Below are 57,671 nucleotides of genomic sequence, written 5' to 3'. Positions count from 1 at the left end.
TCCACTCTTTATAATCAACCTTTATTGTGATTCCAAGTTTTTGCTTGAAGGTATTTATTAAATAATCTCCCTCTTTTTTATGTCTTTCATCCGTTCCTGCTTCTTCATCATTAATAACAACTTTACTTAAATCAGTGCTCATTCCAAGTTCCTTTAATCCCTCTTTAAATAGTTCTTTAGGATCTTCCTTACTTTCTTTTAATGATACATTTGCCTGTGATCTATATGAAGTATGTCCTACATCAACAGCATCTGGTACCCAACTATATGCAGTCTTTCCAACGCCATATTCTATAGTCTTAAGATAATCTTCTCTATTAAGTGCCAGAGAGATAGCTTTTCTTATTTTAGCATTTGTCATAAATTTATTTGAATCCTTTATATTGAATAATAAGTATCCTGTACTTGAACTTTCTCCAGTTATTTCATCAAATTTTTTAGTTTTATTAAGTCTTTTAACCCACTCAGGTCGAGGCGTATCAGCAGTGTCAATTTGCCCACTTTGAAGAGCATTTAACATTGTATTGGTATCATCCATAAAGTACATTGTTACCTTATCAAGTTTTACGCTCTTTTTGTCCCAGTACTGATCATTTTTAGTAAGTTCTATTTTACCGCCACTAACCATTGAGGTCATTTTAAATGGTCCATTATAAATCAAGGAATCTGCTGTAGAACCATATTTTGATCCCGACTTTTTAACTATATCCTCTCTCTGTGGTATAAAAAGCTTGAAATTAAGTAACTTTTCAAAATACCCGCATGGATGTGATAAATTTATTACAAGAGTCTTTGAATCTGGAGCGCTTACTCCCAATTGATCAGATGACATTTTGCCCTTATTTATATCATCTGCATTTTTAATTCCTGAGTTTATCAATAAATAAGCATATTCTGAAGCCGTCTTTGAGTCAACACTTCTTCTAAGTCCATATACATATTGTTCTGCAGTAACTGGTTTTCCATCTGACCATTTATTATCCCTCAAATGAAAAGTCCATGTAAGACCATCTGATGATGTTGTCCAACTCTTAGCACCAGCTGGCGCTAAAACATCCTTACCATTTTTAACTTCTTCCCTTGCAAGTGCCTCCATGGTCTCAGACAAAACATATGCAGAATATGCATCAGTGCCCTTTGATGGATCAAGAGTTTTGACATCAGATGCAGGAATCTCCATATTTAAATGCTGCTCCTTATCAACTGCTCCTGAACTAACTGTTGTACTTGAGCTTCCACAGCCAGACAACGTTATTGTTGAAATAACTGCTGACACTAATAATAATGATAATATTTTTTTACTTTTCATTAAGCCTTCCCCCAAAAATTATTTTATTATTTATAATATATCAGTTATACATAAAATTACATGCATTGTCAAATAATAACTGTAAAATAGTATGACTTTTTATAATATATAAATAGAATACTTATATTATTACTAGCTGCAACAATTACTTCCAATTAATTTTTAAAATTTATTAAAAACATTTTCACATTAATTATCCCAAACATATTTTTATTATATTAACATTTGTTTTCGATTGCAAATGCCAGATTAATATGTTATTATTGTCATTCTTGAGTTTTAAGTAATAAATCATTTATTATCTTTATTTTTTAAGAAAATGATGTTTTTTGATATTATGAATATATTTAACTTAATTTATAAAATTTTATTTTCACTATAAATCCATTATAAAATAAAAAAAACTGCTTCCTAAGAAGCAGTTTTTAAACTCTAACTATTTTTGAATATAAACACTGTTGAAGTACAAATATCCAAGTGGTGATACATGAAGTCCTTTTACTTCTGGCTTCTGTTCAACAACTAAATCATATTCGTAAACAGGAACTATAGGTAAATCCTTCATAAGTAAATCTTCAGCATCATGTAAATCCTTAGTTCTCTTTGTTCCATCAGCAGTTGCTTTAGCATCTGCGATTAAAGCATCATACTGAGGATTGCTGTAACCAGGATTATTGTTTCCACCACCTGTTACAAACATATCTAAGAATGTCATAGGATCATTGTAATCTGCTATCCATGCAGTTCTGCAGAATTGATATTGTTGTTTAGTTAAATCATCAAGTTGAACTTTTCTTTCAACACTCTGTAAAGTAACGTTTATTCCTAAGTTCTTCTTATACATATCCTGCATTGCCTGAACTATATCTTGATGGTTTTGACCTTCATTGTACATAATCTGAAGTGTAGGGAATCCCTTTCCATCTGGATATCCAGCTTCAGCTAATAACTGTTTAGCTTTTTTAACATCAGCTTTCTTTGGTAAGTAATCTTTATTCTTAAATTTCTTTGAATCATTAGCTGTAGTTATTGAACTTGGTACAAATGAAGTTGCAGGCTTTTCTCCACCTTTTGTTACATCCTTTACTATTGATTCTCTATCAATAGCAAGATTTAAAGCTTCTCTAACTTTTTCATTCTTAAGAGCTTTAGTTACTTCAGCTCCATTAGCACTGTCTTTATCTCCTACATTAAAGCAGAAGTAGTAAGTTCCATAATAAGGATATACTTTTGCAGTACCTTTCTTTATTAAAGATTGTTTCTGAACAGCAGGTATTATCTCGTTAAGATCAACCTGACCGCTTGTAAATGCTGCTGTAGCACTAGTTTCTTGTGAAAGCATGTAATAAGTAAGCGTATCTAATTTTACAGTACTCTTATTCCAGTAATTTGGATTTTTCTTAAATGTCATAGTTGATTTTTGTTTCCAATCTGTCATGTAGAAAGGTCCATTACTTACATAGTTAGCTTTTTTAGTAGCCCAGCCTTTGTTATCTTTACTAACGATGTCTTCTCTTAAAGGCATGTAAGTTGGGAATGCAGTTAGTGCTAAGAAATATGGAGTAGGTGACTGTAATTCAACTTTAAGAGTATTATCATCTACTGCTTTAACTCCTACATCGTCTTTGCTTGCTTTTCCGCCGTTGTATGCTTCACCATTCTTAAGATAGAAAAGCTGATAAGCATAATCTGAAGCAGTGTCAGGAGCTAATGCTCTCTTCCATGCAAATTCAAAATCTTTTGCTTTTACAGGTTTACCATCTGACCATTTAGCATCTTTTCTTAAATGGAAAGTATAAGTAAGCTTATCTGCTGAAACATCCCATGATTTAGCTACACCTGGTATAACTTTTTCATTTTTGTCTAAGTCAACAAGACCTTCAAAAGCGTTTTCTATAACAATACCGCCCTCAGTTGAGTTGTTTAGACCTGGATCTATTGTTTGTGGATCAGCTCCTAGGTTGTAGCTTACTTTTTGTTCTGTAGTAGTTGAACTACTTGATGAACCGCAACCAGCTAAAAGAGTTCCAACTAAAGCTGCTGATAATATAACAGCACTTAGTTTTGTTAATTTTCTTTTTAACATTCTTTATTCCTCCCCGAATAATTTTTATATAATTAGCAGTTTTAATACCACTAAATATCAAATAATTTAAATGTTATTTATATAAGTAGCAAGCTACAAAATGATTGGCGCCTAAATCCTTCATCTTTGGTGCAGCTTCTGCACATTCAGGTTTAGCATACTTGCATCTTCCTCTAAATTTACAGCCTGCTGGAGGATCTATAGGAGAAGGTATTTCTCCTTCTAGTATTATTCTCTGTCTTGAGGCAGCCTCATCAGGATCTGGAACTGGTACTGCTGATAAAAGAGCTTTTGTGTAAGGGTGAAGCGGATTATTGTAAAGTTCTGAACTTTCTCCTACTTCTATAAGACTTCCCAAATACATAACTCCTATTCTTGTTGAAATATGCTTAACCATAGATAAATCATGTGCAATAAATAAATATGTTAGTCCAAGCTCATCTTGAAGCTCCTCAAGCATATTTACAACCTGTGCCTGTATTGATACGTCAAGTGCTGAAATAGGTTCATCGCACACTATGAATTCAGGTTCTACAGCTAAAGCTCTAGCTATACCTATTCTTTGTCTTTGACCGCCAGAAAATTCATGAGGATATCTATTTATATGATCTCCATTTAATCCAACTCTGTTAAGAAGATATTCAATCCTCTCTTTTCTTTCATTTCCTTTTAACAAATTATGAATGTCAATTGATTCTCCAATTATGTCTCCTACAGTCATTCTAGAATTAAGTGATGCATATGGATCCTGGAAAATCATTTGCATTTTTCTTCTGTAAGGAAGCATCTCTTTAGGAGTTAATTTAGAAATATCTTTTCCTCTATATATAATTTGACCTGAAGTTGGCTCATAAAGTTTTAATATTGTTCTTCCAGTAGTAGTTTTACCACAGCCTGATTCTCCGACAAGACCTAATGTTTCACCCTTTTTTATATAAAAGGAAACATCATCTACTGCCTTAACGTTGCTAACTTTTCCTCCGAAAAAACCTTTTTTAACTGGGAACCATTTTTTTAGATTTTTTATTTCAAGTAGTACATTATCTTGTGGCATTATCCTTACTCCTTCCTATGGGCGCATCAACTTTAGGTGCATCTGGGTGATTCAACCAACATGCAGCTTCATGCCCTTCACCTATTTTAAAAGCAGGAACTGGTTTTTGCATACATACTTCCATTGTATATGGACATCTTGCTGCAAATGGACATCCCTTTGGTGGATTTAAAAGATCTGGTGGATATCCTTCAATCGGAACTAATTTTTCTTTCGTATCCTTTGTAGGATCTGGAATACTCTTTAAAAGTCCCCATGTATATGGATGTTTAGCATTATAAAAAATGTCTCTTGCTGAGCCTTTTTCTACAATTAGTCCTCCATACATAACATTTATTTTACTGCACAAATTAGCAACAACTCCCAAATCATGAGTTATAAGTATAATTGCTGTATTAGTTTTATCCTTTAATTCCTTCATAAGTTCAAGTATTTGAGCCTGTATTGTTACATCAAGTGCAGTAGTAGGTTCATCTGCAATTAATAACTCTGGTTTACACGAAATAGCCATAGCTATCATAACTCTTTGTCTCATACCACCTGAAAACTCATGAGGATATTGTTTCATTCTTTTTTCCGGGCTAGGTATACCAACTAATTTTAACATTTCAATTGCATGCTTATACGCAGCACTTTTATCCATCTTGAGATGCTTTTTTATGCCTTCAGTTAATTGGTCACCTACAGTTAACACTGGATTTAAGGATGTCATAGGATCCTGAAATATCATTCCTATTTTGTTTCCCCTTATTATTTCCATTTCTTTTTCAGAAGCTTTTACTAAATCTTTGCCATTAAATATAACTTCACCATCAACTATTTTACCATTTTCATCAAGTAATCCCATAACAGACATCATGGTTACACTTTTTCCGCTGCCTGATTCTCCAACAATTCCTAAAGCTTCACCTTTGTTGAGTTCAAAAGAAATTCCTCTTACAGACTTTACTTCTCCAAGATGAGTAAAAAAAGAAGTATTTAAATTATTTATTTCAAGTAATTTTTCCATATTGAATCCTCCTACTTTTTCATTTTAGGATCAAGGGCAGTACTTAAACCGTCTCCTAAGAAGTTAAAACCAAACATAGTAATACATAGTGCTAAAGCAGGGAATAATAATTGATATGGAAACATTTGATACGAACCAAGTGCATTAGAACAAAGTGTTCCCCATGAAGCCTGTGGTGCTGGAATTCCAAGACCAACAAAACTTAAAAATGCTTCTGTAAAAATAGCATTAGGTATATTCAAAGTCATATTAACTATAATCGGTCCCATAGCATTTGGAAGTAAGTGTTTTAAAAGTATCCTTCTAGATGATGCTCCTAAAGTCCTAGCTGCAAGTACAAACTCTTCCTGCTTTAACTGCAAAATTTGGCCTCTTACTGTACGGGCCATATCAACCCAGTAAGTAAATGCTATAGCAATTATAAGACTTTTCATACCTGCACCCAAAACTACCATAATTAAAATCATATAAATCATAAGTGGAAGTGATGAAATTCCTTCAACTATTCTCATCATTATATTATCAACATTTCCACCGCAGTATCCTGATATTCCACCGTAAATAATTCCAACTACAATACTTATTAGACTTGCAACAAGTGCTATAGAAAGAGATATTCTTCCTCCGTACATAACTCTTGTAAGAATATCCCTTCCAAGATTATCTGTGCCAAAAATATGTGCAGAACTTGGTGATAAGTTTTCTATAGTATAATCATTAGTATAATAATTATACTTTGACACCATCGGTCCGAAAATAGAGAAAATTGCAACACATATTATAATGATGAGACCAACCATAGCAAGTTTATTTGCTTTAAATCTTCTCCAAACGTCCTGCCAATATGTTACGCTAGGTCTTGCTTTTTCATGTGTTTTCTTCCTATCTTCACTTACAGGTTTAAATAACGCTTTATCTATTTTATTTGTATTTTCCATATTTTACACCTCTATAAGTCTAGTTTTGTAATTTAATTCTAGGATCTATTATTACATATAATATATCCACTATTAAATTACATAGTATGAGAATAGCACTAAAGAAAACAGTAACACCAAGTATGGTTGTATAATCTCTATTATCAATGCTTAATACAAATTCTCTTCCAAGCCCTGGTATACCAAATATGGCCTCAACAACGAAACTTCCAGTTAAAATACCTGCTACTATTGGTCCTAAATATGTTACTACTGGTATTAAAGAGTTTTTGAGTGCATGTTTATACGTTACTATAGTTTGTGACAATCCCTTAGCTTTTGCTGTTCTAATATAATCCTGATTTAAAACATCTACAAGCATTGAACGTGTATATCTTGTTATAAAAGCCATTGGAAATATGCCAAGTGCAAGAGCTGGCATAACATAATTAGCTGGTGTCGTAAATCCTACTGCAGGTAAAATCTGAAGTTTTAATGAAAATATATAAATTAACAATGTTGCTAAAACAAAATTAGGAACAGTTACTCCAAATGTTGAAACTACAGTACTAATACCATCCTGCCACTTATTTTGATGAAGAGCTCCTACAGCTCCTAAATATATTCCTACTATGATTGCAAATAACATAGCTACTCCACCTAATTTTGCTGAATTAGGGAATGAGTAAGATATTATATCACTAACCATTCTTCCTTCATACTGCATGGACATTCCAAAGTTACCATGTAAGGCATTTTTAATATAAGATGTATATTGTTGACTAATTGGCTTATCTAGTCCATATTCTGCTTTTAAATTTTGTTCAATTGCTGGAGGCAATTTTTTTTCACTAGTAAATGGACCTCCTGGTATTGCATGAGCTAAAAAAAAGGTTAATGTTACAACTAACCACAAGGTAAATATACTTGCAATAAATCTCTTTATTATATACTTAGCCATCTTGTTTCTCCTCTCGTTTGATACGCTTTAGTGTTTTTTTTATTTTTAAAATTCAACTTAACTTTGTATATTAATACATATAAATTGAAATCATATTCTATTTATTTATAAACTTTCAAGCTATATTTTTATTTATATTATCAGGATTTATACCTAATTCTTTGACAATTCTGGATATATACTTTTTACCTGCTCGCTCTCCATGAAATATTAAATCTAAATACTTACTGCTTGTTCCTACTTTTTGTGCTAATTCTGTCTGCGATATACTTTTCTCAACCATTCTTTTTTTGCATGCTATACCGAGCGAAGTAAGGCATCTTTTTTCTCCCATAAAAATCCCCCCTGATTTCAATATTTAAAAGAGAATCTGCATAAATATTAAAAAAAATCATTATTTTTTCAATAAACTATCGAATTTACAAGAAATTTTTGTTAAAATAAAATATATACTGCTTAATTATTAAAACTTAAAATTTCAATAAATTTCATTATTAATAAAAAATACCATTGTTTTTTATTAAACTGTTAAATTGATGTATATATCTATCAAACACCTTTTTATTGTATGCGTTATAAACGCTTTTTACAAATATAAATATGCTATGTTTTCTGCGTTTTTATTGCATTTTTATTAAGAAAAGGTCAATTATCTTTAAAATCCTGCGTAATAAACGCTTTTTTTGGAGGTTTTTATTATGAATTCAATTGGGGAAAGGCTAAAGTATTTGCGAAAGCTCAATAGGCTTACTCAAAAACAAGTTGCCGATAAGACAGGAGTGCAAAGAGGTAACATAAGTCATTATGAAAGAAATAATTTTCTGCCATCAAAAGTGGCATTAATATCCTTTGCTAACTTTTTTAAAACAAGTTATGATTGGATAGTTTATGGTACTGGGGCTATTCCTAAATCTATTAATGAAGTAAATTGCTCTGACACTAGTAATAGCTACTCTGATAATATTACTGCTAAAGTTGATTTTTCAAAGAGATTAATGTTCGTTATAAAATATTCACATGAAAGCGTGGATAATCTATGCTTAAAGTTAAACATTCAAAAAGACACCTTTAGAGAAATAATCATGGGAAAAAATGTTTGTGCCTTTGATCTTTTAAAGATTTGTAAATACTTCAATGTAAGTATGGATTGGATGTTTAATGGTGATACACCTAATATTAATTTCAATTCTGAAATAGTACAGGCGTATTCAATGGGAACACAAGATAATGGTAATTATAAAACACTACAATATTCATACGAAGAAAAAGAATTAATTGTATTCTTTAAAAACTTAAATAATAGGAATAGAAAATTGGTAACTGATATACTAAACTCTATAGATACAAAGAGCATTGTAAGTAATCAAAAAGTTATAAAATAATATTGTCAGAAATTTATTTAAATTCTAAACTTAATATTGTTTACAATTATAATCAAATCATAAAATATACTTATTTATATATGTATTTAATGCACTCCCTAAAAGTCACAAAAAAAAATGTTACAAAACCATTTAATAGCTTTGTAACATTTTCACTTAGTAAAAAGATTTTACTTATCTTCCTTCTTTTAATTCTTGTAAACACTTTTTACAGATATTTTTTCCTCTATAATTAACAACGTCTCTTGCATCACCACAGAAAATACATGCTGGTTGATATTTCTTTAATATTATTTGTTCACCATCCACATATATTTCTAATGCATCTTTTTCTGCTATTTCTAATGTTCTTCTTAATTCTATTGGAATAACTATTCTTCCTAATTCGTCTACTCTTCTAACTACACCTGTTGATTTCATGTTTATACCTCCTAAAATAACAATATTCGACTTGGTTTGTTTAAATTATAGCATTATTTACATTATAAGTCAACATACATATAAATAAAATTTAATTAAAATTATTAAAAACTTGAAAATATCTTGAAAACATAATTTTTATAACCTAATTTTCATACATTTTCATCAAATAACTAGAAGTACTTACCTTTTCCCTTTTGATGCAAATTGCAATTGTATGTAATATAAAAAAATTTTTCAAAAAACTATTGCAAATTAATAATAATTATTATATAATAAGAATTGTCAAAGAGAGTTAGCAAAAATATATGAAAGTAAGTTTAAATAAAAATATTAAAAAGATATTGATAGGGAGGATTTTTAAAATGAAAAAATTTAAATGTGTTGTTTGTGGATATATCTATACTGGTGAGGATGCTCCAGAAAAATGTCCTGTTTGTGGGGCTGGAGCTGATAAATTTGTTGAAGTTAAAGATGATACTGAAGGCTGGGCTGACGAGCACAAAATAGGAATTGCTAAAGATGTTGATAAAGAAGTCTTAGAAGGTTTAAGAGCTAATTTTACAGGAGAATGTACAGAAGTTGGAATGTACCTTGCAATGGCAAGACAGGCAGATAGAGAAGGATATCCTGAAGTTGCTGAAGCTTACAAGAGAATAGCTTATGAAGAAGCTGATCATGCTTCAAAGTTTGCAGAGCTTTTAGGTGAGGTTGTAACAGCTGATACTAAAACAAATCTTCAAATGAGAGTTGATGCTGAAAAAGGAGCTTGCGAAGGTAAAAAAGAGCTTGCTACTTTAGCTAAGAAACTTAATTATGATGCTATACATGATACTGTTCATGAAATGTGCAAAGATGAAGCTAGACATGGTTCTGCTTTCAGAGGTTTATTAAACAGATATTTTAACAATTAATTTGTCCTCTCTCATACTTTAAATATACAGAAGAAAAGTAACAGTCTTTTGGAACATTAAATAAAATTCAATAAGTCTTTTTATAATTTGAAGCAAGACTTATTGAATTTTATTTAAACAGTTTCCAAAATACTGTTACTTTTCTTAAATTAAAAGCAAGCTAAATTTTTCTCTATTCCACTACGGAAAATAACAAAATAAATCCATACAGTTCGTACCCAAAATTCCGTAGGCACGGAGGAATTTTTTCCTTGCTTTACTTCTAAATTTAAGTAACAGTGCTTCAGAACGATTTAAAAAAACTCTAATAAATCTTGGTATAAAAATCGTAAAATCTTTAGATATTTCAATTTGTCTGAGCATTTTCTCAGCGAGTTATTGAAATATCTTGTAATTTTACGATTTTTATACATTAGATTTATAGAGCTTTTTTAACGTTCTGAGGCACTGTTACTTAAAGTCTATAGTACTCAACTGCATTTTGTACCTCAAAACCAATGCTTTTATATAAGTTAAAAGCTATATCATTTTTGCTATCAACATCAAGCCATATGTTGTCATAGTTTCTTTTAATAAGATAATTTAAAGCAAGTTTAACTAGTTCTTTTCCAAAACCATTTCCTCTATACTCTGGCATAATGGCAACTCCAAATATTCCACATTTATCTTCATGAATTCCTACAGATACCATTCCTATGCACTTATCATTTACTTTGGTTAAAAGTTGAATTCTATCTTCAGATTCAAGTATACTCTTAACAAACTGTTTTGAATCTTCATAACTGTTTGATTTAAATCCATTCATACTTATATTGGCCAAATCATCAATATCTTTCATATCTGCAGTATATAATTGAGATTTAAAATTATTTAGATCAATTTTATCTTTGCCAATATATTTCATACTGTATTCAGCAAAATCATATTTTGCACCCAGCCTTTGAACTACTGCCTTGCCTGATTTAGAAGAAGCTTCACATACAAGTAATATATCAGAAACTTTGTATTTCTGTAATTCCATTTTTGCTCTATTAAAAAGTTCTTTAAAATAGCCCCTATTTCTATATTCCGGCAATGTATATGCAGAAAACTCCCCTTCTATCTCTGTTGGTATAAACACGGAAAGTACGCTAACTAACTTATTATCTTCATACAAAACAAATACATATTTTATTTCCTTATTAAAATTAAGTTCGTTACTTAGATATATTTCTTCTTTCAATGCATCAAATTTCCTACATACCTCTACTAAGTCTTTGATTTCTTTTATTAATTTTTCATCTACATATTTTAATTCTTTAATTATCAAATTGCTACCTCCACTTATTTTTTTATACAGCTTTTTCTTTTGCTTCTAAATCTTGATTTAAATAAAGTTTGTAATAATATCCTCCTTTACTTAAAAGTTCATCATGAGTTCCACTCTCCACAATCTTTCCCTTTTTCATAACTATAATCTTATCTGCTGAAACTATTGTAGAAAGCCTATGTGCAACTACAAAACTTGTTCTGTTAGAAATAATATTTTCTATAGACTTTTGTATTAATCTTTCTGTCTCAGTATCAATTGACGATGTGGCCTCATCTAAAATGAGAATAGCCGGATTACTAACAATAGCCCTAGCAAATGAAATCAGTTGTTTTTGCCCTGTTGAAAGATTTCCACCCTTTTCACCAACATCAGTATCATAACCTTTCTCCATTTTATCTATAAACTCATTAACTCCTGCAAGGCATGCAGCTTTTTCAATTTCACTATCTGTAGCATCAAGTTTTCCATATCTTATGTTTTCTCTTATTGTGCCTGCAAAAAGCTGTGGACTTTGAAGCACGTATCCAATATTAGATTGAAGCCATAAAAGAGAGCGATCTCTATAATCTACGCCATCAATTAATATCTCACCCTTATCAGGTTCATAAAATCTACCCAGCAAATTTACAATCGTACTTTTACCCGAACCCGTCTCCCCTACAAAAGCTATAGTCTCTCCTTTATTAACCTTTAAATTAAAGTTATCAAATACTTTTTCTCCATTTTTGTAGGAAAAATATATATTTTTAAACTCAATATCACCATTAATTTTTTCCCAATTTTCTTTATGTGGAATAAATAAATCCCCATATTTTTTAATTACATCTTCTCTATCCCATATATCTGGTTCAGTTTCTACAAGCGATATTATTCTCTCTGCAGATGCTTGAGCCTGTTGGATTTCCGCTATTGTACCAGCAAGCTGCGTTACAGGATCAAAAAACTGTATTGTATATGCTATAAACATAACAAAAGTACCATAGGACAGACTTCCTAAAATCACCTTGCTTCCACCAAACCACAATACAAAACCTGTACCTAAACTTCCCATAGTTATTACTATTGGAAGAAATAGAGCTGAAAATATAGCTGCTCTTACAGATGAATACCTCATATTATCTGCATCATACTTAAATTCATATAAATTTTCATCTTCCCTAACCAGTGTTTTAGTTGTTTTAGTTCCTGCTATCTCTTCACTAAAATCAGATGTAATTTGAGAATTTAACTTTCTCACATTCCTATAAGCTTTAAGTATTCTCCTTTGAAAAAACATTCCTATCAAAAATAGTGGTGGAATTACACTCATACTTATAATTGTAAGCTTAACATTACTTAGAAGCATTACAACAATTGATGCACCCATCATTACAACAGCCCAAACCACATCGATAAGCCCCCATGATATTACTTCGCTAAGCCTATTAATATCCGATGTCATTCTCGCCATAAGCCACCCTGTAGATGATTTATCATAATATGAGAATGATAATTGCTGCAATCTTTTAAAACCTAATTTACGTATATGATAGGCAAGATGTGTTTCAATTTTACCCGCTTGCCTTATAAAAAGCTTAACATTTAACGATTGAAATGCCATAATTAAAAAATACATCCCTGCAAAATAGCTAAGTCCCTTTATGCTTCTTTTTACAATAAAATTATCTATTGCATAACTGGTTAAAAGGGGCATTATAGAATCAATTCCACCAACTACAGCCATGAGCATTAAAAGAAATATTATCCCCTTTTTAAAATCCGAAATATATTTAAAAAGTTTTTTCCATATTCCCATATTAATTTTTTCAGTAACTTTTTCTTCTTGTCTTGCTATCAAAACCTGTCACCTCCTTCAAATAAATTATGCAAGTTTCTTATCTTTTACATCTACTAATGTATTTTGTATTTCCCATATTGTTTTGTACATTCCTTTAACTTTTATAAGCTCTTCATGCTTTCCAATAGCCTCAATTTTTCCATCTTTCAATACTACAATTTTATCTGCATCCATAACTGTAGAAATTCTATGAGATATTATAAAGGTCGTTACATCTTTATTCCTATTTTTAAGCTTGTTCCTAATAACTTTATCAGTTTCTGTATCTACAGCACTAAGCGAATCATCAAAAATAAGTATTGGAAATTTATTTAGCAAAGTTCTAGCAATAGCTACTCTCTGACGTTGGCCACCGGATAAAGATACTCCCTTTTCTCCAACAATGGTATCATAGCCTTTTTCAAATGACTTTATGACATTGTGAACTGCTGCAGTGGATGCGGCACTAATAATTTCGCTTTTATCAGCATCACCCTTTGCCATTTTTATATTATCCTTTATCGTCCTTGAGTATAAAAACGGCTCTTGAAGAACAATCCCAATATTTTTTCTTATCCACTTTCTTGAAATGTCTGAAAGCTCCACACCATCAATTTTTATAGATCCACTTTTATAGTCATAAAGCCTTAAAAGAAGATGAACAAGTGATGACTTTCCTGCTCCTGTAGGCCCAACAATAGCCACAGTTTCGCCTCTATTTACCTTTAGACTAAAATCATTAATTATTGGTTTGCCTTTTTCATACTCAAAACAAACATTTTCAAAAGTAATTTCTCCTTTTAATTCAGGTTCTAGTGCCTTACCCTCTTCTTTTTCCTCTTCTTCGCTAATAATATTCATTATTCTTTTAATAGAAACTGTCATCTTACCCATATCCGAAAGAATCCTTCCAAGCTGCCTTATTGGCCATAAAAGCATACTTTCATAAGTATTAAAGGCTACTGCTGTTCCAAGGCTTATATCTCCTTTTACAGCAAAATATATTCCAAACATGAGAACCATGCCTATTTGAATAGTACATATAAGATCAGATGTTGCCCAATACGTTGACAAACTTTTATTCAAATCAAAGCTTAAATCTCTATATTTTTTATTTTTTTCATCGAATCTTTCTATCTCAAATTGTTCTCTTCCAAAGGCCTTCACTACCCTTACTCCTTCAATATTTCTCTCAAGCATTGCTGTAAGTGAAGCCTCTTCTTCATCTGACTTTTCAAAGAGTTTTCTTATATTATTGAAAAATATGAACGATACCAAAAATATCACCGGTATAGTTATCACAGATATGATAGTCATCTTTTTATCTAAAGACAGCATCATAATTGCTGAGAAAAGTACTATAAAAAATGTTCTGCCTATTTCAACTAGCTCCACTGCAAAAAACTTTCTAACAGTTTCAACATCTGAAGTGCATCTTTGAATTAAATCTCCAGACTCCACACTTACATGGTACTTATATGGCAATCTTTGAATATGATCATACAGTTTTATCCTCATATTTCTAGCCATATTTTCTGAAGCTTCTCCTGAAAATTTACCTTTGAAATACAAGAATATCCCTCTTATGCTTGTTAGCAAAACAATACATCCAGCACATATCCATAAATTTTCTCTTAAAACACTTCTTCCTCCAATTTGTGCTATAAAGTTTTTTAATATCTTAGGTACATATAACTCTTTATTTCCTATAATTGAATCTATTGTGATTTTAATTATTGTAGGCTCAATCATTGATATAAGTGTTGCCACCCCTATAGATAATATAGCTAATGTATACCGTGCTCTATTTCCCTTTGTTATTTTAAAAATATCATTCATTATGAATCCCCCCCAAAACAAACTTTAACCTTGTTACGCATAAAATATAGAATCACAGCCCTTTACTTTTTTTAGAATTTCTTTTTTACTCATATTAAACACTCCCTTTTTATAGATAGATATATAAAAAAGCCGCAGAATTTAAATCCTACGGCTTTTAAAACATAATAATACATATATGGAAAACTATCCCTTAAAAATTACGCATAAAAAAACCATAGGCATACAACCTATGGTTTAAATTTCACGTAAAAATATAACTGTTTAAATTAACTCATTAAGGTCGTATGTATTTATATAATTATGAAACAATTCAGATGTGCCAAAAACTGCATTGATTGCTGATACTCCTCTAAATTTTTTCATATTCATCGACCTCCTCTTAAATAATTAATTTAAACTTATATTTCTCATTATACTCGTGCATTTATATTATTGCAATACATATTTTAAAATTTTCCAATTTATCTTACACGAGGCTCGGGCAATTTAGAAAGTATTAATATAGAAAATGCCTATTGATAATTAAGAAGGATAATGGCTCCATGACCCAAACTCCATATATGATCGTTATCCTTCCTTACCAGATATAATATATTAAATATTATCAGTAACAAAGTATAGCCTAACCTCCAGTCACGGTATGGTTTTCAAATTCCGTAGGCACGGAGGAATTTTTTCCTTGCTTCACCCCTAAAAGAGAAGTAACAGTGCTGAAGGAACGATTTAAAAAAATTCTAATAAATCCTGATAAAAAAATCATAAAATACTTAGAGTTTTGAATCTGTTTGAACATTATCATATACGAGGTTTGGGCGAAACCCATTATCCTTCTTTACTTCAAGCAGGCAATCTCTATATTGTAAAAAGGTTTACATGGATTCTTGAATTAATCAAAGTTATTAGCCGTAAACATTAAGATAGTCTGTATTTTATAAAGAAGGATAATGGGTCCTTGACCCAAACCCCACGTATGATAAGATTTATAGAATTTTTTTAATGTTCATTCAGCACTGTTACTTCGCAGTATTTCTGTTATTGCCTTAGCAACTCCGTTTTCGATGTTACTTGCAGTCATATATTTTGCAACTTTCTTAATCTCCGGTATAGCATTTTCCATAGCAAATGAAATTGGAAATTCTTCAAACATGGAATAGTCATTCGATGCATCTCCTAAAATAGCAACTTCATCTCTTTTAATCCCCATTTTTTCCGATGCTCTAACTAAAATTTTTCCTTTAGTTGCATTAATATCATTGACTTCAACATTAGTTAAAAGGCTAGATGATATAGCTAAACCAGGAAGCTTACAAAGCTCCTTTTTAAGCTCATTTATGCTATCAATTGAATCTCCAAACGAAACAAATTTTCCAACATTAACACTGCTGCCTATAAAATCATCTATGTTTTTTATATAATTCATACTGCAAAAATGTGGATGAGTTATTGCATAATTATAAGCGTCCTCTTCAGTTTTTATATTGGGATGTAAGCTTTTACCTTTTTGCATAAGTTCTTTTAAGATTTCATCTTTTGTGTTTGTAGTATAATATCCATTATCTGTATATATTTCAACTGCCAAATCATATTTTGATATTGTATTCAAAATTTCCTTTGTTCTTTTTTTATTAATATAAATTCCCTCAATAGTTTTACCATCTTTATCCATATACTCTCCGCCATTTAGTACAGCACACTCACACTCTATACCGTACTTATCCAAGAAAGTCTTGACATCTGCATAAGCTCTACCTGTTGCAATAGCAAACTTAATACCATTTCTCTGTGCTTCATGTATAGCTTTTACATTTTCTTCTGATATATCTCTATTGCTTCCAATCAAAGTCCCATCCATATCCGATACAATTAGCTTTATCATATCCTAATCCTCCATAACTTGCAATTAATCTTATCTAATTAAAATGATACTATGATTTGAATATCGTGTCTACGAATTACCATTCATAAAAGATATATAATCCTTTCCCCACTTCTCTAGCTCATCCAAAACACTTTTAAACTTCTCACCTATTTCGCTGAGACTATATTCTACCCTCGGTGGTATTTGTCTATAATCTTTACGTATTATCATATTTTCTTTTTCTAAATATTTTAGCTGTCTAGATAAAGTTGCATGAGTCATTTTCTCCGGCATCATCCGCTGAAGTTCATTAAATCGCATTGATTTTTTGACACTTAATATATGTAAAATCGAAATTGTCCATTTACCTGCTAATACCTTCTGTGCTGTCACATATGGGCATACACCGAATAAATTTTCTTTCATATTTCTACCTCCAGCGGTATCGTTTTTGATACTAGTATCATAAAATATCGTACTTGTCTCTTAGTTACTATGTTATATAATTAAACCATAGCTATAATATCACAAATATAGAGAGGAGAAAAGAAAATTATGAATAAAATTGTTGAAGCCCTTAAGAAAACAGGTGTTTTTTATATTTCAACTGTAGAGGGTGATAAGCCTCATGTACGTCCATTTAGTTCTGTATGCGAATTTGAAGGTAAAGCATATATTTGTACAAACAACACAAAAAAATGCTATGCCCAAATGATTAATAATCCCAAAATAGAAATCTCTGGTATGGGGAAAGATGGTACATGGATTAGACTTACTGGAAAATTGGTAAGAGATGACAGAGATGAAGCACGTGCTGCAATGCTTGCTGACCCTACTGGTCCTAGTAAACTTTATAAACTTGGCGATGGTATCTTTGAAGTATTTTATATAGATAACGCTTCCTGCACACAATATTCCTTTAAAGGTGATCCAGTAAAAATTATTTAGTAAAAAATTACTGCACTAAAACTTTTAGTTTAGTGCAGCACTATCTTATATGTTCTCAGATGCTATTACTTTACCAAGCCTCTTAATTCCTTCAACAATCCTATCATCCGTCATATTTGAATAATTGAGCCTAAATTGATTTTTATGATCTCTATTTGGGAAAAATGGAGTTCCAGGAACAAAAGCTACGTTGTTAGCTATTGCCTTATCAAATATAACCTGACAATCCATACCATCTGGAAGCATAACCCATAAGAACAATCCGCCATCAGGAAGCGTATGCTTAATATTTTTGGGGAAATATTTATTCATAGCATCAACCATTACCTGTCTCCTATGCTTATAAATTTCTCTTATTTTTTCTATATGCTCATCTATATTAAACATTTCTAAGTATTTAGACGTAATCATTTGTGCAAATATATCTGTATGTAAATCAGCATTTTGCTTTAGGGGCACTAATTTTTCCATTATATCTTTATCGGCGCACATCCATCCAAGTCTTAAACCGGGTGCAAAAATTTTAGAGAAAGTGCTTAAATAAACAACTCGTCCCTCAGTATCAAAGTGTTTTATTGAAGGCAATTTTTCTCCTGCGAATCTAATTTCGCCATAAGGATTGTCTTCAAGTATAACGACATCGTATTTATTAGCAAGCTCAACCATTCTCTTTCTTCTTTCAAGAGCCATAGTTCTTCCTGTTGGATTTTGAAAGTCTGGTATTGTATAAATGAACTTTGCATTTGGAGTGCTTTTAAGTACATCTTCAAGCTCCTCCATAATCATGCCTTGTTCATCCATAGATACCCCCTTAAATTTAGGCATATATGTCTTAAATGCGTTTATAGCTGCAAGGTAAGTTGGGCTTTCACAAATTACAGTATCACCTTCATCGATAAAAGCCTTACCCATAAGATCTAATGCTTGTTGAGAGCCAGAAATCATAAGTATATTATCTATAGATGTTTGAATTTGTAAGTTCCCCATTCTTTTGCATATAGCTTCTCTTAATGGTACATAGCCTTCAGTAGTACTGTATTGAAGAGCTGCTTCACCGTTATTTTCTAGAACTTCCATGCAGGCTTTTTTAATTTCTTTTACTGGAAAAAGCTCTGGTGCTGGAAGTCCACCGGCAAAGGATATTATTTCAGGCTGCTGAGTTACTTTTAATATTTCTCTTATTTCTGAAGAGGTTATAAAATTATTTCGTTTTGCAAATTTGTTACTGTTCATCTAAATCACTCCTAATATTATGTTATTAAATCATTGGCTACTCTTAATAGCCTAGTAAATTATTACTATTTAACATTTTGTTCATTTACAAAGTCCAACCTAACAAGCTTTTTCATATTAGGTAATAAATGATCTTCGGAAAAAATCAAACTATAACCTATAGTATTCATAGCCTCTACAAGAGAATTCTTTTCTATATCTTTATGCATCTCTGAAACTTCATCAAAAACTTTCACATAAGGTGAATCAGACATAAAATTAGTGTCAGGATTTTTTTGAACTACACAGGATACATACTTAGGTAAATTCTTTGATAATTGTTTTATAAACATATTAATACCAATATATTCGATAAATAAATTTGCTATTATAATATCTACCTCTGGTAAGTCGTTTTCTATATCAGATAAATCTAGTTTTTTAAGTACAAGACAGCCTTTTAAATTTTCATATCTTTCTTTGCAGCAATCTAAATAATTTTGATTTATGTCAATACCATAAACCTTATCAATTTTTGAACTGTCTATATGCTGCAAACCATTACCACCTGCTACCCCTAAAATAGCAACTGTTTTAATTTTATATTTATATATCTGTGATTTCATAATTTCATTTAATTCCTGCAACTGATGTACCGTTGATAATTTCATATGACTCTCATAATCTTTAAGAGAAACTTTTTCCCATGGATTACTCATTTTCCTCACCTTCCTGTTATATTTTCTACTTTGTCATAAGCTTTTGTATATCATCAAAAACATGTGCATTATAATCATCATGAACAGTCACCTTTAATATATCATAAAGCTTTTCAAGTTGTTTTATAATTTGTTCAAGATTATCATCGTCATTTACTAGAAGATACATGCGGCTTTTTTCTCCAGCACCTATTTTAGAACATAATATTCCTTCTAGGTTAAAGGCACGTCTCGCAAAAAGCCCTGTTATATGTGACATGACACCTGGATGATTTCTAACAACTAATTCAATAATTACAGTGTTTATATTTTCCATTCTACTTACCTCCTACCATTTCACAATTTCCACCACCAGGCGGAACCATGGGTAAAACATTCTGAAACTCATAAATAGGTGCATCTATCACACATGGTCCCACCTTCTTCAATGCCTCTTCAAGTACATTCAGTGAATTTTTACAATTTAGAGAATAACCCTTAATCCCAAATCCTTCTGCTATAGCTGAAAAATTGTGATTGCTATTAAACTTAGTAGCTATATACTCCTTGTTATAAAATAGTTCCTGCTGTTGCCTTACAAGTCCCAAATACCCATTATTAAAAATAATTACAGTTACATTAAGATTAAGTTCTTGAAGCGTTGCTAATTCCTGAATATTCATAAGAATTGAACCATCACCACTTATACAAACAACTTTCTTGTAAGGATTTGCAATAGCTGCCCCAATAGCTGCTGGAAGTCCAAATCCCATAGTTCCAAGTCCTCCTGAAGTAATAAGAGTCCTTGGATGTTTGAACTTATAATATTGTGCTGTCCACATTTGATGCTGTCCTACATCCGTAGTTATTATTGTATCATCATCAAGTAATTTACTTATGGTTTTAACTAGATTTATTGGATTTTTCATGTCATCATTTAAATCAGGATTATAAAAAGGATGCTTCTTTTTCATTTCATATATATAAGAAAACCATTTTTCTCGTTTGTTATTATCTATAACTTTATTAAGCTCAGTTAAAACCTCCTTCACATCTCCTGTAATAGAATACTTACTTTTTCTTAACTTATCTATTTCAGCGGCATCTATATCTACATGAATAATTGATGCATTAGGACAAAATTTATTTATATTTCCTGTAGCTCTATCATCAAACCTAGCTCCAAATACCAAAATGAGATCGGCTTCATTTATTATAAAATTAGTGTATGAAGCTCCATGCATTCCAAGCATTCCAATATATCGCCTATTATCAGGTGGAAAAGTTCCTATTCCCATTAAAGTTGAAGCAACAGGAATATCATTTTTTTCGGCAATAACCTTAACTAAATCTCCTGAATTAGAATTAGTTATTCCCCCTCCAATAATCATAACTGGCTTTTGTGACTTATTTATAGCCTTAGCTATCTTTTTGATTTGAGATATATCTAATTTATTTTCTTTTGTAGTATTGTCTATATTTTCTGAAAGTTCAAACTCAATTTTCTCATTTTGAACATCTTTGGGAACATCTACGACAACTGGACCTGGCCTTCCCTCTTCAGCTATTTTAAATGCTTTAGGTATTACATCAATTAATTCCTTTGCCGATCTTACAAGAAAATTATGTTTAGTTATAGGTAATGTAAGACCATAAGTATCAACCTCCTGAAAAGAATCCGTTCCCATAGCTTTATATGGAACTTGACCCGTTATTGCTACAATAGGTATAGAATCTAGCTTTGCATCTGCAATTGCTGTTAATAAATTTGTAACTCCTGGGCCTGACGTGGCAAAACATACTGATGCCCTACCTGTTGTCCGTGCTATACCATGGCATATGAATCCCGCTCCTTGCTCATGTCTTGCAAGAACATGTTTTATATTACTTTTGTATAGTGCATTATATATTGGAAGATTATAACCTCCTGGTACACCTGCAATAACTTTTATGCCCTGCTCTTCTAGTAATTTAATTATAATTTCTGCCCCACTTAATTTCATTTTTTTCACCCCTAAAAATATTTTATATATAAAAAACCTCCGTCCTATTTATTTAGGACGAAGGTTAAATTTCGCGGTACCACCTATATTCGTATGAATACGCTCTCAATATATAGTACGGGCAAGTGCCGATACTACTTTCCTTTTAACGATGGAATTTCGTTGAAACCTACTAATCAAAATAATTTTCAGTTCACTGCTCAGAGACTACCTTCTATATTTTCATCATGGAAACTTTCCACCATCATTTCCTCTCTTTATTTCAGAAAAATATATACTCCTTCTCTTCAAAGCTTTTGTCTATATTGTAAGATTATAATAACAAATCCATCAATCAGTGTCAAGAGAATATATCCAAGTATTTACTCTTTATTAATTACTTATTTTAACATTTAATTGAATTTATTTTAAAAAATAAAAAAAACATTGATTTTTTTGCTGTTTTTTATCAATAGTTCCCAAATATTCAAAATTTGTACCTTGAATTTTTAAATTTCTTTTATAAAATTGTAATATACTATAAATTATATAGGAGTGAATAAAATGAATTCAATTGGAATTGTTAGAAAAGTAGATGAACTTGGTAGAATCGTTATACCAAAAGAAACCCGATCACAATTAACCGTAGCTGAAGGCGACTCTCTCGAAATCTTTGTTGACGAAGATGAACACCATATAATTTTAAGAAAATACGCTCCAGGATGCATATTCTGTAACTCCTTAAGTGACGTAAGTTATTTCAAAGGTGTACGAATATGTCAAAAGTGCAAAGATGAATTAAAAGACTTAGCAAAATAAATTTTTTTATTAAAAGTGATTGAAAAGCTGCTGCATAACCTTATAGGCTTATTACAGTAGCACTACTTAAATATATTTTTCACAGCATTACAAAAACGATGAGTAGAAAATTTAGCATTCTTTACTCATCGTTTTTTAGTTTACATAATAACTTCACTTATATAACTATCGCTATCTTTTGAGAAATCTACATAATTTGAATCCACTTTTAATATAGGATGTAATATATTATCCGGTGGAATGTATACTATTTTCCCTTCTCTTCCATCATTCAATATAACTTTTGCACCTATAAAATGAACAGTTATATTACTCATAAAAGTTCTAAGTATACTGGCATCAAAAAGAGAAATCCCTTCCGTCCTAAACATTTTAAATGCAATAAATGGAGATTTCTTCTTTTTATATACCCTATCCGAAGTCATCGCATCATATACATCTGCTACTGCTATAATTTTAGAATACAAATCTATTTCATCTGCTTTAATTCCATATGGATAGCCTGTCCCATTTATTCTTTCATGATGTTGAAGAATAGCCAGTTTTACTTTATTACTAATTCGTGAATCATTATTAATCATTTCGTATCCATAAACTGGATGTTCCTTTATTTTCTCATATTCACTATTAGTAAGTTTACCAGGTTTATTTAATATTTCATTTTCGATTTTAATTTTACCTAAATCATGAAGAATTCCAGCAGAAATCACTTCACGTATTTCATTATCTGTGAGTTTAAGCCAATTAGCTATAAGCATTCCATAAAAAGCTACGTTAACACTATGATAAAAAGTATACTCATCATTATTTTTGATCTCTCTTGCATACTTTACCATGTAATCACACTTTCCAATATTATCATATACTTTTTCCGATAAATTCAAGAGTTCATCATAATCTAAACTATTTCCATCACAGATGTTTAAAACGAATTTCTTTACATCCGATACCGCTATTTCATAACCTTCCTTAAACTCATCGGCCTCACTATTACTAGAAATATCCTTGCTATCATTCTTTTTATACACACTAACTTCGTTTATACCTTTGCTAAAAAGACTTTGCTTTATATAATCATTAATTGGGGTATATCTAGAAATAAGTTTTGTATTACATACAAATATATCTTCCGCAAGCACACAATCACTATTACAATCAATTGTATTCATCATATATTTTCTCAATTTTTCTCACCCTATCTTAAATACTAGAGATACAATCTTTATGTCCGAATTTATTCTGTACTTTAATTAAATTTTAAAATCATTTAAAATTTTCAAATTAAATTTATTATTTTAAGTCATTATACCATATAATGTATCTAAACACAATAAAACTACATTTAATAACATTTTTCATTATATTCTGTGCATGTCTTAAAGTATCTAAAAATGATTCTTTATTTAAATTTATATTTGTGTAACAATATAGAGTATAGATAATTTTTTATCATTTATAGAGGTGAAAGTATGATCTTTAATTTAAAATTCACATCAGGTACTCATAAAAAAGTTCAAATTGAAAATTATATAAAAAATTTAATTGATAAAGGTATACTACAAAAAAATGAGAAATTGCCTTCAACACGTGAGATGAGTTTAATGCTTAGAGTTAGTAGAAATACAATCATCGATGTATACGAATCCCTATCTAATGAAGGTTATACTGATACAATTAAGGGAAAGGGAAGTTTCGTTTCAAATATAAAAGTTAAGTCCTCAGTAACTAAAAGTTTATCATGGGATAATTTTATAAGCCCATATGCCAAGAAAGCAGAAATATTAGACACAACAAAACATGAACTTAGAAGTAAAAAAAATATGATTTCTTTTGATAGTATTTCTCCTAACAAAAACTTATTTGATATAGACGAAATTAAACGTGACTTTCTAAACATAATCTCTCTTGAAGGAAATAACATATTAAATTATGGCTATGCAAAAGGTTATAAACCACTTATTGATCATTTAAAATCCTATATGAATAGTAAAGGAATCAATACAGAAAATAAGGATATTTTAATAACCAATGGTTTTACAGAAGGCTTAAACATAGTATTGCATTCTATAACAAAAAAAGGTGATAAAATTCTTTGCGAGAATCCAACACATAATACATCCTTAAAAATCATGAAACTTCATAGATTAAATATAAAAGGAATTGATATGGAAGATGATGGACTCAACCTTGAAATTTTAAAAAGTGAACTTGAAAAAGAAGTTCCAAAGGCAGTTTTTTTAATTCCAACTTATCACAACCCTACTGGAATAGTTATGTCACCTGAAAAGCGTCTAAAAGCCTTAGGTATACTAAATAATTTTAATGTACCTATAATAGAAGACGGCTTTAACGAAGAGCTCAGATACTCTAATTCAAACATAACACCCTTAGCTGCATTAAATTCAAATAATAACAATATTATATACATAGGAAGCTTGTCTAAAATACTCTTTCCTGGAATGAGAATAGGCTGGGTTCTAGCAGATAAAGATTTAACATCCTATTTTGAAAGCGTTAAGAGAAGCATAAATATTCACACTTCTTTCTTAGACCAAGCTATACTCTATGAATACTTGCGTGGAGAAAACTTTAGTAAATATGTAAAAAGGGCAAAGAAATACTACAAAAACAAATATGAATTAATCATTAAGTACGCCAAAAAATATATACCATATACAAAAATTTGGGGAGAAGGCGGTCTTCACATTTTCATAAAAATTAAAGGAATAAATTCTAGAACTTTACTAGAAAAATGCTACGATAAAGGCGTTGTCTTTACTCCTGGTGATATATTTTATACCGATAAAACTGGATTAGATACATTCAGACTTGGCTTTTCTAGAGTAAGCGAAAGCCAAATAAAAAACGGATGTGAAATAATAGGAGATTGTATACACGAAATTTTAAAAAACAATTAGGAATGAAGAATTAAAAATTAAGAATTAATGATGATTTTCCGCCGCTTTGCTATGGAAAATCTACATTTTATAAAAGAACATTTCCACTAAGGAAATGAAAGTAGTTATAAGTTTAAAAGTTTTTCGTAGTATCCCGGAGAAAAATTACATTCTTTTTTAATTATTAACATAATAGTTCAAAACCCCAGTTATGATAAAATTCCGTAGGCACGGAGGAATTTCTTCCTTGCCTTTCTCTCAGACTAAAGTAACAGTGTTGCTGGAACAATTTAAATAAAATTGTATAAATCTTAGGGTGATATTTTGAAAAGACTTAGAAATTTCAATCTGTTTGAACGTTAGTGAGTTATTGAAATTTCTTAGGATTTTTAAAATATCACCCTTAGATTTATTAATTTTATTTAATGTTCCAGCAATACTGTTACTTTAGTTCCTCTAATTTATGTGATAATTTAAGATTTTCGCTGTAATCAACAGGACAATCAATTACACTTGGTACATCCTGCGCTAATGCTTCCTCAAGAGTAGGAATAAGATCTTCAGCTTTTGTAATCCTATATCCTTTAAGTCCCATGCTCTCAGCATACATCTTAAAATCTGGATTCGTAAAATGTATACATGCTGATTCTCCGTATCTTTCTTCCTGCTTCCATTTTATAAGTCCATAATTACTATCATTAAATATTAGAGTTACAAAAGGAGTACCAATTCTTAAAGCTGTCTCAAGTTCCTGAGAATTCATCATGAATCCACCATCACCTGTAACTGCAACTACCTTTTTATCTGGATTTACAAGTTTTGCTGCTAATGCTCCAGGAATTGCTATACCCATCGATGCAAAACCATTTGATATTATACATGTATTAGGCTTATAACAATGATAATTTCTAGCTATCCACATTTTATGAGCTCCAACATCAGATATAACTATATCCTCTTCACCCATAACCTTACGTAAATCATACAATATTTTTTGAGGTTTCATAGGACAACAATCATCGTTACTGTATTCCTTATAATCTTTTTCCATATCTTCCCTTATCTTAAGTACTTGCTTCGGTACATTTACTCTATTTGAACGCCTAACTATTTCATAAATAGAATCTGATATATCACCTATAACTTCAACTTCTGGAAGATAACATTTATTTACTTCAGCTCTATTTTCACCTATATGGATTATATTAATATCTCCATTTGGGTTCCACTTTTTAGGTGAATATTCTATTATATCATAACCTATTGCAATAACAAGATCTGTCTTTTCAAAAATTCTGTTAACATAATCCTTTTGAGCTAGTCCCATGCTCCAAAGTGAAAGAGGATGCTTAAAAGAGACTATTCCTTTACCCATAAATGTATTTGCAATTGGAATATTTAATCTTTCAGCCATATTTAAAACTGCTTTATTTGCTTTAGAACGTATTGCTCCGTTTCCTGAAAGTATAAGTGGATTTTTAGCTCTAGATATTGCTATTGCTGCTTTTTCTATGCTGCTATATGATGCAAAACTCTTATCAACTAATGTATGTTTTAACGGTTTACCTTCTACAGGCATATCCGCAATATTTTGTGGAAGGTCAATATGACATGCGCCTGGTTTTTCATCAACTGCTGTCTTAAAAGCTTTTCTAACTATTTCAGGTGCAGTATCAGGTCTTACTATTTGTTTGTTCCACTTAGTAACAGGAGCAAACATAGCAACTAAATCGAGATGTTGATGTGATTCTATATGCATTCTATCTGTTCCAACTTGTCCAGTTATTGCTACTAAAGGAGCCCCATCAAGATTTGCATCAGCAACTCCTGTCATAAGGTTTGTAGCTCCCGGTCCTAAAGTTGAAAGACATACACCAGGTTTACCAGTCAATCGTCCATATACATCTGCCATAAAAGCAGCACCTTGCTCATGACGTGTAGTTATAAATTTTATAGATGATTCCTTAAGAGCATTAATAAGTGCTAAGTTTTCCTCTCCGGGTATACCGAATATGTACTCTACATTTTCATTTTCTAAGCACTTTACAACTAATTCAGCAGTAGTTAACTTTTTTTGCTCTTCTGAAATTTTTGAAACTTTAACATCCTTTTCTTGCTTTAAACTTTCACTCATTGACATTAACCCCTTATTTTTAATTTAAATAAATTTTTCAAAAAAACTTTTCAGTGGCTAATATCCTAATATATAGTTTCAATTGCACTTTGTCAATTTATTTTTAAAATTTTTTAAAAATAACCGGCTTTAATGCAATTTTGATTACTTATTATTACATATGTTCAAATATAATACATATTAATTTACTTTTTATGTTGTGTTTTCTAGTAAAGAAAAAATTATTATTTGATGCCCAATATATGTCATTTTGAATTTCACATATAGACGTCATTCAATTCTTTTTTAATTGCATTATATATTATGTCTTCCTGCATCCCTCCATAAAATCTTATATATTCATTAATAGCTATTATGGGAAGAGTATATTTCTTTTCAACAGCCTTTTTAATGTATTCATACTCATCTAAATTAACTTTTTTCATATCTATAAATTGTATTTCTACATTATTACTTATATCTGTTTCTTTTATATACTTTTTTAAATTCAAATATTGTTCATACATTGATTTACTACTACAACATGATTTTTTTGAATGACAAGTTCCACATCCACCACAGTTATTAGAACATGACTTCTTACTACCTTCACATCCACCACATGAATTTTTATCTTTAGTACCAAAGAACTCTACAAGTACAACTTCATTATTCATTACACCCTCCTAAAGTTTACATTATATAATGCAAATTATCATACATGAGGTTTAGGTAAGCAACATTATAATTTTTTATTTTATATAAGCACTTTCCACATATACAAAACTTGAATAATTATAATGAATCTCTGATCCAAACCCCAGATATGATAAAACTTATGAGCTTTGTTTAATATTATAAAATACTGTTACTTCATAACCTTCTTAAAAAATCCCTTTAGTTTAGATGTACTTTCATCTGAAGCTTCTTCTATCTTAGTAGCTTCATAACCAGCATCCTCAATAGCTGCCTTTATTTTTTCATCTTCCACATCATTACTTATTAATGCTGATTTTTTCTTTAAATTAACCTTGACATTGTTAGCTCCAATCCCTTCTAGTGCCTCTTTAACATGAGCTGCACAGTGTTCACAGCTCATTCCTTCTACTGATATTCTTTTAGCCATTTTTATTTCCTCCTTGTATTTATATATTATTTTAAATTTAATCTTTTTAACCTTAATGCATTAGTTAATACTGAAACAGAACTTAAACTCATAGCTCCTGCCGCTATCATTGGATTTAAAAGTGGTCCTCCAAACAAATATAGGATTCCCATAGCTACAGGTATGCCTATAACGTTATATCCAAACGCCCAGAATAAATTTTCCTTAATATTCTTTATGGTTTTCTGACTTAATTCTATTGCTACTGCTACATCCATTAGATCACTCTTCATAAGAACTATATCAGCTGACTCCATAGCAATATCTGTACCATTTCCTATTGCCATGCCAATATCTGCTTGAGCCAGCGCTGGAGCATCATTAATTCCATCTCCAACCATAGCAACTTTTTTACCTTCATCTTGAAGTTTTTTTACTTCTGCTGCCTTATCCTGCGGAAGCACCTCTGCAAGTACTCTGTCTATTCCCACCTTTTTAGCTATTGCATCAGCAGATTTTTTGTTATCACCAGTTATCATTACAACTTCTATTGCTTTTTCATGAAGTTTTTTTATTGCTCTTTCACTGCTTTCCTTTACTGTATCTGCCACCGCTATTATTCCCTTAGCTTCACCATCAAGTGCAATATACATAGGTGTCTTGCCCTCACTTGCTAACTTCTCAGCAGTTTCAATTATATTATCTATTTTAATATTATTATCAGTCATAAGTCTTTTGTTTCCAAGAAGCACTTTTCTTCCATTTATACTAGCCTCAATACCATGACCTGGCACAGCTTTAAATTCATCAGTTTTAAATAAGTCTAAATTGCGAGTTTGCGCTTCCCTAACAATAGCATCACCAAGTGGATGTTCTGAATTTTTTTCAACAGAAGCAGCAATTCTAAGCAAATAATTTTCTTCCCCTTCTGATGCTTTTATATCTGTTACTTTAGGTTTCCCTTCCGTTATTGTTCCTGTCTTATCAAATACTATTGTTTTAATTTTATGTGTGTTTTCAAGTGCTGTACCACTTTTTATAAGAACTCCATATTCAGCACCCTTACCTGTTCCAACCATGATGGCTGTAGGTGTAGCTAATCCTAATGCACATGGACAAGCAATTACTAGAACCGATATAAATATAGTAAGCGTAAAGGTTACGTCTTTACCCGATAAATACCAGGCTAAAGCTGATATAACCGCTAGTGCAATAACTACCGGCACAAAATAACCTGACACTATATCCGCAAGTTTAGCAATAGGTGCCTTTGAACCCTGGGCCTCCTCAACTAACCTAACAATTTGTGCTAGCACTGTATCACGTCCGACTTTTGTAACTTTGTACTTTATTAGTCCATTTTTATTTATGCTTGCACCTATAACCTCATCACCTTTAGTTTTAGAGACCGGAATACTTTCTCCTGTAAGCATTGATTCATCTATAGATGTTGTACCTGCAACTACTATTCCGTCCACAGGTATTTTAGCTCCAGGTTTGACAATTATAATATCGCCGGGTTTAACTTCATCTATGGGAATTTCCTCTTCCTTATCACCCTTTACAACAATAGCAGTTTTGGGTGTCAGCCCAATAAGCTTTTTTATTGCCTCTGAAGTTTTCCCCTTAGAAACAGCTTCCATATACTTTCCTAGGGTTATAAGTGTTAATATAATTCCAGCAGATTCAAAATAAAGCTGCGCTTCTTTGCTGCCATTAAATATTCTATATAATCCAAATAGACTGTATAAAAATGCCGCTGATGAACCAATGGCAATTAACGAATCCATATTAGGATTTCCCTTAATTAAAGTTTTAAATCCAACCTTAAAAAATTTTCTTCCCTTAATTATAATAGGTATTACTAGTACAAATTCCAAAATGCCATATATCTTAGGATGAACCATAGGATCAATTGCTGGTGGAAACATAATTCCAATAGAATTAAATATCATAGGCACCATTGCTATAATAAGTAGGGGAACTGCAAATAAAGCTGATACTAAAAATCTATTCCAGAGTGACTTTATCTCTTTTTCTTTTCTCTCTTTATCCCTGTCTATAGAAATTATATTATCAAAAGCTTTATATCCAGCTTTCGTTATTGCATCTTTTATATCATCAATGTTTACCTTATCTTCTTCAAAACTTATGCTTAACTTTTCTGTAGCTAAATTTACATTAGAATTAGTAACTCCTTCTAATTTACTTGTTACACGTTCAACAGTTCTTGCACATGCAGCACAAGTCATTCCTTCTATTTTTAAAGTTTTGTTATTCATGCTCTCCTCTCCTTGTTTTGTACTTTTTATTACTTGCTAATTACTCTAGAAAGTAAATCCATTATTTCGTCAACTTTCTCTTCCCCATTGTCATGCATAAAAGCTTCCTTCACGCAATGGTTAAGATGCTGCTTTAAAATAAGCATATTAGCTTTCTTTAAAAGTGACGATGCAGCAACTATCTGATTGGATACATCTATACAATACCTTCCGTCTTCTATCATTTTTATTATCCCCTCAATTTGACCTTTTGAAGTTTTCAGTGCTCTTACAGCTTCGCTTTTTTCTTTGTTCACATATACCCCTCCCCTGTATGGTGTTTTCTTAAATATATCACTTAGTCTTATAATTGTCAATAATGATTCTCATTTGTTAATAAATTTTATTGCTCACTGTTACTTATAAAGTGTATCTTCATATAGCATTTATTATTTACCAAATGACTAAATTTTAAATTAATAATTTCAAAAATAACAAAATTTTCAGTAAATTAATCTATAATATTGTTATATAATAAATATTATACCAATTGATTAGGAGATGACTTCATGTGTTAAATTATAATACTGAATTAACTTATTTTATTAGAATAATAATTGCTGGCATTTGTGGATGCTTAATAGGTTACGAAAGACAAAATAGAATGAAGGAAGCCGGTATAAGAACCCACTTTATAGTTTGCCTGAGCTCTGCTCTTATGATGATAGTATCAAAATATGGTTTCCAAGATCTAGTAGGTACACAAAATATATCAATAGATCCTTCACGTATTGCTGCACAAGTTGTAAGCGGCGTAGGCTTTTTAGGTGCTGGAATGATATTTATGAGAAAACAATCCATAAAAGGATTAACGACCGCTGCCGGAATATGGGCTACTGCTGGAGTTGGACTTGCTTTGGGTTCAGGCATGTATTGTATAGGATTATTATCTTGCTTTGTAATATTATTGGGACAAACTATTCTTCATAGAAACTTTTTCTGGCTTGCTAATCCACTAACAGAGGAATTGAGTATTAAGGTATTAAATGAACCAGATGCAGTAGACAAATTAACGTGCATATTCAAAGATAAAAATATAGATATATTAAGTTTCAAGATACAAAAGGAATCTGATGATAATAAGGCAAGTCTTATTAATATAAATCTCGTGCTTAAAATTCCTAATTCATATGATATATCTAATTTTCTTTTAATGATTCAACATTATCCTTTTATAAAGTATATTAAGTTTTAGTAAGCTCCTATTTTCAAGGGGCTTATTTTTATATATAATTAGTAAAGAACTGTTACTTCATAAAAATTGCTACGGAGGCCTTAAATTAAATGAATGAAATTACTAATATAAATGAAGATGCCTGGAATAAAGAAACCTATAGTGCATGGGTTGAAAGATTTGGAACTCCAGATGATGCAGCCAAAAAAATATGCGAAAATCCCTATAAATTTTTATCAGTACTTAAAGAAAAATTTGGAGATGTTAACGGTAAAAAAATAATGAACATCATGGGATCGAATGGAATCAAAGCAGTTTCTCTTGCCTCATTAGGTGCAGATGTAAGTGTAGTTGATTTTTCAAAGGGGAACATGAATTATGCTTTAGATTTAGCTGAGAAAGCCAATGTGAAAATAAACTATATTTTAAGTGATGTACTTAAACTTCCTGAAAATTTTATAACAGGGGATTATGACATTGTATTTGCCGAAATGGGCATACTACATTATTTTCTTGATCTATCGCCTTTTATGGAGCTAATATACAAACTCCTTAAAAATGGTGGAACATTTATCCTCAGAGACTTTCATCCAGTCTCAACTAAATTAATCACCTCTAGGGGCACAACTGCCAAGGTTAGGAAACATAAAGTAACTGGAAACTATTTTGACACTTCTCTAGAAGAAAAAGATGCTGCCTTTTCAAAATATCTACTTGATAATAGTGAACCTGAAAAAGTCCTTTTAAGGAAATGGACCCTTGGGGAAATAGTAACCTCTGTTGCCTCTTCTGGCTTTACAATTAAAACTCTTGATGAAGAACCAAACTTATCATGCGATAATTTTGATAAAGGAATCCCTAAAACTTTTACACTTGTTTCCAGAAAAGTTTCTTGTTAATTTAATAATTATTTGACATGCATTTTTTTATTTTGTAAAATTATCTTATGTGTTATTGATAGTTTTACAAAATAGGAGGTATTACTTATGGAAAATGCTATGACAAATTATAAATCCTTACTTGGTATAACTTATAGAAAAAATTATGTTAATGGCAATATAAAAGTTTGCACGTTAAATGAAATAAATTCAATTAGTACTACATGTGGTGCTTTAATCCCTCGATATAACTTTTCAAATGATGAGTGTGATAAACACATGAATTCTCTTTGTTTTTATGAAGATGGAAGATTAAAAAGTATATATTTGCAGACTCAAACTAACATAAACACTCCAGTTGGAACTCTGTCCGCAAATTTAGTAAGCTTCTATGAAAGCGGCAATATAAAGTCCTTTAATTCAAGTAAACCAACTTTAATTTCAACTCCTATCGGTAAAATCACTACTTTTAATTCAGACATTTTAAATTTAACTTCTGGCATCAACTCAGTTAACTTCTACGAATCCGGCAATCTGAAATCATTATTAACTTCTTCAGATAAAGTCACTGTATCCCTAGGAGATGCGGATATAGAAATTTATGAACCTAGCCTTAAAATAAATGCAGAAAACAAAAAACATTTAGATGTAATTCCTTTAGCTATATCCTTTTTTGATAATAAAATTCAATTTAATAATAGTACGAATGATGAATATGACCTATATCATTTTAATTTTACTATTGAGCATTTAGCCTTTAGTCACCCTTTTCCATATAAAAATCCATATTGATATTTAAAGGGTCAGCATACTCGAAAGTAAACTGACCCTTCATTAATCCTTACCTTTATAATGTTCTACTTCTTTATAATTCAATATATTATCTATTATATATACAGGTCTTTCTTTAGTTTCTTCAAAAATTCTTGAAATATATTGACCCATAATTCCATTGCTTATAAAAACTGTACCAAACATAGCTATATTTATAGATAAAATTGAACCAAGGCTTAAAATGCTAATATGACTTAACGCATTTTTTATTGTTATAATTATAAATGCTATTATTCCAAGAGTAAGACATGTTGAGCCAAAATAGTTTGCAAATGAAAGAGGCTTATATGACATAGATGTTATACCATCAACAGCTAATTTAATCATTTTGCTTAAAGAATATTTTGTCTTCCCTGCAAATCTTTCATGCCTTACAAATTCAACATAAGTTTGTTTAAAACCTACCCAACTTACAAGTCCTCTTACATATCTACTCTTCTCAGGTAAAGACGATAGTGCATCACAGACCTTCCTATCAATAAGCCTAAAATCACCTACATCTACAGGAACATCTACACTTGTCATACTACTTAATATTCTATAATATATTTTTGAAGTAACTTTTTTAAGAAAAGTCTCTCCTTCTCTCTTAAGTCTTTTCCCATATACAATTTCATAACCTTGCTTCCATTTTTCAATCATCTTAGGTATAGCCTCAGGGGGATCCTGAAGATCTGCATCTATTACTACAATAGCTTCACCATTAGATACATCCATTCCAGCAGTTATGGCAGCCTGATGCCCAAAATTCCTTGAAAAATTTACAACCCTAACATTTTTATCTTTCTTACAAATTGCTTCTGCTTTCTTCCTTGTTGTATCCGTGCTTCCATCATTAACAAATATTATTTCATATTCTTCATTTGTCCCATCCATAACTTCTTTAAGTTTTCTATGACACTCTGAAATAACTAATTCCTCATTAAACACTGGAACAACTATACTGTATACTATTCCGTATCCCATATTACTTCCACCTCTCCTAGTTTTTTAATAAAAAATTGTAATTGACATTACGTCCTTAGAAATTATTTTAATTGTACTAGCGAAATATAGTAGTAATATGGAATCTATATGTGATTTTTATGTGATTAACAAAACTTATTTATTATATATTGGATATTTTATTATAAAGCTAACCCCAATATCCTTATTAACAGCCTTAATCTCTCCATCATAAAAGCTTATTATTTTCTTAGATATTGCAAGTCCAAGTCCAAATTTTCCCTTCTTGTCCTTATATAAATTATCAAATATTTTGTCTATACTTTTATCTGAAATTTTGTCTCCATCATTATAAATTTCTATAACAGCAAACTTATTTTCTTCTTTAAGACTTAACCTTATTTTTTTATTTACATACCTAATGGCATTATCAAATATATTTTCTATGGATATTCTTACTTTCTCTTCATTTCCGAAGATAGTAATATTATTTTTACTAAATTCCACTTCAATGTTACAACTAAATACTTTAAACCTAAGTACCATTTCCTCTAAAAGATCATTTAAATTTATTATTTCATTTTGGACATTATTTTCTAGCACATAATCAAGAGTATTTAAATATAGCATCTGTTTAATTTTCTTTTCAAGTCTAATAGACTCATCCTTTATTATTTGAGCTGTTTCTTCAACTGAATTTATATAGATGCCATCAATAATTGCCTGCGCATGACTCATTATAACCATAACTGGAGTTTTCAAATCATGTGATATACTTTGTAAAAACATTTTCTCATCTTCATCAGCATATTTTAATTTTTTCTGCATAATATTCATAGAATTTGCTAAACTTGCTATTTCCTCATCACCATTAATCTCTATAGGTTCCTTCCAATCTTTACTGGCTATTTTCTTAGTGTAATTCTCTAGCTCTTTAAGTGGCTTTGATATATGTCCAGCTGCAATTTTTGCTGCAAAGAAACCTATTATTATAAACAAAGCTCCTATTACCATGATTGAATATAATATACTATTGTCTACAAAGTAAGGCATATAAGTTATAAGATATGCCTTTTCGCCATACCCACTTCTTAAAGGACTTATTATAAAAAGTACTTTTAAGTTATTATAGTTTTCTTTAAACTGCTTTTCAGAGTTTCCTGCCTTATCTATAAAACCAACCATCCACTTCTTAGTCCCATCATCCTTAGGCATAGGTCCATCGGGAGGTTTATTTACATCTTCAATTTCTGGATTGCCATTCTGCATTATAACTATAAAACTTTGGCTCTTTTCTAAGTTTTTCATCTTATCAAATCTCAAGGGTTCATTAAAATTATTATTTTTAATGAGCATATCCTGAGATGTTTTTAAGTCCTGCATCTTAGCATTTTGATCAAAAGCTCTATATGCAAATAAATATAGCATTGAACTACTACAGATTATTATAAGAATCATAGCAGTAAAACTCATCCATATTCTCATAGTCAATGTCTTTATCTTAAACATCTTCATCATCTATTCACCAACTTATACCCATATCCATATATTGTTTCTATAGTTAGTTTACTTACTTTTTTTCTAAGTCTCCTTATAGTATCATCTACTACCCTATCTGAACCAAAATAATCATTTCCCCATACATACATAAGTATCTGATCCCTAGATATTACATTGTTTTTATTATCAACAAGATAACTTAAAAGCTCAAATTCCTTATTTGTAAGCTGCAACTCTTCCTCCCTAAAGAATACAGCTCTCTGTTTTTTGCTTAATACATATTCTCCAATCTTTATATCATCATTATATTTAGCTTCATTATCACTATATATTCTTTCCATAAGCTTATTAGTTCTTATAACAAGCTCTCTTGGCAAAAAAGGTTTAGATAAATAATCGTCACTGCCAAGTTCCAATCCAATTACTCTATCTAGTTCCTCATTACGTGCAGACATAAATATAACCGGTGTACTTTTATTATTTTGCTTAATATCTTTAATAAGCTCATATCCATCCGTATCTGGAAGCATTATATCTAATATCCATAAATCAGGCATATCCTTTATTTTCTGTTTAGCAGAATTACCATCATAAAATGTAGTTACACTGTATCCCTCTTTCGTAAGATACTTATCTAGTAGGACATTCAAACTTCTCTCATCTTCAACTAAATATATTCTTCTTGCCAAATTTATCACCCCACCTTATTTTGCTACAAATAATTTTATCATATTACCTTTAAAATATTATAAAATTATTGTGTGAAAACTATGTGAAATGAGACATATTTGTTTTGTTATATTATAATCACATTTATAAATAATAAATAGACTAGCAAATCCCTACAATTAAATTTGCTAGTCTACTATAACTCTTATATTTAGCTATTAAAAATATTTAATATATCATTCTCTGTTTTTGCATTTAATAGCTTCTCTCTAAACTCTTTATGCATAAGTGAACGTGATAAATTAGCTAGAGCCTTAAGATGTAAATCACTGTCATTATCACCTACTGCAATCATAAATATCAAATTTACTTTTTTACTATCAATAGAATCATAATCGACTCCTGATTTACTGATTCCAAAAGCTACTGTTGGCTTCTTAACTGCCGATGTCTTTGCATGTGGTATAGCAATCCCAAATCCAATGCCAGTGCATCCAAGGTTTTCTCTATTAATTATCTCCTTTTTAAATAAATCTCTGTCTTTAATAACTCCAGCACTGCTCAATAGACCTATCATTTCATCAATAACTTCATATTTAGTATTAGCTTTTAAATCAAGGCACATTGCATTCTTATCTAATAATTCTGTTAACTTCATATTATCAACTCTCCAATTTAAACTTTATACCTAGAGCCAAGAACGATTATTTGACATACATGTCATAATCTTTTCTTTTACAGTCTCTTTCATAGCTTCCCTACAACTGTTATATATCTTCCTAGTATCATATACATCAGGATTATTCTCTATGAAACTCTTTAATGCCTTATGGTTAGCAAGCTTTAAGTCTGTATCAAAGTTTACTTTATTTATCCCACTTTGAACGGCTTCTTTTAATAAATTAAGAGGTACTCCTGAAGATCCATGTAATACTATAGGAATTTTAAGAGCGTTTTTTATTTCCTTTATTCTATCAAAATTAAGAACTACTTCTCCCTTATAAATTCCATGCTGTGTTCCTACTGCCACTGCCAGTGAATCACAAAGGACTTCATCATAAAATCTTTTTGCTTCATCTACAGTTGTATAAACACTACTATCAAAATCTATGTCATCCTCTTTTCCACCTACTTTACCTATTTCTGCTTCAACAGATATTCCAAGTGGTTTTGCTACCTTTACTACTTCCTTGACACGCTCTACATTGGCATCAAACTCTTCCCTTGAAGCATCAATCATAAGTGATGTCCATCCTAATCTTATAGCCTTTACTTCATATTGAAACTTTTGACCATGATCCAGATGAAGTGCTACTGGAACTCTCGCTCTTCTAGCTGCTCCAATACCAATATCCGCAATATATTCAAATCCCGCATAATTTATTGCACCTTCTGTTGTTTGAATTATAACTGGTGAATTAAGCTCTTCAGCCCCATCAATTATAGCTTGAACATTTTCCATGTTGTTAAAATTAAATGCAGGAATGGCATAATTATTTTTAAACGCATCTTCTAAAAGTTCATTACCGCTAACTAACAATTTAAAGTCCCCTTTCTAAGACAATCGTTATTAAAAATCAACTTATGCTGCTTGTTTCTTTCTCATCATAGTTCTATATGACCCATAGCATATAGACCCTACTATAGAGCCTGCTAATATGCAAAGTACCCATGCTAAAGGCTTACTTACTAAAGGTAATATTAAAAATCCTCCATGTGGTGCTGGAACTTGTATCTTAAGCACATATGAAAGTACTGATGAAATTGATGAAGCAAACATTAATATCGGTATGACTCTTATTGGATCCTTTGCTGCAAAGGGTATAGCACCTTCTGTAATATGTGTACATCCTAATACATAATTTACAAGTCCTGCTGCCCTTTCGTCTGCATCAAATGCTTTTGGAAATATAGTAGTTGCTAAAGCTATTACTAGTGGAGGTGTTATACATGCTGCTGAAACTCCTGCCATAAAATAGTAGTTACCTTGTCCAAGTAACATAGTTCCTGTAACATAAGCTGCTTTATTTACTGGTCCACCATAGTCAAATGCACACATCATTCCTACAATTATTCCTAGAAGTATAGGGTTAGCCTTTTGCATAGAGCTTAACCAAGCCATCAAGCCTTTATTTACTGATGATACTGGTTGACCTAACAAATACATCATTATTCCTATTATCAATGCTCCTAAAAGTGGTAGTATGAATATTGATTTTAAACCTTCAAACTGTCTTGGAAGTCCCTTTAATAGTTTTTTCATCCATACCATCAAGTAACCTGCTGCAAAACCGGCAATTATTCCACCAATAAATCCAGAACCAGTTTCTACTGCTATAAGTCCACCAACAAATCCTGGAACCAAACCTGGTTTATCTGCTATTGATGCAGCAATATATGCTGTAAATACTGGTACCATTACTCCAAAAGCTTTTTGACCAATGTTATAAAGCATTGCAGCAAATGCATTATAATCACTTGATTTAGGATTAAATGAATTTATACCCCATAAGAATGATATTGCTATTAAAACACCACCTGCTACAACAAATGGAAGCATATATGAAACTCCACTCATTAAATGAACATAAATTGTTCTGAAAATACTCTTCTTTTCTTCCATATCTACTGTTTTATCTTTATTCACACTGTCAGTATTTTCATCACCTTTTCTTATAGGTGCATTGCCTTTTATAATTCTATCAACAAGCTCTTCAGCTTTATTTATTCCTTCACTTACAGGCACTTCCAAAACCTTCATGCCATTAAATCTATCAGGATGAACATCTTTATCTGCTGCTATAATTACACCAATAGCTTCTTTCATATCTTCATCGGTAATCTTGTTTTCTACCCCTACTGCACCGTTAGTTTCAACTTTAATTTCTGCACCAAACTTCTTAGCTGCTTCTTTTAATGCTTCTTCAGCCATAAATGTATGTGCTATACCTGTTGGACATCCTGTAACCGCAAGTATTTTTTTCATTTACTTTACCTCCCTAACGTTTAATTGTTTTATATATTCATCAATTTTATCCAATTTCCCTAAACCATCAGATTCTGCAACATTTGCTCCTGCTGCTGACGCTTTTTTTAGAGCATATTCTATCTTGTTAGAATTAAACCACTCACTTAGAAATGCTGCTAAACATGCATCTCCAGCACAAGCTGAACTTACTAATTTTACTTTTACTGCGTCACAATAATACATTTTGTTACCATCGTAAAAGTACATTCCTTTGTCTCCCAATGTTAATAGTATATTTTGTGCACCCATGCTGCTAATTTTGATTAAAGCTTTTTTTGCATCATCTTCATTTTTAATGTCTAGATCAAATATCTTCTTCACTTCTTCGTCATTAGGCTTTATGAGAAGAGGTTTATATTTCAATAAATTTTTCAACTCTGGAGTGCTTATGTCAAGAATACATTTTATTGATTTATGATTGCATATTTCAAGTATTTTTTTATAATAACTTTTGTCAATTCCAGGTGATAAGCTTCCACTTATTATGAGACACTCACAATCTTTTGAAGCCTTAAGATAATTAATAAACTTTTCTTGCTCTTCTTCTGGAACAAATGCACCCTTATTTACATATTTAAATTCATTAGTTCCATCACTTATAAAAACATTTATTCTAGTAATCCCCTCTATCCATAAAGGCTTAACATTAAAATTACTTTTTTTAAGTTCATCTACAATATAATTTCCTGAAAACCCTCCAAAGAATCCAAATATTGTAGATTTCATTCCAAAATGGTTTAAAACTAGTGAAACATTTATCCCTTTACCATTCGGAAAGTATTTAACACTTTCTGTTCTATTTACTGCATTTGGTTCTGTAGATTTTGTTCTAATATTCATATCAATAGCTGGGTTTGTTGTCAGTGTATAAATCGTTTTAGTCACCCCCAATTTTGTAATACAATTTTTACTACCATCGATGGATTTATGTTTTATCTTCTTTACAATTTTATTTTAGTTCATTTCTATACTAAAGTCTTTTCAGTATTTGAAAACATTTTCACTTATACAAAAAATGTTGATAGTGTATGTTGTTAACTTTCAACATACACTATCAACATTTCTTAACTTATTTATGAATACTAAATTAAAATATTTTTTAAAGTGATAAATAATCAATTATTATTCTAGATATTATAGTAAGAGGCAACCTTGATGTAACTTCAAACTTCTTTATCGATATATTCTTATCCTTATAACCATTCAAATAAATACTTGATAATTTTTCAAGCTTTGTATCCTCGCCGCAGCAGCATGAAATAACCTTACAGCCAAGTGAAACTGCATTTTCAGCTGAATTTATTATTTCTGGTGTTTTACCGTAAAGTGAAAAAGCAAACAATAATTCATTCTTTTTCATACTTCCACTCATTTTCATCATTATATTTGGATCTTTAATAGAGAATCCATTATATCCCAGAAGTTGAAGCTTCAAAGTAAATTCCTCACCAACAAGCTCCGTAAGTCCCCTTGAAAGCACATAAATTCTACTAGAGTTTTTTATTAAATTAACCGTTTTCAAAATATCCTCAACTGATATTCTCTCTATAGTATTAGTAGTTTCTATCAAGGATTTATTAATAATTTCATTAACTTGTCCAGAATCTGAATCCCCATTACTTTCCTTAGAAATTAAATACCTAAGCTGGCTAAACCCATCAATTCCAGCCTTTTTTATAGCCCTAGAAACAGTAGCTGGAGAAGTATATGTCTCCTCCGCCACATCTACTATGGACATTTTAATTAATTTATTATCATTATTGTTTATATATTCAATTACTTGTTTTTCAGTATTAGTTAATCTACTTAAAATTTCAGAATTCACTTTTATTATCATAATATCACCAAACTTATCATAATACCTTAACCCTATACTATGCAATACAAAATATCAATATCTTTTACATCTTTTTACGAATTCTGCTTATTGTTTTTTAATTATGCCAACTTTTCGCTGTAATTTTCTTTTCCAATTAACTTTTCATAAAAATATTTTTGAGTAATATAAATTATTTCCTTCTCCCAGATGTTCTTTTCAAACATGTGGTTAGCGCCATCTATAAACTTCAAATCGGAGTTTTTACCATAAATTTCAATATAATGTCTAGATGTATCCATTGGCACAATTTCATCCTTAGTTCCATGGACAATAAGAGTTCTACCATCATACTTAGCTGCTTTACTAAAAATATTAGCAGTTTTAATATCATCTACAAATTCTTTACCTAACGATAAACCCTCCACACTAAAAGTTCCCTTTTTAATAAATTCATCATATTCATTTCCAATATAATTGTCTGATAATATTATTTCTTCCATATTTCCCGCTGGCGCCCAAAGACATAAAGTATTGATTTCTTCATTTCTCTCTCCTGCAATAACACTTGCTATAGCACCGCCCATGCTAAAACCAAGTATTGCAATCCTGCTCTTGTCAACAAATTTAAGTTCTTTTACATAGTCCAAAATCTTATTGGCATCAAAAACTTCTTTATTAAAAGTCATGTTTTCAAACTTTCCATCACTTTCGCCGCTTCCAGCAAAATCAAATCTAGCGCTTGCAATTCCTAATTTTTCCAGAGCTCTCGATAATTTAACAAACATAAAGTGAGGCCCCATTTTGTTTCCACAAAAGCCATGATATATTATAACAATGGGTACTTTTCCCTCCACTTTATCAGGTATATGAAGCATTCCTCTTAAAATTAAATTTCTACTATTTATTTCAACTGCTTTCTGCATTATGATTTCACCTCACATATATCTTACCTAGTAATTATATATGTTTAGTATATATAATTTTGCAGTTTTTGTCAATACATTTAAATTTATTAATGAACTTTAGATGTTAAATTTAATCCTATAACACCTATTATAATTAAACCAATGAATAGTACTTTATATAAATTTATAGGCTCTTTAAACATTATAAAACCTATTATCACTATTAGTACTATACCAACCGCGGACCATATAGCATATGCAACACTTATATCTATTTTCTTAAGTGCAAGTGTTAACATACTTAAACTCAATACATAGAAAATTAACATAATCACAGCATATCTGATTTCACTAAAACCATTAGATTTTTTCATCAAAGTCGTACCACAAACCTCAGCTATTATAGCAAAAAACAGGTAAACCCAGCTCATCTAACCCCACCCTTAATATTTTTAATTATGTACTGTAATAATTCTTCTACCTCATTATCTCCCAACTTTTCTTCTAAAATTGTGGCTATGTCATGATATAGTTCATTGTCTCCCTCAATTATTTTAAGAGCCTTCTCTGTGAGTTTTAAATAATATACTCTTTTATCCGTCTCTGATTGTATTTTTATGACCATCTCATTCTTAGCAAGTCTTTTAGCTAAAGCAGATACCGCAGGTTTTGTCACTTTAAGCTTATCCGCGATATCACTTAGCTTGGGATTTTTAAGTTCATAAATCATAGTAAGATAGTAATAATCATTCATATTAAAATCTTTTATTTGTTCTTCTGATAGCGTATTTTTAATGTTTTCAATGGATTTTCCCCACATATAATTTGCAATTAAAGATATACTTTTTTCAATCATATTTACTCCTTATAAAAAAAATAGTTAAAGACATTTAATTAAACGTCTTTAACTATTTTATCATTTATATTATGTTTAAGCAATTAAAATTACACTGCTTTATCATCTAAATCATCTAGATTCTGCTTTGATTTTTTTTTACTATTATAAAATCTTAAAGCTGTAATTATAGCTCCTATAAAACAAAATAATGCTGCACAAATATATACCCACTTCATTCCATACATAAATACATCATCTCTGCCTTTTATATAATCAACTACTCTATGTCCCATTCTACTGCTCATTCTATTATACAAAATAAGTGTAGATAAAGATGTTCCAACGACAAATCCTAGATTTCTTATAAGGGCATTTACACTTCCAGCAATCCCCAACTTATTATGTGGAACAGTAGACATTACTAAATTGTTATTAGGTGCCTGAAACATTCCATTTCCTATAGTCATAATAACTATATATGCTATTAAAAAGACTACCGATGACTTTTCAGTTAAAGTGCTTATAAGAAATAATCCGAAACTTGTAAGAGAAATTCCTATAAAAGTTAAAACTTCAGAACCAATTTTATCTGATAGGTATCCACTAAATGGTGCTACTACAGATAAAACAATTGGGGAAACCATCATAAATATTCCCGTTACTGCTGCCGAGTACTTTAACGTATCCTGAAAATAAAATGGAAGTATTATATTGGATGCACTAATTGCAGTAAAGGACATAAATGCACAAATTATACTAACCGAAAACAAGCTATTTGAAAAAATGCTCAAATCCAGTAAAGGTTGTTTCTTTTTCTTTTCTAAAATCAAAAATAGTATAAGAGAAACAAACGCAATTACAAATGCTGCAATCATATATTTGTTATATCCTGTATTTTGTCCCTGAACTAATGCACCAAATAATAATACAGTAAATACAGTAAATAATGCAGCTCCTTTACCATCCAAATCCTCCTTAACATCATTTTGAGATTTTGGCAGTATTTTCATACTAAATATAAACACAATTATCCCTATAGGTATGTTTATTAGAAATATATATTTCCAACTGAACATTGAAATTATGAATCCGCCTATTGGAGGTCCTATCATGGAACCTAAAGCCACAAATGTACCTAAAAGTCCAAGTGCTCTGCCTCTTTCATTTGATGGAAAGACTTGAGTTATTATACCTTGATTAGTTGCCATCGTTGCAGAAGCACCTATTGCCTGTATAACTCTTGATATTACTAAAACTAAAAGAGAATTAGTAAATCCACATAAAAGTGAACCAATTGTAAATAGTACAATTCCAAACTTAAATACTTTCGTCTTACCCTTTATATCTCCAAGTCTTCCAAATATCAAAATAGTAGCTGCAACTGTTATAAGAAAACTTGTTACCACCCATTCAACAGCTGCCATACTTGCATGAAGCTTAGCTGACATATCCGGCAATGCAACATTTACAATGCTGCCGTCAAGTGTAGACATAAGGGTTACTAAAAGTACTGTAACTAGAATTATCCATCTTTTTTTGTAAGTTTCATTTTGCAAAGTATTCACGCCTTTTTCATCCTTTCACAGCAGTGTTCTCTACACCTTTTACTATTACATAAAACTTTTTGTAAGAACTGCATTGATATTTTTATTTCTTCTTCGTTACTTCCCTTAACTAAAATATGAATTAATTCATAAATAACCTTTTTAATTTGTGGAATAATGCTTTTGCCCTTATCTGTTAAGTAAAGTCTATAAGCTCTTGTATCTTCCTCATTTTCTTCTTTTTTAACATATCCAAGTTCTATAAGTTTTTTTACTGTTCTTGCTGACATAGCTTTATCAACATTTAGTTCCTTACTTATATCATTTTGGCTTATACCTGGCAGTCTATTTAACTTAAGCAAGTATGGATATGTTCCTATGGTAAGATTAAATTCCTTAAGCTTTTTATCAAAATAAACTTGATTACATCTATATATACTATTTATTAATCTAGCTAAATTATTTATATCCGTATCCATATATTCTCCTTCCATAAATAAAATTATCACAATATGGTTGATTAGTCAACAGTATATAACGTTTACTTCAATTTATAATAAAACTTTAGTATATTCGCCGTGATTAATGCGGATAATAAAAAAACAAATCCTAGATTCAGAAATCCGGGATTTGCTTTTATGTACACAGCACGGGCAATAACTGTGCAATTAAAATCCGCTGACGCTTACTAAATTGCAATAATTATTGTACTCTATCTAGGCGTTTATTTTAAGCCCTTTTCACTTTTACTGACCAATGTAAAATCAGATGCTGATCCTGACACTTGTTGAAAACTAAGAGATATAAAATGTTTAGCATTATCACTTCCTGCATCTCCATAGCTTAATGTAATATCAGTATCAGACTTATCTTTAAACCTAGGATGAGGGTATTTTGCAAGAACATCTGTCAGCTTAGTACCATTACCACCATAATCCGCTACCAAAGCATCATAATCTGCTTTGGTCCATGTTAATTTATCATTCTCATCCACTGTGATACCCTCAAGTGTTTTTGTAAGTTTATCCTTTTGGGCTGCATCCTCTTTTTTGTTTGTTTCTGCCATTTTATTAGCGTTAGTAATTGCGTCCATTGTTAATTCATTTAAATAAATGTATGGAGCTTTTCCTGTCCAGCTTATCTTGTAACTGCCGATGCTTTCCCAATCCTTATTAAAATAAATTACAATTGGTGTTGTTGTGTCTTTCAACGCATATGTATCAACTACCTTAACGGATTCACCAGGCTTCAAATCTTTGTGGTCATCATCCTCTCCATAATATCCATCCTCAGTTGGCCAAGAATCAGTTTTAATACGCAACAAATCTTCTTTTTTACCACCTTGGGTTACAGAACTGGCTGCTGGAATCCCATTAATGGCGTGTTTATAAAGATCTTTAAAAGAAATTGTTTTTTGGGAATTGTTTTGTAATTTCCAAAATACACGAATTGCAATCTGATCTTTTCCATCCACGTTGATAGTTTGGATGGAACTTTTCTGATTGTTATCGTAGTGATCATATTTAATATCTTGCGCCCAAATTTTGATATAGGTCATTTTTACTTTATCATCAGTGTAAGTTCTAGTCTTCAAGTCCCATTGTGGTTCTGTAGGCTTATTCATAATATTACAAGCTGTTATTAGTGTACAACTCGCAAAAACAATGGTAAGAACAAGTAATAATCTTTTTATTTTCAGTTTGTCCATTTTCTTCTCCCTTTTTTTCTTAATCTTTAGTCGCTTGTGAAAGTCAACAATCCTTGATGCTCCCATCTTTTTAGCCGATATGCTTTTATATTTTCCGCCACAATTCAATATTAGCCTAAATACTACACATATCTTTTAATTTTGATAGATGAAATTTGCTTGCCGCTTGCACAAAAGTAATTAATACAACAGGTGGTAATATGAGTATTATATTTTCATCATCAACATTATTATGTTGAAAATAATCATTCAAAAAAACAAAATACTCCTTGAGTACTTATTCTTTTAAATTTTTATAATTTTACTATAAAATTAGGTAATACGACACTTTTTTGCCACACGTTTTTTATTATAGCATTTATTTTAATGGTCATAAAGATTTTTTTGTAAAAACTTATTAGTCTTTTTTTATTTTTATTATAATGTACATTCAATTGTTATAATGAATTTTTATGACCTTAAATAATTACATTAAACTATAGAATTTTTCATAATTACAACCCCCAGGGTACAAAAACAGAAAAGAAATTAAGAAGGATAATTATCGTATATGAGGTTTTGGCTCCCCCCATCACCTGCTGACGGGAGAAGCGATGTCAGCACTAATAATGCCTAATACACAATATTCACTCCTAAAATTCCGTAGGCACGGAGGAATTTTCTTCCTTGTGTAACAAAGGAAACCACTTGCTAAGCAAGTGGAAGAAAAAAGGCTTATGCCGTTGAGTAGAAAAAAACTCCTATGTTAAAATAAATGCAGGTCTAGCCAACCGCAAATATAAAAGCATAGGAGGATGTCTAATGAAAGACACAAATAGTTTATCTCATACGACATGGAATTGCAAGTATCACATAGTGTTTGCACCTAAATATAGGAGACAAATAATATACGGTAAAATAAAAAACAATATAGGAAAAATAATAAGAAAGTTATGTGAATGGAAGGGCGTGCAAATAATAGAAGCAGAAGCTTGTCCAGATCATATACACATGCTAGTAGAAATACCACCTAAAATAAGTGTATCAAGTTTCATGGGATATTTGAAAGGTAAAAGTAGTTTAATGATATTTGATCAGCATGCAAACTTGAAGTACAAATATGGAAACAGGGAGTTTTGGTGTAGAGGATACTATGTTGATACAGTTGGGAAAAACAAAAAGAAAATACAGGAGTATATAAAAAATCAATTGCAAGAGGATTTGGCATATGAACAGATGAGTATAAAAGAACTTGTTGATCCGTTCACCGGTGAATCAGTAAAGAAGAAAAAATAAGTCGCTTTAGCGACTGCATGGGAAAACATGCGAGTGGCAGACCATTCAGAGGGCTTTTAGCCCAGCCAGTAATATGCCCTTACAGGGCTGAGCAAACCACCGGCTAAGCCGGTGGTTATGATTGCTTTACCCCAAAAGAGAGGGAACATTGCTGAAGGAACGATTGAAGGCATCTTCAAAAAAATAATAAGTCCATCTAGTGGCTAATTTTGCGTAATATTTCGTCAACTGAACCCTCTAATACTGCCTAGTATTGGCGGAACCAGTTTCCTCGTATTACACAAAATTATCTCACAACATGAACTTGTTATTTTATTTCAGATGCCTAAAAAATTCTAATAAATCTTGGCAAAAAAATAGTAAAATACTTAGAGTTTTCAATTTGTCTGAACGTTAGTGAGTTATTGAAAACCCTTAGTATTTTACTATTTTTTTACCTTAGATTTATAGAATTTTTTTAATGTTCCGAAGCAATGTTCCCTCTCTTTAGGCTTCTTTTTCATTCTTTTTAAATATTTTAGAGTAGCAATAATTCATAATGTCACTTCTCTTAATCATACCAATAAAAACCTCATTATCATCAACTACTGGAACAAAATTTTGACTTACTGATTTTGATAAAAGATCCTCTATATCTGAATCTATACGTACCGGTTTATTATTCATGTGCCTAGGTATATTTTCAATTAAAATTTTATTGGTATTTTGAAAATCAAGTTCTGGCGTATTCTTTAGCTTCCAGAGCAAATCCCCTTCTGTTAATGTTCCTACATATCTCCCATTATCATCTAATATCGGAATAGCTGTATATCTATGATATTCCATCCTCTCGAGTGCTTGTCTCATAGTAGAAGTTATTTTTTCATATATAACCTCATTCTTGGGTGTCAAAAAAAATGCTATATTCATAGACTTTAACCTCTTTTCTTTTTAATTACCCTATCATATAACATGTATTTTCAAGCTTTATATTACTTTAAGTAAAAAAACATTTTACATTTCCAATCAATTCACCATCATGTTAACATACTTGCACCAAAAAAGTCTATCGTCTAATTTTAACAAAAATAATCTGCTATTTTAAATAAAAGCCTTAATCATCAAACTTCTATTAAAATAGCAGATTTATAATGAATTATGTATGTTATTTTATCATAAAAATTTCGGGCTATTCAATATAGGGGTTTAGGTAGTTAAAGAAACATGTTTAAACTATTTTAAATAAAAATCAAAGTAAGATTTATGAAACTCAGCATATTGTTTTTCACACTTGAATAGCCCTACTACTAAAGCTTTTATTAAAATGATATTTCAAGCTTTAAAAAAATGATATTTTTAGTAATTAATTAATGAACACATTGTATTTTTATTAAATTATCATTTTTATTAATTTTATCATATATGTATATCAAAAATCAATATGTTTTTTGACAAATTTCATATTTATATTATTTTAAGTTAAATTTTCTACTAATAATTTCTTTAAAGATTCATAAATTTCTTTAACTTAAATGCTAAAAATAAATTAAACCTTACATTAGCATCCTTTAAACTGCAATTCATTATATTCTGCATTTTTTGAATTCTATATTTTAAAGTATTTCTATGAATAAAAAGTTTATCAGATACCTTGCTTAAATTTCCATCTTCATCTAAATACGCTTTTAAAGTTTCAACTAAATTACTATTTTTTTTCAAATCATAATCAATTAATCTGCCTAAAATATCATTATATATATCTTCTAATTCTCCCTTATCTTGAACCTCATAAAAGATTCTATACACTCCGAGATTATCATAAAAGCACATATAGTCATGCTCTTTATTTATTTGTAAAAACTTCAATGCAAAAATTGCCTGATTAAAGCTTTTATATATTTCACTTTTTTTAGAGCATTCTCTTCCACATCCTATTTTAATATCAACCCTTGGGATATTTCTACTTATATAATTTTTTAACTCCTGAACCACTAAGTTAGTCTCTTCTTTTATATTACTTAAAATAGTCATAATTATGATATATAAATCATCCTTGCATGTACACAAAATTTTTTTATTAAATTTATGCATAACTTCATTTACGCCTTTTTCCATAATTTTATTTGTGTCATATTTTTGATTAGACTTATCCTTATCTATATTGACTACAATGACTGTATAACTACTGTTTATATCATATCCATACAGAAACTCATTTTTTAAAAATTCATTGCTATATTCCACTTTACCACGTATTAAGTTTTCCATAGGTTCAGTCGTATTTTTATCTTCTATTTCACTTACAAATGTAGCCCTGCATATACTTTCTACGATTTTAGAAATATCTACTTCAGAAGGTAACTCAAAGATGGGAAAGTTTATACTATTAGCATAGTCCTTAACCTCCTTCGGAACTCTTTTTATACAAGATCCTATACTTACAATAAGCCCAGAAAGATTTTTACTGCTGATATTTCTCACTAAATTCAATAAATTGTCCTCTTTTATTGAATTTCCAGTAGTAAGCATTAAAGCTCCATTTGTAACCCAATTGCTAGCTTGCGGTGATTCAGCCACATGTGCCCACAGGATTATCCTATCAAGTCCACCCTCTCCAGCCACTAATTTAAGTTGTTCTAACTGAGGAAGTTCTACTATGTTCCTACATGAAATCAATTATTTTCACCTCACAAAATCCTATAACTATTTAGTGTAGTAATATAAATCTAATCTTATCTTGCCACTATTAACACTATAATTTTTCACCTTAAAAGGTTCTATAGATTTTTTCTTTAAAATAATATCGTTATTCTGTACATATACATACGCAGAGTTTATTTTCTTTAGAATTTTATTGTAATATGCTTTAGGCACAGAAATTCTTCCGACACTAACATTTTTAAGAGTAAAATTAATTGTATCATTTTTTACATAAGGTTCAAAATCAATTATAACTTGAGTTGGTATTATACTTAAAACTTTAGTATTAGCATAAACTTTTATTTGATTATTACGAGCTTCTGTTTTTAGTCCACTAAGATTTACGTCATTTTTGATATATCTATATAGCATATTATTAAAATCATCTTCAGTTAAAAAATAGCTTACTTCAATTCTGTCACTTTTAACATTCACTTTACTGTCTAATTGTGCAATTTGTCCATCAACTGTTCCTTTATTTTTTGGAAGAGATATATTTTTTACAGGACTTATAGAAAATATAATACCTGAAATTATAAGAATAATTATTAAAAGCGTGACAAAAAATCCAATTTTCTTTTTCACCATACTAACGCCCTCCATTAAACCTTATTTTAGTAACTATTATATAGTAATAAATACGTATTTACAATTTTTCCTATTTTAAATTTAAGCTTTTATATGCTATATAATACAAATAGTATATGAAAGGTTAAAAACTCTATACTTGTAAGTTATAAAAAATATGTTGTTACACCAATAATTTATAATTATTATCCCAAAATTTTTTAATGTTATTAGTTTATTACTGACGCCTATAACCTGCTGACGAGCAAAGCAATGTCAGCACTCAACCCCCGTATATAATAATATTCCGTAGGGACAGAGGAATATTTTCCTTGCTCCACTTTCAAATTGAAATAACAGTGCTGAAGTAACAATTAAAGGCATCTTCAAAAAAATAATAAGTCTATCTAGTGGCTAATTTTGCGTAATATTTCATCAACTGAACCCGTTAAGACTTCCCAGTATTATCGGAACCAGTTTCCTCGTATTACACAAAATTATCTCACAACATGGACTTATTATTTTCTATCAGATACCTAAAAAATCCTAATAAATCTTGGTGAAAAAATAGTAAAATACTTAGAGTTTTCAATTTTATCATACACGAGGCTTGGGCTTTAGCCCATTATCCTTCTTAACTTCAAACAGCCAATCTCTACATTGTAAAAGTTTTATATAAATCTTTTAATTAATAAATCATGGTTGTTAATCGTAGACATTAAGATCGCCTGTATTTTATAAAGAAGGATAATGGGTCCTTGACCCAAACCTCAATTATGATAAGATTTATAGGGTTTTTTTAATGTTCAAAGCACTGTTATTTCAATTTTTTTTATTCATCTATTAACCTATATCCCACACCAACCTCAGTATATATATATTCCGGCTGTGCTGGATCTTTTTCTATTTTCCTTCTAAGACTTGCCATAAATACCCTGAGTGATTGAGCTTCATTTCCTACTTGAGCTCCCCATATTTCATTTATTATAAAATTATGAGTTAAAACTCTCCCTGAATACTTGCATAATAAAAACATTATCTTATATTCAATAGGAGTCAAATGTACTTCTTTATCATTTACTAATACTTGCCTCTTTTTAAAATCCACAGATAAATTCCTTACCTTAAAAGACTCTAGGTCTTTGTCCTCCTTTTTATTTATCTTAACATGCCTTAAAGACACCCTTATTCTTGCAAGCAACTCACTTATTCCAAAGGGTTTCGTTAAATAGTCATCTGCTCCTTTATCAAGTGCCTCAACCTTTTGATGCTCATTATCCCTTGCTGAAACAATTATTATAGGAGTCTTTGACCATTCTCGTATCTTTTTTACAACCTCAATACCATCTATATCTGGAAGACCTAAATCTAATATTATAATATCAGGATTATTAGACATAGAAAGAGCAATAGCTTCATTTCCCTTATCAGTCTCTATACATTTATATCCCTGTGTTAAAAGCGCTGTAGTTATAAAATTTCTTATAGGCTTATCATCTTCTACTAAAAGAACATAAGGTTTATCATTCATATTAATCCCCTCCTGATCATTCTTTAGGAATATTGAACTTAAAAATAGCTCCCCCACTTTTTGAGTTAATAGCCTGTATCATACCACCATGAGCTTCCACTATAGATTTGCAAATTGCAAGGCCAAGACCCACACCACGCCTTGAATCGGATATTTTACTTCCATTTGTAAAAAATCTATCAAATATATTGGGCAGTATATCTTCCGAAATTCCCTGTCCACTATCTATTACTTCAAAAACAACATTTTTTTCATCTTCATATACTTTTATCTCTATAGTAGAACCCTTCGGTGAAAATTTCGAGGCGTTATCTAGAAGATTTATTATAACCTGTTCAATTAAACTTCCATCCATAGATACCATTATAACATTCTCGGGGATATTTACCTTTATTTTATGGTCTTTAAAATATTTTGAACTTCTCTGTACCGCTTCAGAAATAACCTCTTCTACCAGCTCAATATCTTTCTTTATTTCCATACTTCCTTCGTCAAACCTTGTCATACTAAGTAGATTTTCAACTAATCTTATGAGCCATTCAGTATCATCATATATTCCATTCAGTAATTCCTTTTTTGTCCCTTCTCCTATAGCTTCTCCATTTTCCAGTATAGTACTTACAGCTCCCTTTATACCAGCCAGAGGACTTCTTAAATCATGCGAAATAGATCTCAAAAGATTACTTCTAAGCCTCTCCCTCTCTATCTCCACTTTTGATTTTTCCTGCTCTTTTGATAAAATTTCTCTATCAAGTGCGATAGCAATTTGGCTGGTTACAGTCTCTACCATAAACTTCTTTTCTGGTCTTAAAGGTCCACTGGGACATGACACGCCAATTACACCAAGTATTTTGTTTTTAATTTTTATTGGAACATAGTATCCCTTAGCTTTATAAAAAGTGTTAGTTCCACAGCCTGATTCCTTTCCATTTAAAAATGTCCAATACGCTGCTGCATTCTCGTCCTTATCCATTATAATTTCTTCTTTAGCTCCCTTATCCTTCTTATAAACAAAAGGTGTTGAAAGCTTATTATTATTTGCTAGATAACATATTACATTTCTATTTACAAGTCTTGATATATATTTTATTCCTATAGATACAACATCATAAGTTCCAACTGCACTTAACAGTTTTCCACTTACAATATAAAGTGTCTGCGTTCTTTTTTCCCTTATACTTGAACTTTGTGCTTCTCTTTGTACCTTATTGGTAAGTCCCCCTACTATAAAAGCAACTATCATCATTATTGGAAAAGTCACAATATAACTCTTATCATAAACTCTAAAAGAATTCCTTGGTTCTGTAAACATATAATTAAATATAAGTACTCCAACAAAGGATGATATTATTCCCATAATCTGTCCTGTAGTTGTCATATAAACTATAATAACACCCAAAATAAAAATCATTATTTCATTAACATTGGAAAACCCTCCATAATCAAAAATCTTGGCTATTCCAACAGTAGTTGCCATAATTAGTATAGTTCTAATTAAGTCCTTATAGGATACTTTAGACTCACTGATTATTTTGGGTAAAATTTTCTTCTTCTTATCACTGTAATATGAGGAATTTGGTATCATATACACATCTATATAAGAGCTAGAATCTATAAGTTTATCAACTACATCTCTAGCGTAAAAATGCAGTATTGTTCCTGTTTTTTTATGATTTTTTCCTATTATTATTTTAGTTGTATTTCTAAGCTCTGCATACCTTATTATTTGATCTGCCACATTTTCTCCGCTGACAGTTGCAAGCTCACCACCAAGCTGTTCTACTAATCTAAAATTTGAATTTAAAGTTTCCTTATCAGCCTTATTTAGTGTTCTACCCGTATCAACATAAAGTGCTATCCATTTTGAATGATATACTTCTGACATTCTAGCTGCCGTTCTTATTATTCTAGCAGAAGATGGAGAAGTACCTATACATGCAAGTATCTGATCCGAGGTTGCCATTACAGTAATTTGTCCTTTTGATAATCTTGCAATCTCAATTTCAAAGTTAACTCTATCAGCAGTTCTCCTTAAAGCAATTTCCCTTAAGGCATACAAGTTATTTTTGGTAAAAAAATTGTGAAAGGCTCTTTTAAGTTGGTCTTTTTTATAAACCTTTCCGTCACTAAATCTTTTTAAAAGTTCATCCGGCTCAATATCTATTAATTCTACCTTGTCAGCATCATCAAAAACCTTATCTGGAATGGTTTCTCTTACAGAAATATGAGTTATATTTGCTACAATATCATTTAAACTTTCAATATGCTGTACATTTAAGGTTGTGTACACATCAATTCCCGCGTCCAAAAGTTCCTCTATATCCTGCCACCTTTTTCTATTCCTTTGACTTTTAGCATTTGTATGCGCTAATTCATCCACAAGTATTATCTCTGGCTTCCTTAAAAGTGCTTTATCAATATCAAATTCTCTTAAAATAACTCCATTATAATTAATATTTTTTATAGGAATTTCAGGAAGTCCCTTAGTTAATTCCATAGTATCTCTTCTACCATGCGGTTCTATATATCCTATAACTATATCTTTACCCATTTTCTTTGTCTCATGAGCCGCTCTAAGCATTGCATATGTCTTACCAACACCAGCAGAATATCCAAAAAATATTTTTAATTTTCCTCTATTTTCTTTATCTTCTTCCTTGTCAATTTTATTTAAAAGATAATATGGATCAGGCCTTTTATAATTAGTATCCATATAAACTTCCTCCATTCTAATTATGGGTAAACCATATTTACTTGTGGTTTACCCATAAAATGAATTTTATTATTGTTTGTAATAAATAGTCTTATCTAATTCGATTGTATCTCCCCTAAAAATCCCTTTGAGAACTTTCTTGCCAGCATAATTTTCTTTATTCTTATTGATTGCTATCTTTATCTTGTTGTTTATAACAAAATACTTACCCTGTGTAGAAAAAGCATCTCTATATTCATTATATATAATAGTACAATTGTTATTATTCTTATTCAATACTAAAGTAACATTTCCTTTTTCTGATAAATATTTTCCCGCATATGGATTGTACTTATAGTTCGTCTGATATTTAATAAAGAAATAACCAACTATACTTATTATAATAATTGAACCTATTACAATAGCAAATTTTTTCATTATCTTCACCCTATTTTACTATTTTTTTATCATAGAAGCTATTTCAAGATTAACCTTAAGAACATTAACTCTGTCCTCTCCAAGTACACCAAATGTTTTTCCCTCTGTATATTTTTGCACTATATCTTTAAGTTTACTATCACTTATTCCTGTTGCTTTAGATACTGCAGGTATTTGAATCTCAGCAGCTTTAGGACTTATATCTGGGTCGAGACCTGAACCTGAACTAGTTAAAAGATCCGTTGGTATATCAGATTTTTTAACTCCCGGATGATCCTTTAGAAAATCAGCTATATCCTTTTTAACTCTATCCTTTAAAGCCTTATTAGATGGTGCTAGATTTTGTGAGCCTGAGCTAACTCCAGTATATTTTCCATCCTTCACATCTTTTTCAGTATAGGTATTATAATTTATAGAAGAAACCCTTCCCCTAAAAAACCTTTTGTCCGTAAAATTTTGTCCTAAAAGTGCAGAGCCAACCTCTTTACCTTTAAAAGTAACTATACTTCCATTCGCCTTATTATGAAAAATAGTCTGACCTACTCCTGTTATAAAAAGTGGATATATAAGTCCACAAACTATTATCAAAACAATACTTAATCTGAGAGAAGTTTTTAAATACTTTATCACAATAATCAAGCCTCCTTTAACCTAAATTAAGAATTCTAACCATTGGTGTTATTATTAAATCTATTGCCTTAATACCTATAAAAGGAACTATAACACCACCAAGCCCATATATAAGCATATTCTTTAAAAGTAATGCTTCTGATTTCATAGGCTTATATTTTACACCTCGCATGGCAATAGGTATTAGAGCTGGTATTATTATAGCATTGAATATAAGAGCCGATAGTATTGCACTATAAGGTGTAGATAGTTTCATAATGTTCATAACCTGCATCTGTGGTATCGCTATTGTAAAAATTGCTGGTATTATTGCAAAGTATTTAGCAACATCATTAGCTATACTAAAAGTAGTAAGCGCTCCCCTTGTTATTAAAAGTTGTTTTCCTATTTCTACAACCTCAAGTACCTTAGTAGGATCAGAATCCAAATCAACCATATTAGCAGCTTCCTTCGCAGCAGTTGTTCCACTGTTCATTGCAAGACCAACATCTGCCTGTGCTAATGCTGGAGCATCATTTGTTCCATCACCTGTCATTGCTACGAGTTTTCCTTCATCTTGTTCCTTCTTTATGGCTTCTATTTTATCCTCAGGCTTACATTCTGCAATAAATCCATCAACCCCTGCTTCCTTTGCTATAGTTGCAGCTGTTAGAGGATTATCACCTGTACACATAACCGTTTTTATTCCTATTTCTCTAAGCCTTTCAAATCTCTCTACAAGTCCAGCCTTTACTGTATCCTTAAGATATATAACGCCATAAATCTTATTATCAACACATACTACAAGCGGCGTTCCTCCAAGCTTTGCCACATCATTTACAGACCCTTCCAAATCATCAGGGATGACACCCTTTAAATCTTTTACTCTTTTATTTATAGCATCGTAAGCACCTTTTCTAACCCTTGTGCCATCTTTTAAGTTAACTCCGCTCATTCTCGTTTGAGCTGTAAATTCTTCAAATTCTACATTTTCATATTTTTCAGTATCTATTGTAATTCCAAGTTTCTTTCCAAGCCCAACTATGGATTTACCCTCTGGAGT

At 30.7% G+C, this 57,671-nt stretch carries 54 protein-coding genes and 1 other annotated feature (2 of these 55 running past the window's edge); of the genes, 9 read left to right on the top strand and 45 right to left on the bottom strand.

Going from position 1 to position 57,671, the window contains the following annotated elements:
• The 7 genes from BEE63_RS10480 to BEE63_RS10450 form a co-directional block, all read right to left on the bottom strand.
• A protein-coding gene (locus tag BEE63_RS10480; RefSeq protein WP_066021334.1) for a peptide ABC transporter substrate-binding protein crosses the window boundary here: on the bottom strand, nt 1-1,309 show its 5' portion. It extends 386 nt beyond the left edge of the window; 1,309 of the gene's 1,695 nt are visible here — the first part of the coding sequence; the start codon lies at nt 1,307-1,309; its stop codon lies beyond the left edge, outside the window.
• A gap of 436 nt (nt 1,310-1,745) precedes the next feature.
• A complete protein-coding gene (locus tag BEE63_RS10475) occupies nt 1,746-3,395 on the bottom strand; it encodes a peptide ABC transporter substrate-binding protein (protein ID WP_066021333.1) in 1,650 nt (549 codons plus the stop codon).
• A gap of 73 nt (nt 3,396-3,468) precedes the next feature.
• Nucleotides 3,469-4,449: an ABC transporter ATP-binding protein gene (locus BEE63_RS10470; protein ID WP_066021332.1), complete on the bottom strand. Its 981-nt coding sequence runs from the start codon at nt 4,447-4,449 to the stop codon at nt 3,469-3,471.
• Nucleotides 4,436-5,458 carry an ABC transporter ATP-binding protein gene (locus BEE63_RS10465; RefSeq protein WP_066021331.1) on the bottom strand — a complete coding sequence of 341 codons (1,023 nt, stop codon included), beginning with the start codon at nt 5,456-5,458 and terminating at the stop codon, nt 4,436-4,438. The genes BEE63_RS10470 and BEE63_RS10465 overlap by 14 nt, the downstream gene beginning before the upstream one ends.
• Before the next feature lie 11 nt (nt 5,459-5,469).
• Nucleotides 5,470-6,396, bottom strand: coding sequence for an ABC transporter permease (locus tag BEE63_RS10460; protein ID WP_066021330.1), 927 nt, complete (start codon nt 6,394-6,396; stop codon nt 5,470-5,472).
• A gap of 19 nt (nt 6,397-6,415) precedes the next feature.
• Nucleotides 6,416-7,336: an ABC transporter permease gene (locus tag BEE63_RS10455; protein WP_066021329.1), complete on the bottom strand. Its 921-nt coding sequence runs from the start codon at nt 7,334-7,336 to the stop codon at nt 6,416-6,418.
• A 115-nt stretch (nt 7,337-7,451) separates the two neighbouring features.
• Nucleotides 7,452-7,670 (bottom strand): helix-turn-helix domain-containing protein, encoded by a 219-nt coding sequence (locus tag BEE63_RS10450; protein ID WP_066021328.1) that lies wholly within the window; start codon nt 7,668-7,670, stop codon nt 7,452-7,454.
• Between the two features lie 364 nt (nt 7,671-8,034).
• Here BEE63_RS10450 and BEE63_RS10445 point away from each other — a divergent pair, with 364 nt between their 5' ends.
• On the top strand, nt 8,035-8,718 hold the full coding sequence (locus BEE63_RS10445) for a helix-turn-helix domain-containing protein (protein WP_066021327.1): 684 nt from the start codon (nt 8,035-8,037) through the stop codon (nt 8,716-8,718).
• Between the two features lie 174 nt (nt 8,719-8,892).
• Here the strand turns inward: BEE63_RS10445 and BEE63_RS10440 are convergent, their stop codons facing one another.
• Nucleotides 8,893-9,138 carry an AbrB/MazE/SpoVT family DNA-binding domain-containing protein gene (locus BEE63_RS10440; RefSeq protein WP_066021326.1) on the bottom strand — a complete coding sequence of 82 codons (246 nt, stop codon included), beginning with the start codon at nt 9,136-9,138 and terminating at the stop codon, nt 8,893-8,895.
• A gap of 365 nt (nt 9,139-9,503) precedes the next feature.
• Between BEE63_RS10440 and rbr3B the strand changes: the two genes are divergently transcribed.
• Nucleotides 9,504-10,052: an NADH peroxidase gene (rbr3B, locus tag BEE63_RS10435; protein ID WP_066021325.1), complete on the top strand. Its 549-nt coding sequence runs from the start codon at nt 9,504-9,506 to the stop codon at nt 10,050-10,052.
• Nucleotides 10,053-10,506: 454 nt separating this feature from the next.
• On the opposite strand, the gene BEE63_RS10430 is transcribed toward rbr3B, so the two are convergent.
• The 5 genes from BEE63_RS10430 to BEE63_RS10410 all read right to left on the bottom strand — a co-directional run bounded on the left by BEE63_RS10430 (nt 10,507) and on the right by BEE63_RS10410 (nt 17,306).
• Complete coding sequence (locus BEE63_RS10430) at nt 10,507-11,361, bottom strand: GNAT family N-acetyltransferase (protein WP_066021324.1); 855 nt, start codon at nt 11,359-11,361, stop codon at nt 10,507-10,509.
• A 22-nt stretch (nt 11,362-11,383) separates the two neighbouring features.
• Nucleotides 11,384-13,201, bottom strand: a complete 1,818-nt coding sequence (locus BEE63_RS10425; protein ID WP_278286416.1) for an ABC transporter ATP-binding protein — start codon at nt 13,199-13,201, stop codon at nt 11,384-11,386.
• A gap of 24 nt (nt 13,202-13,225) precedes the next feature.
• Nucleotides 13,226-15,019, bottom strand: a complete 1,794-nt coding sequence (locus BEE63_RS10420) for an ABC transporter ATP-binding protein (RefSeq protein ID WP_066021323.1) — start codon at nt 15,017-15,019, stop codon at nt 13,226-13,228.
• A gap of 1,003 nt (nt 15,020-16,022) precedes the next feature.
• Nucleotides 16,023-16,898, bottom strand: coding sequence for a Cof-type HAD-IIB family hydrolase (locus BEE63_RS10415; RefSeq protein ID WP_066021322.1), 876 nt, complete (start codon nt 16,896-16,898; stop codon nt 16,023-16,025).
• A 69-nt stretch (nt 16,899-16,967) separates the two neighbouring features.
• Entirely contained in the window at nt 16,968-17,306 is a 339-nt protein-coding gene (locus BEE63_RS10410) for a winged helix-turn-helix transcriptional regulator (RefSeq protein ID WP_066021321.1), read from the bottom strand.
• Between the two features lie 129 nt (nt 17,307-17,435).
• On the opposite strand from BEE63_RS10410, the gene BEE63_RS10405 reads away from it, so the two are divergent.
• On the top strand, nt 17,436-17,828 hold the full coding sequence (locus BEE63_RS10405; RefSeq protein WP_066021320.1) for a pyridoxamine 5'-phosphate oxidase family protein: 393 nt from the start codon (nt 17,436-17,438) through the stop codon (nt 17,826-17,828).
• A gap of 45 nt (nt 17,829-17,873) precedes the next feature.
• Here the strand turns inward: BEE63_RS10405 and BEE63_RS10400 are convergent, their stop codons facing one another.
• The 4 genes from BEE63_RS10400 to ilvB all read right to left on the bottom strand — a co-directional run bounded on the left by BEE63_RS10400 (nt 17,874) and on the right by ilvB (nt 21,741).
• Entirely contained in the window at nt 17,874-19,061 is a 1,188-nt protein-coding gene (locus BEE63_RS10400; protein WP_066021319.1) for a PLP-dependent aminotransferase family protein, read from the bottom strand.
• 65 nt (nt 19,062-19,126) lie between these two features.
• Entirely contained in the window at nt 19,127-19,759 is a 633-nt protein-coding gene (locus tag BEE63_RS10395) for a class I SAM-dependent methyltransferase (RefSeq protein WP_066021318.1), read from the bottom strand.
• A 25-nt stretch (nt 19,760-19,784) separates the two neighbouring features.
• Nucleotides 19,785-20,075 carry an acetolactate synthase small subunit gene (gene ilvN / locus BEE63_RS10390; RefSeq protein ID WP_066021317.1) on the bottom strand — a complete coding sequence of 97 codons (291 nt, stop codon included), beginning with the start codon at nt 20,073-20,075 and terminating at the stop codon, nt 19,785-19,787.
• A gap of 1 nt (nt 20,076) precedes the next feature.
• Nucleotides 20,077-21,741: a biosynthetic-type acetolactate synthase large subunit gene (gene ilvB / locus BEE63_RS10385; RefSeq protein ID WP_066021316.1), complete on the bottom strand. Its 1,665-nt coding sequence runs from the start codon at nt 21,739-21,741 to the stop codon at nt 20,077-20,079.
• Between the two features lie 50 nt (nt 21,742-21,791).
• Nucleotides 21,792-22,041 (bottom strand) — a binding site (T-box leader).
• Nucleotides 22,042-22,284: 243 nt separating this feature from the next.
• Here ilvB and BEE63_RS10380 point away from each other — a divergent pair.
• Entirely contained in the window at nt 22,285-22,539 is a 255-nt protein-coding gene (locus BEE63_RS10380; protein WP_066021315.1) for an AbrB/MazE/SpoVT family DNA-binding domain-containing protein, read from the top strand.
• Between the two features lie 140 nt (nt 22,540-22,679).
• On the opposite strand, the gene BEE63_RS10375 is transcribed toward BEE63_RS10380, so the two are convergent.
• Nucleotides 22,680-23,711: an HD-GYP domain-containing protein gene (locus BEE63_RS10375; protein ID WP_242874777.1), complete on the bottom strand. Its 1,032-nt coding sequence runs from the start codon at nt 23,709-23,711 to the stop codon at nt 22,680-22,682.
• A gap of 297 nt (nt 23,712-24,008) precedes the next feature.
• Here BEE63_RS10375 and BEE63_RS10370 point away from each other — a divergent pair, with 297 nt between their 5' ends.
• On the top strand, nt 24,009-25,457 hold the full coding sequence (locus BEE63_RS10370) for a PLP-dependent aminotransferase family protein (RefSeq protein ID WP_066021313.1): 1,449 nt from the start codon (nt 24,009-24,011) through the stop codon (nt 25,455-25,457).
• A 421-nt stretch (nt 25,458-25,878) separates the two neighbouring features.
• On the opposite strand, the gene BEE63_RS10365 is transcribed toward BEE63_RS10370, so the two are convergent.
• The 5 genes from BEE63_RS10365 to BEE63_RS10345 form a co-directional block, all read right to left on the bottom strand.
• Nucleotides 25,879-27,570 carry an acetolactate synthase large subunit gene (locus BEE63_RS10365; protein ID WP_066021312.1) on the bottom strand — a complete coding sequence of 564 codons (1,692 nt, stop codon included), beginning with the start codon at nt 27,568-27,570 and terminating at the stop codon, nt 25,879-25,881.
• 257 nt (nt 27,571-27,827) lie between these two features.
• Nucleotides 27,828-28,226, bottom strand: a complete 399-nt coding sequence (locus BEE63_RS10360) for a hypothetical protein (protein WP_066021311.1) — start codon at nt 28,224-28,226, stop codon at nt 27,828-27,830.
• A 191-nt stretch (nt 28,227-28,417) separates the two neighbouring features.
• On the bottom strand, nt 28,418-28,675 hold the full coding sequence (locus BEE63_RS10355; RefSeq protein WP_066021310.1) for a heavy-metal-associated domain-containing protein: 258 nt from the start codon (nt 28,673-28,675) through the stop codon (nt 28,418-28,420).
• 26 nt (nt 28,676-28,701) lie between these two features.
• Nucleotides 28,702-30,936 carry a heavy metal translocating P-type ATPase gene (locus BEE63_RS10350; protein ID WP_198507938.1) on the bottom strand — a complete coding sequence of 745 codons (2,235 nt, stop codon included), beginning with the start codon at nt 30,934-30,936 and terminating at the stop codon, nt 28,702-28,704.
• Between the two features lie 29 nt (nt 30,937-30,965).
• Complete coding sequence (locus BEE63_RS10345; RefSeq protein ID WP_066021309.1) at nt 30,966-31,232, bottom strand: metal-sensing transcriptional repressor; 267 nt, start codon at nt 31,230-31,232, stop codon at nt 30,966-30,968.
• Between the two features lie 254 nt (nt 31,233-31,486).
• Between BEE63_RS10345 and BEE63_RS10340 the strand changes: the two genes are divergently transcribed.
• The 3 genes from BEE63_RS10340 (at nt 31,487) to BEE63_RS10330 (ending at nt 33,819) form a co-directional block, all read left to right on the top strand.
• Nucleotides 31,487-32,170 (top strand): MgtC/SapB family protein, encoded by a 684-nt coding sequence (locus BEE63_RS10340; protein ID WP_066021308.1) that lies wholly within the window; start codon nt 31,487-31,489, stop codon nt 32,168-32,170.
• 89 nt (nt 32,171-32,259) lie between these two features.
• Complete coding sequence (locus BEE63_RS10335; protein ID WP_066021307.1) at nt 32,260-33,048, top strand: class I SAM-dependent methyltransferase; 789 nt, start codon at nt 32,260-32,262, stop codon at nt 33,046-33,048.
• 87 nt (nt 33,049-33,135) lie between these two features.
• A complete protein-coding gene (locus BEE63_RS10330) occupies nt 33,136-33,819 on the top strand; it encodes a hypothetical protein (protein WP_066021306.1) in 684 nt (227 codons plus the stop codon).
• Nucleotides 33,820-33,861: 42 nt separating this feature from the next.
• Here BEE63_RS10330 and BEE63_RS10325 read toward each other — a convergent pair whose 3' ends face one another.
• From BEE63_RS10325 to BEE63_RS10260, 14 genes are all read right to left on the bottom strand, one after another.
• On the bottom strand, nt 33,862-34,827 hold the full coding sequence (locus BEE63_RS10325; protein WP_066021305.1) for a glycosyltransferase family 2 protein: 966 nt from the start codon (nt 34,825-34,827) through the stop codon (nt 33,862-33,864).
• 135 nt (nt 34,828-34,962) lie between these two features.
• A complete protein-coding gene (locus BEE63_RS10320; RefSeq protein ID WP_066021304.1) occupies nt 34,963-36,321 on the bottom strand; it encodes a HAMP domain-containing sensor histidine kinase in 1,359 nt (452 codons plus the stop codon).
• Nucleotides 36,321-36,995 (bottom strand): response regulator transcription factor, encoded by a 675-nt coding sequence (locus BEE63_RS10315; protein ID WP_066021303.1) that lies wholly within the window; start codon nt 36,993-36,995, stop codon nt 36,321-36,323. Before BEE63_RS10315 ends, BEE63_RS10320 begins: the two co-directional genes overlap by 1 nt.
• Before the next feature lie 191 nt (nt 36,996-37,186).
• Nucleotides 37,187-37,633, bottom strand: coding sequence for a PTS sugar transporter subunit IIA (locus BEE63_RS10310; RefSeq protein ID WP_066021302.1), 447 nt, complete (start codon nt 37,631-37,633; stop codon nt 37,187-37,189).
• A gap of 30 nt (nt 37,634-37,663) precedes the next feature.
• A complete protein-coding gene (locus BEE63_RS10305) occupies nt 37,664-38,515 on the bottom strand; it encodes a class II fructose-bisphosphate aldolase (RefSeq protein WP_066021301.1) in 852 nt (283 codons plus the stop codon).
• Nucleotides 38,516-38,557: 42 nt separating this feature from the next.
• On the bottom strand, nt 38,558-39,961 hold the full coding sequence (locus BEE63_RS10300) for a PTS fructose transporter subunit IIC (RefSeq protein WP_066021300.1): 1,404 nt from the start codon (nt 39,959-39,961) through the stop codon (nt 38,558-38,560).
• Complete coding sequence (pfkB, locus tag BEE63_RS10295) at nt 39,962-40,888, bottom strand: 1-phosphofructokinase (protein ID WP_278286415.1); 927 nt, start codon at nt 40,886-40,888, stop codon at nt 39,962-39,964.
• A gap of 214 nt (nt 40,889-41,102) precedes the next feature.
• Nucleotides 41,103-41,840 (bottom strand): MurR/RpiR family transcriptional regulator, encoded by a 738-nt coding sequence (locus tag BEE63_RS10290; RefSeq protein ID WP_066021299.1) that lies wholly within the window; start codon nt 41,838-41,840, stop codon nt 41,103-41,105.
• Nucleotides 41,841-41,941: 101 nt separating this feature from the next.
• On the bottom strand, nt 41,942-42,745 hold the full coding sequence (locus BEE63_RS10285; RefSeq protein ID WP_066021298.1) for an alpha/beta hydrolase: 804 nt from the start codon (nt 42,743-42,745) through the stop codon (nt 41,942-41,944).
• An 89-nt stretch (nt 42,746-42,834) separates the two neighbouring features.
• The gene (locus BEE63_RS10280) at nt 42,835-43,158 is read right to left on the bottom strand and encodes a DMT family transporter (RefSeq protein ID WP_066021297.1); all 324 of its coding nucleotides are present in this window, start codon (nt 43,156-43,158) and stop codon (nt 42,835-42,837) included.
• Complete coding sequence (locus BEE63_RS10275) at nt 43,155-43,583, bottom strand: MarR family transcriptional regulator (protein WP_066021296.1); 429 nt, start codon at nt 43,581-43,583, stop codon at nt 43,155-43,157. The genes BEE63_RS10280 and BEE63_RS10275 overlap by 4 nt, the downstream gene beginning before the upstream one ends.
• Before the next feature lie 89 nt (nt 43,584-43,672).
• Nucleotides 43,673-45,130 carry an MFS transporter gene (locus BEE63_RS10270; protein WP_066021295.1) on the bottom strand — a complete coding sequence of 486 codons (1,458 nt, stop codon included), beginning with the start codon at nt 45,128-45,130 and terminating at the stop codon, nt 43,673-43,675.
• The gene (locus BEE63_RS10265) at nt 45,127-45,588 is read right to left on the bottom strand and encodes a MarR family winged helix-turn-helix transcriptional regulator (protein WP_066021294.1); all 462 of its coding nucleotides are present in this window, start codon (nt 45,586-45,588) and stop codon (nt 45,127-45,129) included. The genes BEE63_RS10270 and BEE63_RS10265 overlap by 4 nt, the downstream gene beginning before the upstream one ends.
• Before the next feature lie 245 nt (nt 45,589-45,833).
• Nucleotides 45,834-46,817 (bottom strand): DUF5067 domain-containing protein, encoded by a 984-nt coding sequence (locus BEE63_RS10260; protein ID WP_066021293.1) that lies wholly within the window; start codon nt 46,815-46,817, stop codon nt 45,834-45,836.
• An 801-nt stretch (nt 46,818-47,618) separates the two neighbouring features.
• Here BEE63_RS10260 and tnpA point away from each other — a divergent pair.
• Entirely contained in the window at nt 47,619-48,092 is a 474-nt protein-coding gene (tnpA, locus tag BEE63_RS10255; RefSeq protein ID WP_066021292.1) for an IS200/IS605 family transposase, read from the top strand.
• Nucleotides 48,093-48,578: 486 nt separating this feature from the next.
• Here tnpA and BEE63_RS10250 read toward each other — a convergent pair whose 3' ends face one another.
• The 8 genes from BEE63_RS10250 to kdpB form a co-directional block, all read right to left on the bottom strand.
• Nucleotides 48,579-49,001: a CBS domain-containing protein gene (locus tag BEE63_RS10250; protein WP_066021291.1), complete on the bottom strand. Its 423-nt coding sequence runs from the start codon at nt 48,999-49,001 to the stop codon at nt 48,579-48,581.
• A 573-nt stretch (nt 49,002-49,574) separates the two neighbouring features.
• Complete coding sequence (locus BEE63_RS10245) at nt 49,575-50,747, bottom strand: PucR family transcriptional regulator (protein WP_066021290.1); 1,173 nt, start codon at nt 50,745-50,747, stop codon at nt 49,575-49,577.
• Between the two features lie 27 nt (nt 50,748-50,774).
• On the bottom strand, nt 50,775-51,359 hold the full coding sequence (locus BEE63_RS10240; protein ID WP_066021289.1) for a hypothetical protein: 585 nt from the start codon (nt 51,357-51,359) through the stop codon (nt 50,775-50,777).
• 811 nt (nt 51,360-52,170) lie between these two features.
• The gene (locus tag BEE63_RS10235; RefSeq protein WP_066021288.1) at nt 52,171-52,869 is read right to left on the bottom strand and encodes a response regulator; all 699 of its coding nucleotides are present in this window, start codon (nt 52,867-52,869) and stop codon (nt 52,171-52,173) included.
• A gap of 16 nt (nt 52,870-52,885) precedes the next feature.
• Nucleotides 52,886-55,582: a sensor histidine kinase gene (locus tag BEE63_RS10230; RefSeq protein ID WP_066021287.1), complete on the bottom strand. Its 2,697-nt coding sequence runs from the start codon at nt 55,580-55,582 to the stop codon at nt 52,886-52,888.
• A 69-nt stretch (nt 55,583-55,651) separates the two neighbouring features.
• Entirely contained in the window at nt 55,652-55,999 is a 348-nt protein-coding gene (locus BEE63_RS10225; protein WP_066021286.1) for a hypothetical protein, read from the bottom strand.
• 18 nt (nt 56,000-56,017) lie between these two features.
• On the bottom strand, nt 56,018-56,626 hold the full coding sequence (locus BEE63_RS10220; RefSeq protein WP_066023210.1) for a K(+)-transporting ATPase subunit C: 609 nt from the start codon (nt 56,624-56,626) through the stop codon (nt 56,018-56,020).
• A 19-nt stretch (nt 56,627-56,645) separates the two neighbouring features.
• Nucleotides 56,646-57,671 carry the final stretch of a potassium-transporting ATPase subunit KdpB gene (kdpB, locus tag BEE63_RS10215; protein WP_066021285.1) on the bottom strand. Its footprint extends 1,032 nt past the window's final position, so only the last 1,026 of its 2,058 coding nucleotides appear in the window; its start codon lies beyond the right edge, outside the window; its stop codon occupies nt 56,646-56,648.

Source organism: Clostridium pasteurianum (assembly GCF_001705235.1).
Classification (GTDB): Bacteria; Bacillota; Clostridia; order Clostridiales; family Clostridiaceae; genus Clostridium_S; species Clostridium_S pasteurianum_A.
The sequence above is the reverse complement of the archived record's forward strand: the minus strand, read 5'-3'. Positions and strand labels throughout refer to the sequence as shown.

What these genes read in the sequence shown, in the direction of transcription:
- BEE63_RS10240 (WP_066021289.1), bottom strand. Translation starts at nt 51,359, where the DNA reads ATGGTGAAAAAGAAAATTGGATTTTTTGTCACGCTTTTAATAATTATT.
- BEE63_RS10405 (WP_066021320.1), top strand. Translation starts at nt 17,436, where the DNA reads ATGAATAAAATTGTTGAAGCCCTTAAGAAAACAGGTGTTTTTTATATT.
- BEE63_RS10375 (WP_242874777.1), bottom strand. Translation starts at nt 23,711, where the DNA reads ATGATGAATACAATTGATTGTAATAGTGATTGTGTGCTTGCGGAAGAT.
- BEE63_RS10445 (WP_066021327.1), top strand. Translation starts at nt 8,035, where the DNA reads ATGAATTCAATTGGGGAAAGGCTAAAGTATTTGCGAAAGCTCAATAGG.
- BEE63_RS10470 (WP_066021332.1), bottom strand. Translation starts at nt 4,449, where the DNA reads ATGCCACAAGATAATGTACTACTTGAAATAAAAAATCTAAAAAAATGG.
- BEE63_RS10440 (WP_066021326.1), bottom strand. Translation starts at nt 9,138, where the DNA reads ATGAAATCAACAGGTGTAGTTAGAAGAGTAGACGAATTAGGAAGAATA.
- BEE63_RS10290 (WP_066021299.1), bottom strand. Translation starts at nt 41,840, where the DNA reads ATGATAATAAAAGTGAATTCTGAAATTTTAAGTAGATTAACTAATACT.
- BEE63_RS10420 (WP_066021323.1), bottom strand. Translation starts at nt 15,019, where the DNA reads ATGAATGATATTTTTAAAATAACAAAGGGAAATAGAGCACGGTATACA.
- BEE63_RS10360 (WP_066021311.1), bottom strand. Translation starts at nt 28,226, where the DNA reads ATGAATAATGAAGTTGTACTTGTAGAGTTCTTTGGTACTAAAGATAAA.
- BEE63_RS10250 (WP_066021291.1), bottom strand. Translation starts at nt 49,001, where the DNA reads ATGAATATAGCATTTTTTTTGACACCCAAGAATGAGGTTATATATGAA.
- BEE63_RS10350 (WP_198507938.1), bottom strand. Translation starts at nt 30,936, where the DNA reads ATGAATAACAAAACTTTAAAAATAGAAGGAATGACTTGTGCTGCATGT.
- BEE63_RS10265 (WP_066021294.1), bottom strand. Translation starts at nt 45,588, where the DNA reads ATGGATACGGATATAAATAATTTAGCTAGATTAATAAATAGTATATAT.
- BEE63_RS10310 (WP_066021302.1), bottom strand. Translation starts at nt 37,633, where the DNA reads ATGAAGTTAACAGAATTATTAGATAAGAATGCAATGTGCCTTGATTTA.
- BEE63_RS10465 (WP_066021331.1), bottom strand. Translation starts at nt 5,458, where the DNA reads ATGGAAAAATTACTTGAAATAAATAATTTAAATACTTCTTTTTTTACT.
- tnpA (WP_066021292.1), top strand. Translation starts at nt 47,619, where the DNA reads ATGAAAGACACAAATAGTTTATCTCATACGACATGGAATTGCAAGTAT.
- BEE63_RS10450 (WP_066021328.1), bottom strand. Translation starts at nt 7,670, where the DNA reads ATGGGAGAAAAAAGATGCCTTACTTCGCTCGGTATAGCATGCAAAAAA.
- BEE63_RS10330 (WP_066021306.1), top strand. Translation starts at nt 33,136, where the DNA reads ATGGAAAATGCTATGACAAATTATAAATCCTTACTTGGTATAACTTAT.
- BEE63_RS10280 (WP_066021297.1), bottom strand. Translation starts at nt 43,158, where the DNA reads ATGAGCTGGGTTTACCTGTTTTTTGCTATAATAGCTGAGGTTTGTGGT.
- BEE63_RS10275 (WP_066021296.1), bottom strand. Translation starts at nt 43,583, where the DNA reads ATGATTGAAAAAAGTATATCTTTAATTGCAAATTATATGTGGGGAAAA.
- BEE63_RS10415 (WP_066021322.1), bottom strand. Translation starts at nt 16,898, where the DNA reads ATGATAAAGCTAATTGTATCGGATATGGATGGGACTTTGATTGGAAGC.
- BEE63_RS10235 (WP_066021288.1), bottom strand. Translation starts at nt 52,869, where the DNA reads ATGAATGATAAACCTTATGTTCTTTTAGTAGAAGATGATAAGCCTATA.
- BEE63_RS10355 (WP_066021310.1), bottom strand. Translation starts at nt 28,675, where the DNA reads ATGGCTAAAAGAATATCAGTAGAAGGAATGAGCTGTGAACACTGTGCA.
- BEE63_RS10285 (WP_066021298.1), bottom strand. Translation starts at nt 42,745, where the DNA reads ATGCAGAAAGCAGTTGAAATAAATAGTAGAAATTTAATTTTAAGAGGA.
- BEE63_RS10455 (WP_066021329.1), bottom strand. Translation starts at nt 7,336, where the DNA reads ATGGCTAAGTATATAATAAAGAGATTTATTGCAAGTATATTTACCTTG.
- BEE63_RS10260 (WP_066021293.1), bottom strand. Translation starts at nt 46,817, where the DNA reads ATGGACAAACTGAAAATAAAAAGATTATTACTTGTTCTTACCATTGTT.
- BEE63_RS10380 (WP_066021315.1), top strand. Translation starts at nt 22,285, where the DNA reads ATGAATTCAATTGGAATTGTTAGAAAAGTAGATGAACTTGGTAGAATC.
- BEE63_RS10365 (WP_066021312.1), bottom strand. Translation starts at nt 27,570, where the DNA reads ATGAGTGAAAGTTTAAAGCAAGAAAAGGATGTTAAAGTTTCAAAAATT.
- BEE63_RS10325 (WP_066021305.1), bottom strand. Translation starts at nt 34,827, where the DNA reads ATGGGATACGGAATAGTATACAGTATAGTTGTTCCAGTGTTTAATGAG.
- BEE63_RS10475 (WP_066021333.1), bottom strand. Translation starts at nt 3,395, where the DNA reads ATGTTAAAAAGAAAATTAACAAAACTAAGTGCTGTTATATTATCAGCA.
- BEE63_RS10225 (WP_066021286.1), bottom strand. Translation starts at nt 55,999, where the DNA reads ATGAAAAAATTTGCTATTGTAATAGGTTCAATTATTATAATAAGTATA.
- BEE63_RS10460 (WP_066021330.1), bottom strand. Translation starts at nt 6,396, where the DNA reads ATGGAAAATACAAATAAAATAGATAAAGCGTTATTTAAACCTGTAAGT.
- BEE63_RS10320 (WP_066021304.1), bottom strand. Translation starts at nt 36,321, where the DNA reads ATGAAGATGTTTAAGATAAAGACATTGACTATGAGAATATGGATGAGT.
- BEE63_RS10400 (WP_066021319.1), bottom strand. Translation starts at nt 19,061, where the DNA reads ATGAACAGTAACAAATTTGCAAAACGAAATAATTTTATAACCTCTTCA.
- BEE63_RS10335 (WP_066021307.1), top strand. Translation starts at nt 32,260, where the DNA reads ATGAATGAAATTACTAATATAAATGAAGATGCCTGGAATAAAGAAACC.
- ilvB (WP_066021316.1), bottom strand. Translation starts at nt 21,741, where the DNA reads ATGAAATTAAGTGGGGCAGAAATTATAATTAAATTACTAGAAGAGCAG.
- rbr3B (WP_066021325.1), top strand. Translation starts at nt 9,504, where the DNA reads ATGAAAAAATTTAAATGTGTTGTTTGTGGATATATCTATACTGGTGAG.
- ilvN (WP_066021317.1), bottom strand. Translation starts at nt 20,075, where the DNA reads ATGGAAAATATAAACACTGTAATTATTGAATTAGTTGTTAGAAATCAT.
- BEE63_RS10230 (WP_066021287.1), bottom strand. Translation starts at nt 55,582, where the DNA reads ATGGATACTAATTATAAAAGGCCTGATCCATATTATCTTTTAAATAAA.
- BEE63_RS10395 (WP_066021318.1), bottom strand. Translation starts at nt 19,759, where the DNA reads ATGAGTAATCCATGGGAAAAAGTTTCTCTTAAAGATTATGAGAGTCAT.
- BEE63_RS10370 (WP_066021313.1), top strand. Translation starts at nt 24,009, where the DNA reads ATGATCTTTAATTTAAAATTCACATCAGGTACTCATAAAAAAGTTCAA.
- BEE63_RS10300 (WP_066021300.1), bottom strand. Translation starts at nt 39,961, where the DNA reads ATGAAAAAAATACTTGCGGTTACAGGATGTCCAACAGGTATAGCACAT.
- BEE63_RS10410 (WP_066021321.1), bottom strand. Translation starts at nt 17,306, where the DNA reads ATGAAAGAAAATTTATTCGGTGTATGCCCATATGTGACAGCACAGAAG.